The 57,671-nt window shown below is 41.3% G+C and carries 60 protein-coding genes and 2 tRNA genes (1 of these 62 running past the window's edge); 24 read left to right on the top strand and 38 right to left on the bottom strand.

What is annotated here, in order from left to right:
- Together trmH and recG are read left to right on the top strand one after the other, a co-directional pair.
- A protein-coding gene (gene trmH / locus HUS62_RS16350) for a tRNA (guanosine(18)-2'-O)-methyltransferase TrmH (protein WP_175080422.1) crosses the window boundary here: on the top strand, positions 1-2 show a 2-nt sliver of it. 715 nt of this gene lie to the left of the window's left edge; just 2 of its 717 coding nucleotides fall inside the window; its start codon lies off the left edge, out of view; its stop codon straddles the left edge of the window (only 2 of its three bases are visible, at positions 1-2).
- A 39-nt stretch (positions 3-41) separates the two neighbouring features.
- Positions 42-2,123 (top strand): ATP-dependent DNA helicase RecG, encoded by a 2,082-nt coding sequence (recG, locus tag HUS62_RS16345; RefSeq protein WP_175080420.1) that lies wholly within the window; start codon positions 42-44, stop codon positions 2,121-2,123.
- A 103-nt stretch (positions 2,124-2,226) separates the two neighbouring features.
- Here recG and HUS62_RS16340 read toward each other — a convergent pair whose 3' ends face one another.
- Complete coding sequence (locus tag HUS62_RS16340; RefSeq protein ID WP_054563416.1) at positions 2,227-3,159, bottom strand: porin; 933 nt, start codon at positions 3,157-3,159, stop codon at positions 2,227-2,229.
- Between the two features lie 195 nt (positions 3,160-3,354).
- Entirely contained in the window at positions 3,355-4,209 is an 855-nt protein-coding gene (locus HUS62_RS16335; RefSeq protein ID WP_054554216.1) for a LysR family transcriptional regulator, read from the bottom strand.
- 90 nt (positions 4,210-4,299) lie between these two features.
- Between HUS62_RS16335 and HUS62_RS16330 the strand changes: the two genes are divergently transcribed.
- Entirely contained in the window at positions 4,300-4,674 is a 375-nt protein-coding gene (locus tag HUS62_RS16330; protein ID WP_054563414.1) for a DUF413 domain-containing protein, read from the top strand.
- Between the two features lie 78 nt (positions 4,675-4,752).
- Positions 4,753-5,988, top strand: coding sequence for a diguanylate cyclase (locus HUS62_RS16325; RefSeq protein ID WP_175080418.1), 1,236 nt, complete (start codon positions 4,753-4,755; stop codon positions 5,986-5,988).
- Positions 5,989-5,990: 2 nt separating this feature from the next.
- Here HUS62_RS16325 and rarD read toward each other — a convergent pair whose 3' ends face one another.
- Positions 5,991-6,914: an EamA family transporter RarD gene (gene rarD, locus HUS62_RS16320; RefSeq protein WP_175080416.1), complete on the bottom strand. Its 924-nt coding sequence runs from the start codon at positions 6,912-6,914 to the stop codon at positions 5,991-5,993.
- Positions 6,915-7,139: 225 nt separating this feature from the next.
- Here rarD and recQ point away from each other — a divergent pair, with 225 nt between their 5' ends.
- The 4 genes from recQ (at position 7,140) to HUS62_RS16300 (ending at position 11,667) form a co-directional block, all read left to right on the top strand.
- Positions 7,140-8,963 (top strand): DNA helicase RecQ, encoded by a 1,824-nt coding sequence (gene recQ, locus HUS62_RS16315; protein ID WP_055021899.1) that lies wholly within the window; start codon positions 7,140-7,142, stop codon positions 8,961-8,963.
- 7 nt (positions 8,964-8,970) lie between these two features.
- Positions 8,971-9,267, top strand: coding sequence for a DUF3630 family protein (locus tag HUS62_RS16310; protein WP_055021898.1), 297 nt, complete (start codon positions 8,971-8,973; stop codon positions 9,265-9,267).
- 67 nt (positions 9,268-9,334) lie between these two features.
- Positions 9,335-11,050, top strand: coding sequence for a BamA/TamA family outer membrane protein (locus tag HUS62_RS16305; protein WP_175080414.1), 1,716 nt, complete (start codon positions 9,335-9,337; stop codon positions 11,048-11,050).
- Positions 11,051-11,106: 56 nt separating this feature from the next.
- The gene (locus HUS62_RS16300; protein ID WP_220095053.1) at positions 11,107-11,667 is read left to right on the top strand and encodes a mechanosensitive ion channel domain-containing protein; all 561 of its coding nucleotides are present in this window, start codon (positions 11,107-11,109) and stop codon (positions 11,665-11,667) included.
- A 342-nt stretch (positions 11,668-12,009) separates the two neighbouring features.
- Here the strand turns inward: HUS62_RS16300 and HUS62_RS16295 are convergent, their stop codons facing one another.
- From HUS62_RS16295 to HUS62_RS16285, 3 genes are read right to left on the bottom strand one after another with little or no spacing between them, the layout of a single operon-like run.
- Positions 12,010-13,068 (bottom strand): succinylglutamate desuccinylase/aspartoacylase family protein, encoded by a 1,059-nt coding sequence (locus tag HUS62_RS16295; protein ID WP_054563408.1) that lies wholly within the window; start codon positions 13,066-13,068, stop codon positions 12,010-12,012.
- Positions 13,069-13,105: 37 nt separating this feature from the next.
- Complete coding sequence (gene rimK / locus HUS62_RS16290) at positions 13,106-14,011, bottom strand: 30S ribosomal protein S6--L-glutamate ligase (protein WP_054563407.1); 906 nt, start codon at positions 14,009-14,011, stop codon at positions 13,106-13,108.
- Between the two features lie 59 nt (positions 14,012-14,070).
- Entirely contained in the window at positions 14,071-14,493 is a 423-nt protein-coding gene (locus HUS62_RS16285; RefSeq protein WP_175080412.1) for an ATP-dependent zinc protease, read from the bottom strand.
- A gap of 148 nt (positions 14,494-14,641) precedes the next feature.
- Between HUS62_RS16285 and zntB the strand changes: the two genes are divergently transcribed.
- Entirely contained in the window at positions 14,642-15,613 is a 972-nt protein-coding gene (zntB, locus tag HUS62_RS16280; RefSeq protein ID WP_054563406.1) for a zinc transporter ZntB, read from the top strand.
- Between the two features lie 158 nt (positions 15,614-15,771).
- On the opposite strand, the gene HUS62_RS16275 is transcribed toward zntB, so the two are convergent.
- From HUS62_RS16275 to HUS62_RS16265, 3 genes are all read right to left on the bottom strand, one after another.
- Positions 15,772-16,629 (bottom strand): DUF3800 domain-containing protein, encoded by an 858-nt coding sequence (locus tag HUS62_RS16275; protein WP_175080410.1) that lies wholly within the window; start codon positions 16,627-16,629, stop codon positions 15,772-15,774.
- Between the two features lie 140 nt (positions 16,630-16,769).
- Positions 16,770-16,890: transfer RNA gene (locus HUS62_RS16270), tRNA-Arg, on the bottom strand.
- A gap of 80 nt (positions 16,891-16,970) precedes the next feature.
- Positions 16,971-17,915 carry a hypothetical protein gene (locus tag HUS62_RS16265; RefSeq protein WP_175080408.1) on the bottom strand — a complete coding sequence of 315 codons (945 nt, stop codon included), beginning with the start codon at positions 17,913-17,915 and terminating at the stop codon, positions 16,971-16,973.
- A gap of 108 nt (positions 17,916-18,023) precedes the next feature.
- Here HUS62_RS16265 and HUS62_RS16260 point away from each other — a divergent pair, with 108 nt between their 5' ends.
- On the top strand, positions 18,024-18,272 hold the full coding sequence (locus HUS62_RS16260) for an AlpA family transcriptional regulator (RefSeq protein ID WP_175080406.1): 249 nt from the start codon (positions 18,024-18,026) through the stop codon (positions 18,270-18,272).
- A gap of 37 nt (positions 18,273-18,309) precedes the next feature.
- Positions 18,310-19,389, top strand: a complete 1,080-nt coding sequence (locus HUS62_RS16255) for an AAA family ATPase (protein ID WP_175080404.1) — start codon at positions 18,310-18,312, stop codon at positions 19,387-19,389.
- 68 nt (positions 19,390-19,457) lie between these two features.
- On the opposite strand, the gene HUS62_RS16250 is transcribed toward HUS62_RS16255, so the two are convergent.
- From HUS62_RS16250 to HUS62_RS16235, 4 genes are read right to left on the bottom strand one after another with little or no spacing between them, the layout of a single operon-like run.
- Positions 19,458-19,751 carry a hypothetical protein gene (locus HUS62_RS16250; RefSeq protein WP_175080402.1) on the bottom strand — a complete coding sequence of 98 codons (294 nt, stop codon included), beginning with the start codon at positions 19,749-19,751 and terminating at the stop codon, positions 19,458-19,460.
- Between the two features lie 10 nt (positions 19,752-19,761).
- Complete coding sequence (locus tag HUS62_RS16245; RefSeq protein ID WP_175080400.1) at positions 19,762-20,286, bottom strand: hypothetical protein; 525 nt, start codon at positions 20,284-20,286, stop codon at positions 19,762-19,764.
- Positions 20,287-20,344: 58 nt separating this feature from the next.
- Positions 20,345-21,025: a hypothetical protein gene (locus HUS62_RS16240; RefSeq protein WP_175080398.1), complete on the bottom strand. Its 681-nt coding sequence runs from the start codon at positions 21,023-21,025 to the stop codon at positions 20,345-20,347.
- A 54-nt stretch (positions 21,026-21,079) separates the two neighbouring features.
- Positions 21,080-21,328 carry a hypothetical protein gene (locus HUS62_RS16235; RefSeq protein WP_175080396.1) on the bottom strand — a complete coding sequence of 83 codons (249 nt, stop codon included), beginning with the start codon at positions 21,326-21,328 and terminating at the stop codon, positions 21,080-21,082.
- Positions 21,329-21,446: 118 nt separating this feature from the next.
- On the opposite strand from HUS62_RS16235, the gene HUS62_RS16230 reads away from it, so the two are divergent.
- Positions 21,447-22,904, top strand: a complete 1,458-nt coding sequence (locus HUS62_RS16230) for a hypothetical protein (protein ID WP_175080394.1) — start codon at positions 21,447-21,449, stop codon at positions 22,902-22,904.
- A gap of 72 nt (positions 22,905-22,976) precedes the next feature.
- On the opposite strand, the gene HUS62_RS16225 is transcribed toward HUS62_RS16230, so the two are convergent.
- Entirely contained in the window at positions 22,977-26,855 is a 3,879-nt protein-coding gene (locus HUS62_RS16225; RefSeq protein ID WP_175080393.1) for an AAA family ATPase, read from the bottom strand.
- Between the two features lie 237 nt (positions 26,856-27,092).
- Between HUS62_RS16225 and HUS62_RS16220 the strand changes: the two genes are divergently transcribed.
- A complete protein-coding gene (locus HUS62_RS16220; RefSeq protein ID WP_175080391.1) occupies positions 27,093-28,037 on the top strand; it encodes a hypothetical protein in 945 nt (314 codons plus the stop codon).
- Between the two features lie 22 nt (positions 28,038-28,059).
- Positions 28,060-29,808, top strand: coding sequence for a S8 family serine peptidase (locus tag HUS62_RS16215; protein ID WP_175080389.1), 1,749 nt, complete (start codon positions 28,060-28,062; stop codon positions 29,806-29,808).
- Here the strand turns inward: HUS62_RS16215 and HUS62_RS16210 are convergent.
- Positions 29,805-30,806, bottom strand: a complete 1,002-nt coding sequence (locus HUS62_RS16210; RefSeq protein ID WP_175080387.1) for a hypothetical protein — start codon at positions 30,804-30,806, stop codon at positions 29,805-29,807. The two genes, HUS62_RS16215 and HUS62_RS16210, sit on opposite strands and share 4 nt — an antisense overlap.
- Positions 30,807-31,229 carry a hypothetical protein gene (locus HUS62_RS16205; protein ID WP_175080385.1) on the bottom strand — a complete coding sequence of 141 codons (423 nt, stop codon included), beginning with the start codon at positions 31,227-31,229 and terminating at the stop codon, positions 30,807-30,809. It abuts the gene before it with no gap.
- Between the two features lie 311 nt (positions 31,230-31,540).
- Between HUS62_RS16205 and HUS62_RS16200 the strand changes: the two genes are divergently transcribed.
- Genes HUS62_RS16200 through HUS62_RS16185 form a run of 4 tightly spaced genes read left to right on the top strand, consistent with a single transcriptional unit; the run spans position 31,541 to position 35,991 of the window.
- Positions 31,541-32,713, top strand: coding sequence for a dsDNA nuclease domain-containing protein (locus HUS62_RS16200; protein WP_175080383.1), 1,173 nt, complete (start codon positions 31,541-31,543; stop codon positions 32,711-32,713).
- The gene (locus HUS62_RS16195) at positions 32,710-33,189 is read left to right on the top strand and encodes a hypothetical protein (RefSeq protein ID WP_175080381.1); all 480 of its coding nucleotides are present in this window, start codon (positions 32,710-32,712) and stop codon (positions 33,187-33,189) included. The genes HUS62_RS16200 and HUS62_RS16195 overlap by 4 nt, the downstream gene beginning before the upstream one ends.
- A complete protein-coding gene (locus HUS62_RS16190; RefSeq protein WP_175080380.1) occupies positions 33,186-34,961 on the top strand; it encodes an AAA family ATPase in 1,776 nt (591 codons plus the stop codon). The genes HUS62_RS16195 and HUS62_RS16190 overlap by 4 nt, the downstream gene beginning before the upstream one ends.
- Before the next feature lie 28 nt (positions 34,962-34,989).
- Positions 34,990-35,991, top strand: coding sequence for a hypothetical protein (locus tag HUS62_RS16185; RefSeq protein ID WP_175080378.1), 1,002 nt, complete (start codon positions 34,990-34,992; stop codon positions 35,989-35,991).
- A gap of 174 nt (positions 35,992-36,165) precedes the next feature.
- Here the strand turns inward: HUS62_RS16185 and HUS62_RS16180 are convergent, their stop codons facing one another.
- Together HUS62_RS16180 and HUS62_RS16175 are read right to left on the bottom strand one after the other, a co-directional pair.
- Entirely contained in the window at positions 36,166-37,203 is a 1,038-nt protein-coding gene (locus HUS62_RS16180; protein WP_175080376.1) for a site-specific integrase, read from the bottom strand.
- Positions 37,204-37,427: 224 nt separating this feature from the next.
- A tRNA-Arg gene (locus HUS62_RS16175) sits at positions 37,428-37,504 on the bottom strand.
- A 374-nt stretch (positions 37,505-37,878) separates the two neighbouring features.
- Here HUS62_RS16175 and HUS62_RS16170 point away from each other — a divergent pair.
- Positions 37,879-38,061 carry a helix-turn-helix domain-containing protein gene (locus HUS62_RS16170; protein WP_054563404.1) on the top strand — a complete coding sequence of 61 codons (183 nt, stop codon included), beginning with the start codon at positions 37,879-37,881 and terminating at the stop codon, positions 38,059-38,061.
- Here HUS62_RS16170 and HUS62_RS16165 read toward each other — a convergent pair.
- Genes HUS62_RS16165 through HUS62_RS16155 form a run of 3 tightly spaced genes read right to left on the bottom strand, consistent with a single transcriptional unit; the run spans position 38,058 to position 39,766 of the window.
- Complete coding sequence (locus HUS62_RS16165; protein ID WP_175080374.1) at positions 38,058-38,864, bottom strand: phosphotransferase family protein; 807 nt, start codon at positions 38,862-38,864, stop codon at positions 38,058-38,060. The genes HUS62_RS16170 and HUS62_RS16165 overlap by 4 nt on opposite strands.
- Positions 38,865-39,488 (bottom strand): nicotinamide riboside transporter PnuC, encoded by a 624-nt coding sequence (gene pnuC, locus HUS62_RS16160; RefSeq protein ID WP_058583797.1) that lies wholly within the window; start codon positions 39,486-39,488, stop codon positions 38,865-38,867.
- A 20-nt stretch (positions 39,489-39,508) separates the two neighbouring features.
- Entirely contained in the window at positions 39,509-39,766 is a 258-nt protein-coding gene (locus HUS62_RS16155; protein WP_054563401.1) for a YkoF family thiamine/hydroxymethylpyrimidine-binding protein, read from the bottom strand.
- A 115-nt stretch (positions 39,767-39,881) separates the two neighbouring features.
- Between HUS62_RS16155 and HUS62_RS16150 the strand changes: the two genes are divergently transcribed.
- Positions 39,882-40,121 carry a DUF2960 domain-containing protein gene (locus HUS62_RS16150; RefSeq protein ID WP_054554201.1) on the top strand — a complete coding sequence of 80 codons (240 nt, stop codon included), beginning with the start codon at positions 39,882-39,884 and terminating at the stop codon, positions 40,119-40,121.
- 5 nt (positions 40,122-40,126) lie between these two features.
- Here HUS62_RS16150 and alr read toward each other — a convergent pair whose 3' ends face one another.
- The 17 genes from alr to radC form a co-directional block, all read right to left on the bottom strand.
- The gene (alr, locus tag HUS62_RS16145) at positions 40,127-41,206 is read right to left on the bottom strand and encodes an alanine racemase (RefSeq protein WP_175080372.1); all 1,080 of its coding nucleotides are present in this window, start codon (positions 41,204-41,206) and stop codon (positions 40,127-40,129) included.
- The gene (dnaB, locus tag HUS62_RS16140; protein ID WP_058583799.1) at positions 41,206-42,585 is read right to left on the bottom strand and encodes a replicative DNA helicase; all 1,380 of its coding nucleotides are present in this window, start codon (positions 42,583-42,585) and stop codon (positions 41,206-41,208) included. The genes alr and dnaB overlap by 1 nt, the downstream gene beginning before the upstream one ends.
- Positions 42,586-42,687: 102 nt before the next feature.
- Positions 42,688-43,629, bottom strand: a complete 942-nt coding sequence (locus HUS62_RS16135) for a DUF4097 family beta strand repeat-containing protein (RefSeq protein WP_175080370.1) — start codon at positions 43,627-43,629, stop codon at positions 42,688-42,690.
- Between the two features lie 11 nt (positions 43,630-43,640).
- Positions 43,641-44,117: a hypothetical protein gene (locus HUS62_RS16130; protein ID WP_175080368.1), complete on the bottom strand. Its 477-nt coding sequence runs from the start codon at positions 44,115-44,117 to the stop codon at positions 43,641-43,643.
- Positions 44,104-44,655 (bottom strand): RNA polymerase sigma factor, encoded by a 552-nt coding sequence (locus HUS62_RS16125; RefSeq protein WP_054554197.1) that lies wholly within the window; start codon positions 44,653-44,655, stop codon positions 44,104-44,106. Before HUS62_RS16125 ends, HUS62_RS16130 begins: the two co-directional genes overlap by 14 nt.
- A gap of 141 nt (positions 44,656-44,796) precedes the next feature.
- A complete protein-coding gene (locus HUS62_RS16120) occupies positions 44,797-46,545 on the bottom strand; it encodes a PilX N-terminal domain-containing pilus assembly protein (RefSeq protein WP_282658486.1) in 1,749 nt (582 codons plus the stop codon).
- Entirely contained in the window at positions 46,538-47,062 is a 525-nt protein-coding gene (locus HUS62_RS16115; RefSeq protein WP_063528379.1) for a prepilin-type N-terminal cleavage/methylation domain-containing protein, read from the bottom strand. Before HUS62_RS16115 ends, HUS62_RS16120 begins: the two co-directional genes overlap by 8 nt.
- Positions 47,059-47,460, bottom strand: a complete 402-nt coding sequence (locus HUS62_RS16110) for a prepilin-type N-terminal cleavage/methylation domain-containing protein (protein WP_054563395.1) — start codon at positions 47,458-47,460, stop codon at positions 47,059-47,061. The genes HUS62_RS16115 and HUS62_RS16110 overlap by 4 nt, the downstream gene beginning before the upstream one ends.
- Positions 47,457-47,909, bottom strand: coding sequence for a GspH/FimT family pseudopilin (locus HUS62_RS16105; protein WP_175080366.1), 453 nt, complete (start codon positions 47,907-47,909; stop codon positions 47,457-47,459). Before HUS62_RS16105 ends, HUS62_RS16110 begins: the two co-directional genes overlap by 4 nt.
- 5 nt (positions 47,910-47,914) lie before the next feature.
- Positions 47,915-48,346, bottom strand: coding sequence for a type IV pilin protein (locus tag HUS62_RS16100; RefSeq protein WP_306464842.1), 432 nt, complete (start codon positions 48,344-48,346; stop codon positions 47,915-47,917).
- A gap of 303 nt (positions 48,347-48,649) precedes the next feature.
- The gene (rplI, locus tag HUS62_RS16095) at positions 48,650-49,102 is read right to left on the bottom strand and encodes a 50S ribosomal protein L9 (RefSeq protein ID WP_054554192.1); all 453 of its coding nucleotides are present in this window, start codon (positions 49,100-49,102) and stop codon (positions 48,650-48,652) included.
- Between the two features lie 35 nt (positions 49,103-49,137).
- The gene (rpsR, locus tag HUS62_RS16090) at positions 49,138-49,365 is read right to left on the bottom strand and encodes a 30S ribosomal protein S18 (protein WP_002962753.1); all 228 of its coding nucleotides are present in this window, start codon (positions 49,363-49,365) and stop codon (positions 49,138-49,140) included.
- Between the two features lie 12 nt (positions 49,366-49,377).
- Positions 49,378-49,680 carry a primosomal replication protein N gene (gene priB / locus HUS62_RS16085; RefSeq protein WP_175080425.1) on the bottom strand — a complete coding sequence of 101 codons (303 nt, stop codon included), beginning with the start codon at positions 49,678-49,680 and terminating at the stop codon, positions 49,378-49,380.
- Between the two features lie 67 nt (positions 49,681-49,747).
- Complete coding sequence (gene rpsF / locus HUS62_RS16080; protein ID WP_036973113.1) at positions 49,748-50,089, bottom strand: 30S ribosomal protein S6; 342 nt, start codon at positions 50,087-50,089, stop codon at positions 49,748-49,750.
- A gap of 228 nt (positions 50,090-50,317) precedes the next feature.
- Positions 50,318-50,473 carry a 50S ribosomal protein L33 gene (gene rpmG / locus HUS62_RS16075; RefSeq protein WP_022946036.1) on the bottom strand — a complete coding sequence of 52 codons (156 nt, stop codon included), beginning with the start codon at positions 50,471-50,473 and terminating at the stop codon, positions 50,318-50,320.
- Positions 50,474-50,484: 11 nt separating this feature from the next.
- A complete protein-coding gene (rpmB, locus tag HUS62_RS16070) occupies positions 50,485-50,721 on the bottom strand; it encodes a 50S ribosomal protein L28 (protein ID WP_036973115.1) in 237 nt (78 codons plus the stop codon).
- Between the two features lie 273 nt (positions 50,722-50,994).
- A complete protein-coding gene (gene radC / locus HUS62_RS16065; protein WP_175080365.1) occupies positions 50,995-51,669 on the bottom strand; it encodes a DNA repair protein RadC in 675 nt (224 codons plus the stop codon).
- 144 nt (positions 51,670-51,813) lie between these two features.
- Between radC and coaBC the strand changes: the two genes are divergently transcribed.
- The 4 genes from coaBC (at position 51,814) to mutT (ending at position 57,490) form a co-directional block, all read left to right on the top strand.
- Positions 51,814-53,007, top strand: coding sequence for a bifunctional phosphopantothenoylcysteine decarboxylase/phosphopantothenate--cysteine ligase CoaBC (coaBC, locus tag HUS62_RS16060; protein ID WP_175080363.1), 1,194 nt, complete (start codon positions 51,814-51,816; stop codon positions 53,005-53,007).
- A gap of 112 nt (positions 53,008-53,119) precedes the next feature.
- The gene (gene slmA / locus HUS62_RS16055; RefSeq protein WP_054554189.1) at positions 53,120-53,707 is read left to right on the top strand and encodes a nucleoid occlusion factor SlmA; all 588 of its coding nucleotides are present in this window, start codon (positions 53,120-53,122) and stop codon (positions 53,705-53,707) included.
- 610 nt (positions 53,708-54,317) lie between these two features.
- The gene (gene secA / locus HUS62_RS16050) at positions 54,318-57,026 is read left to right on the top strand and encodes a preprotein translocase subunit SecA (protein WP_175080361.1); all 2,709 of its coding nucleotides are present in this window, start codon (positions 54,318-54,320) and stop codon (positions 57,024-57,026) included.
- Positions 57,027-57,088: 62 nt separating this feature from the next.
- Positions 57,089-57,490, top strand: a complete 402-nt coding sequence (mutT, locus tag HUS62_RS16045; RefSeq protein ID WP_175080359.1) for an 8-oxo-dGTP diphosphatase MutT — start codon at positions 57,089-57,091, stop codon at positions 57,488-57,490.
- The last annotated feature ends 181 nt before the right edge of the window (positions 57,491-57,671 follow it).

Genomic DNA, 57,671 nt, shown 5'->3' with positions numbered 1-57,671 from the left:
AAACTGAAAAACAGTCTACTAATTAATAATTTGAGTCACCTTTGAGTCACCCTAGCTTAGCGTTATACCCAATTACAGAATTAAAAGGCGTCGGCCCGAAAATGGCCGAGCGCCTTGCTAAGCTAAATATTCATACGGTGCAAGACATGCTTTTTCATTTGCCTCACCGCTATGAAGACCGCACCCGCATTCACCCAATCTGCGAACTCCAACCGCACAGCCATGTTAGTGTTGAAGCCACCATTGAAACCAGCCAAATTACTTTTGGAAAAAGGCGCATGCTGGTTTGCCAAGTAAATGATGGCACGGGCCGTTTAACGCTGAGGTTTTTTAACTTTAGCGCGGCTCAAAAAAATGCCTTAAGTACAGGTAAAATCATTCGTTGCTTTGGTGAGATCCGCCGTGGTCGTGTTGGCTTTGAAATGACACATCCGGAATACAGCTTATCGGATACCCCTTCTGAGCAACCAACTAATACAACACTTACGCCAGTTTATCCTGTTACCGAAGGGCTAAAACAGTTATCTATTCGTGCACTAAGCGATCAAGCACTTGCACTATTAACTAAGTACCCTGTCGAAGAGTTACTGCCAGAACAGTTTCAACCGACCGGAATGCGTTTAGCCGATGCACTCATGACCTTACATCGTCCACAAAACGATGTTGATTTAACTGCCCTTGAACAAGGTATGCACCCTGCCCAGCAACGGCTAGTGTTTGAAGAGCTGCTTGCGCAAAACTTAAGTCTTTTAAAGCTGCGCCAAAAAGGGCAAACGGTAAAAGCGGTTGCTTTAAAGCCTCATAACCAACTTGAGCAACAGTTTTTAGCTAATTTAGCTTTTAGCCCAACCAACGCGCAAAGTCGTGTAGTGGCAGAAATCAAAGGTGACTTACAACACCCGTTTCCGATGATGCGTCTAGTGCAAGGCGATGTAGGCTCCGGTAAAACCTTAGTTGCAGCACTCAGTGCACTCACCGCGATAAGCGAAGGCTATCAAGTAGCGCTAATGGCACCGACAGAAATTTTATCGGAGCAACATGGCATCAACTTTAGCCAATGGTTTAATCAACTCGGCGTTGAAGTCGCTTGGTTAGGTGGCAAAAGTAAAGGTAAGGAGCGCGCAGCGACTTTGGAAAAAATCGCCTCTGGGGAAGTTCAAATGATTGTTGGCACCCATGCGTTATTCCAAGAGCAGGTTGAGTTTAACAATCTCGTTTTAATTATTATTGATGAGCAGCACCGCTTTGGTGTTCATCAGCGCTTATCACTGCGCGAAAAAGGCCGCTTTGGTGACTGTTACCCACATCAATTAGTGATGACAGCAACACCTATCCCGCGAACGCTAGCAATGACAGCCTACGCTGACTTAGAAACCTCAGTGATTGATGAGTTACCACCCGGTAGAACGCCTATTACAACGGTGGCTATTCCTGATGCACGCCGAGACGAAATAATTCAACGTGTGAGAACAGCGTGTACAGAGCAAGGTCGTCAAGTGTATTGGGTTTGCACTCTGATTGATGAATCTGAAGTACTGCAATGCCAAGCAGCGGAAGATAGCGCAGAGCAATTAAAAGCGGCATTGCCAGAGCTAAACGTTGGCTTAGTGCATGGCCGGATGAAAGCCGCCGAAAAGCAAGCCATTATGAGTGAGTTTAAAGCGGGCAATATTCATGTACTCGTTGCCACAACGGTAATTGAAGTAGGTGTTGATGTGCCTAATGCCAGCCTTATCATTATTGAAAACCCTGAACGGTTAGGCCTTGCACAACTCCACCAGCTGCGCGGCCGTGTAGGTCGTGGGGCAACGGCATCACACTGTGTTTTACTTTATCATGCACCATTATCAGCGACGGCTCAAAAGCGCTTAGGTGTGCTGCGTGAAAGTAATGATGGCTTTGTTATCGCTGAGCGAGATCTCGAAATTCGTGGCCCCGGTGAAGTTCTTGGTACCAAGCAAACAGGCTTAGCTGAATTTAAAATCGCCGACTTAAATCGCGATAAACAAACACTCGATCATGTAAGACCCATTGCCTTCAAAATTTTGAACGACTATCCAGAGCTTACCGATAAATTGATTCAACGTTGGCTTGCTGGCAAATCAAACTACGCACAGGCTTGATCGCAAATCAAAGCGCTATCTGATTTATAAATTTTCTACTAGAACAAAAAAAGCCCAGCTAATTAGCTGGGCTGACAAGTTAGGGAGTTATCCAAAGGTTGGATTAGAACTTGTATTCAATACCAACACCTAGGTAGTCTTGGTCAACTTGATTGTCTGTATCAAACGTTGAGTAGAAACCAAATACTTTGGTGTTTTTGCTAAGCTTGTGATCAACACCTGCAGAAATAGCTGTTTTCTTATCGCCTTCATCAAAGTCAATTACTTGGTACTGCACTTTGAAAGTATTGCTATTCATTTGGTAAGCAGCATTTACTAAGTAGCCATCAGCTTCTGCACTACCATCCACTTTTTCTTGTGTTTGGTACATAGCACCTAGTTTAAAGTCACCTAGTTTACCTTGTACTGTTGCACGAACAATGTCGTAACCTTTTACTTCGCTATCAGCTGCAACTGATGCATAAAGTTTGCTTTCTTTAAGTTTTGCATCGCCGTAAGTTAACGCTACTGAGTAACCGTTATCAGCGTCTACATCATCTTCAGCTACATAAGTTGCTAATACTTTGAAGCCACTGAAGTCTTTAGAAGCATAAGAAATTGTGTCGCCTAAACGGTTTTCACCTTTAAATGCGTTCTTGATATCACCTTCAAGGTCATTGAATAAATCAACTTTACCTTGAGACTGCTTCATTGCTGTATCGTTACGACCGATAACAACTTGACCAAAGCTACCTTTAACACCCACGTATTGGTTACGTGCAGTGATGTTATCATCATTGTCGCCTTTTGAATCAGCGTCAGATACGTCTACACCAAACTCAAATTTATAAACAGCTTCTAAGCCTTCAGAAATTTTTTCTGAACCTTTTAAGCCAAAACGTGAGTTATTGCTTTTAATTTCAGTGAAAGACCCTTCGCCATCATCTGATGATTGAACAGTCACGTTTGCTTTACCATATACATCTACATCAGCTAATGCAGAAAAAGATAAACCACCAAATAAAGCTAGGAATAAGCTAGACTTTGCAAATTTCATGTCGTTTCCTCAATAATCGCAACAAAAACACATGTTGTGTTTCAATGCGCGCAGTGTGACAGCGAAAAATGACAGAAAGATGACAATTGAAATAAAAGCGTCAATTTAGCTTCATAAAATGTAATTATTTTTGAAATAAAAGCGTAACCTGCTGTTGAAGCATTAAATTTTTATGAAAGCTAAATTAAATTAATTTTAAGCTTTTATTTGTAGTTCAGTTAATAAGGTCACTAACTTCTCTAATAAAGGAGTTTGTTCGTTATCTCTGTGGTAAGCAACAAACACATCGCGCGAGGTATGCGCAACATCTTCAACATGATAAAGCTCACCAGATTTAAGCTGCTCTTCAACTAATAACTGAGGAATAAACGCGCTACCGCCGCATTTCAAAATTAAATCAAGCGCAATACGACCTGTACTGGTTCTAAAATAAGGAGGAGCGTGGCCGTTAAACTCACGAGCATGCCATAAAGAAAAGGTGGTCCCCCAGTCGACATAAACATATTGGTTATCGAAAAAGTTTTCACTATTTGCAGTTTCAAAGGCGCTCACAGGAATAATAGGTAGCTCACAAATTCGCTGTACAACCAGTTCATCTACTTTAGGAGGATCGAACAACACCGCCAAATCTAATGTACGTTCCAATAATAAGCGAGTACTCTCTTGCTGTGCTTTGACTTCGGCAACTAACGACACACCCGGCATAGCAGAAACAATATTAGTAATACCAAACTGTAAAAATGCATCCCATATATTAGGTGTTCCCGCTAAGCTAATTTGCTTATGCATATTATCTGCAAGTGCCACATCAACTTTTGCGCGCTGCATACCCGTAATGATCATTTGTGCGTGTGGCAGTAGTCGCTCACCCGGCGCCGTTAACTGTATGTTGTTTCGTTGACGAATAAATAAGTTAACGCCTAAACCTTGCTCTAATTGTCGGATCCGAAAACTCACCGCAGACTGTGTAATATATAAATTTTCAGCTGCTTTACCGAAATGGCGTGTACGAACCACTTCAACAAAAGTCTTCAATAAATCGATATCCATTTTTTACCCTTACGATAAAAATAATTTGTTTAATAAAATCGACAACTTGATCCATACTCCAGCAAGAAATTAGGGCATGAGGATAAAGCCATGAGCAATGACATTTCATCACTTCGTCAGGCATTTGCAAGCCAACGTCAATTCTATGATGATCAAAATTTCCCACGCGGTTTTGGTCGTAGTGGTCACTTCACTTTGCTAGAAGCCGACATTCTCGAGCAGCATGGTGTTGTTCTAAAGGGTTTATACAACAAAACCCTAGAACCACAAAATGAATTTCAAACTCAATTTGTACAAGTTGTTACCGGTAATCTTGAAGCGACCAATCCGATTGAGCGCGCTTGGATAAAATACCTTAAGCAAACAACCTGTAAAACCAAGTTTCACACATTATTTGGGCGCTCTCGCATTGCGACCTCAACACCACAAAGTGTTGAATATTATTCTGAGTCAGACAGCCTATAACAATTTGCTTTTTTACCCTTTTAGGGTTAAAACTTGAAATAACTTTTGTTTCGCCAATAAGTTATTACAAGGCAAGCTGTGACTCGAAGAATATTAATAATTGAAGATACGCCAACCATTGCGCGGGTGCAAAAGCACATCGCGAAAAAAGTTGGCTATGAAGCCGACATAGCCGGTAGCTTAGCTGAGGCAAAAGAGCTTATTAGCAAGCACAGTTACTTTTGTGCCGTAGTAGATTTTATTCTACCTGATGCGCCAAACGGTGAAGCAGTTCCTTGCACCATCGAAGCCGATATCCCGACCATTGTAATGACTGGCAACCTTGACGAAACAACACGTAATATCGTTGAAAAACACCCCATCATTGATTACATCACCAAAGAAAATAAACAAGCCTATCAATACCTAGAAAAACAACTGGCTCGCTTGCCTCGTAATGAGCAAATATTAGTATTAGTAGTCGATGATTCAGCGGCAACGCGCCACCATATTTGCAACTTATTAACCCGTCATAAATACCAAACACTCGAAGCGGTTGATGGTGTCGACGCTTTAAAAGTACTGGCTGAAAACCCAAAAATATCGGTGATCATTACCGATAATGAAATGCCGAATATGAATGGGGATGAACTCTGTGTTGAAATTCGTCGTTTATACTCCAACGATGAAAAGGCCATAATCGGCATTTCTGCACTCGATACTCTGCATTTATCAACGCGCTTTTTGAAATCTGGCGCAGACGATTACCTTCGTAAGCCATTCAACAATGAAGAGTTTTATTGTCGGCTCAGCCAGAACGTCGACATGCTTGAAAACATTAAAACGATTCGTTTACAAGCAAACACTGATTACCTCACAAAACTCCCTAATCGCCGCTATTTCTTTGGTGAAGCAAACAGCCATCTAAAAGCTGCAAAAGTGTCAGATACCTCAGTCTCTTTAGCCATGATTGATGTTGACCACTTTAAGTCAATTAACGATAACTACGGTCATGATGCCGGCGATGACGTACTAAAGGGCCTATCGCAATGTATGGCAAAGTATTTTGAAGATAACTTAGTAGGCCGCTTTGGTGGTGAAGAGTTTGCAGTCTATTTTGCAGATCAAGACCCGCAAGAATCTCTGCAACGTTTAGAAAAATTCCGCTTATTTGTCGAAAAACACAGTCCTGAGTTCAGTAAAGACCATATCAAGTTTACACTGTCGATTGGTTTTCATAATGGGCCTGTTTATAGTTTGGATGAACTAATAAAACAGGCCGATTTAAAGCTTTATCAAGCAAAAGACACTGGACGCAATAAACTAGTAAGCTAAGCCTACACAGGCTTAGTTACCGCCTCTAATTGCGCCTTACGTTGCTTACGACTTTGGCGGTACGAATCCCAACTGAACAATGCCAAAGCGCTCCAAATACACGCAAACGTCACCACACGCTCAGCATCAAATACCTCACCATAAAAAGCCACCGCAAGCATAAACATTAAGCTTGGGCCAATGTATTGAAAAAAGCCAAGCGTACTGTATTGCAGGCGCTTTGCTGCACCGGTAAAACATAACAACGGTAAGGTTGTCACCACACCAGCACTAATGAGTAACACGTTAATGTGCCAATCGTTTGCAGTTAAATCAGAGCTTGCTGATGGCGTCATCAACCACCAGTAAATTAGCGCAACCGGTAATAAAATAAGTGCTTCGAGCAATAACCCTGGCAATGATTCGATTGGTAACTTTTTACGTAGTAGACCATAAATAGCAAACGATCCTGCTAATGAGAAAGCAACAACAGGGAATGAACCAAAACTCACAAGCTGTAGCAACACACCACAAAGCGCTAGACCTACCGCAACGCCTTGCCATTTACGCAGTCGCTCACCTAAAAACAACATACCCAATAACACGTTTAGTAGTGGGTTGATGTAATAACCTAAACTGGCATCGAGCATATGATTATTGTTCACAGCCCAAATAAATAACCCCCAGTTAAAGCCAAGTAAACTTGCTGTTATTACCAACATCAAAAGTAATTTAGGTTGTCCGAGTACAACGCGAATACGCTGCCATTGATGACGAGCAGCAATAATAAGAAGTAAAAATAACACCGACCAAATAACACGGTGCATTAAGATTTCAAACGCAGAAATCTGCTGTAGAAACTTAAAGTAAATGGGCGCAAGACCCCACATAAAAAAGGCTAAACAAGCGAAAATAACGCCTTTTCGCTGCTCAATGTTGGTAGGCATAAGTTTGGCTTTATAGTTTAAAAACGCTATTTTACGCCCCCTTAGCAGTGACGCAACCAAAACACGCTAAATAAACCCATGTATTTACTTCTTAAAAGGGACTGTCATTATTGCAAAGTAACGCCTTGATATTAAGCACCTGTGAAACGCTGAATTCTGCATCTTGAGGTCGTTTGGATATATTTCTACAGACATCGCCATAAAAAACCACTAAAATGCTCGGCGATGAATACCAATACCGCAATGTCCAACACACCCGTTCGATCACCACAAGCCGTACTCAAACAAGTGTTTGGTTACAAGGACTTTCGTGATGGCCAAGAAGCGATTATAGCCGCAGCGCTAGACGGACAAGACTCGCTTGTACTCCTACCAACGGGTGGAGGCAAATCTTTATGCTATCAAGTACCTGCTTTGATCCTTGATGGTGTGACTGTGGTTATCTCGCCGCTTATTTCCTTGATGCAAGACCAAGTTGCCCAACTAAGAGCACTCGGCGTGCAAGCGGCCTACATCAACAACAGCCTGCCTTTTGAAGAGCAGCAAGCTGTCTATCAGCAATTGCACTATGGGCAAATTAAGCTGTTATATGTTGCACCAGAAAAAGTACTGCAACACGAATTTTTAGAGCGCTTGAGTCATCTAAAACTCGCACTTTTTGCAATTGATGAAGCTCACTGTGTGTCGCATTGGGGTCATGACTTTAGGCCGCATTACTGTCGGCTCAACGAGTTAAAGCAACGCTTTATGCATGTGCCCATGATGGCACTTACAGCTACGGCAGATAAAGCAACTCGTTACGATATTATTGAACAGCTTCAGCTTAACCACCCTTACGTGCACACTGGTAGCTTCGATAGACCGAACATTCGTTACACCATAGAAGAAAAATTCAAACCTATGGTGCAACTGCTTCGATATTTAAAAGAGCAGCAAAATCAAAGTGGCATTATTTATTGCACCAGCCGCAAACGGGTTGATGATGTAGCCGAAAAACTTGCAGACGCCGGGTTCAATGCCGCCGCCTACCATGCGGGAATGAGTAACGAGCAACGCCAATTTGTGCAATCGGGCTTTGCCCGTGATGATATTCAAATTGTGGTTGCGACCGTTGCCTTTGGCATGGGGATTAATAAACCAAACGTACGTTTTGTGGTTCATTACGATATTCCAAAAAGCATCGAGGCTTACTATCAAGAAACTGGTCGTGCAGGTCGAGATGGCCTGGCTGCAGAAGCGATTATGTATTTTGATCCGGCTGATATAGGCCGCGTACGCCGCTTTTTTGAAGATATTGAAGACGAGCAACGTCGTCGTGTTGAAGAACAGCGCTTCAATGCCATGGCAAGCTTCGCCGAAGCACAAACATGCCGCAGACAAATCTTGCTCAATTATTTTAGTGAATATAAACGCGAAACCTGTGGTAACTGTGATATTTGCTTAAACCCACCTACTAGCTTTGATGGCACACTTGTAGCGCAACAAGCCTTGTCGTGTGTGTATCGTGCTGAGCAACGTTTTGGTATTGGCTATATCGTTGAGTTACTTCGTGGTGCAAACACTAGCCGCATTCGAGATAACAATCACCACCAGCTAAGCACCTATGGCATAGGTAAAGAGCACAGTGTAGAGTTTTGGCTAAGTATTTTAAGGCAGCTTATCCATCAAGGGTTATTAAGCCAAGATATTACCCAAGGTTCGTCATTACGCTTAACCGAAGCCGCCCGTGCAGTTCTTAAAAGTGAATATGCACTGCAACTTGCTGAACCTCGCTTACAAGCTAAGCACGTTTACCAAGATAAACTCGCTCAGTTTAATTACGATAAAAAGCTATTTGCGAAATTACGCGCTTTACGTAAAGAGTTGGCAGATGCCGATGATGTTCCACCTTATGTGGTATTCAATGATAAAACCCTCGCTGAAATGGCGCAGTTAATGCCAACCAACGACAGTGAGTTTTTGAAGGTGTCGGGTGTTGGTTTCACTAAACTCAATAAGTACGGCGCACCGTTTTTAAATACCATTCGCGACTATCTTGCCACCAATTAGGACTGCTATGACTGAACTAACCTATGATGCCGAGCATGAGATCATTCTTGTAACGTCGAGTGAGCTTCCACACGATGAAGACTTTGAGCTTTGGGCAACCCTTTTCTTACATGCTCCAGCCATAACAACTGCCGACTTTGATGCCGGTGCTGATCGTCATCAATTACGCTTTCACTTTACAGATCATAGTTTTAATCTAAACTTTGAACATTACAGTGAAAGTATTTGGATCAATGCTGAGGGCATAGAAGCCAGTGCTGCATTGCCACAACTTCATCAGTATTTAGTCGCGCAATTACAATAATAAGCTAGACATTTTCCCACGCTTAGTATGTAGTAGTTGCATAGGACATACTCAACTAAGGGTGTAAATGGGATTTAAGCAGTCGTACTTTGTTGCTAGGTTAATAACACTATTACCAGTCTGCATAGCAGCCAATGTTCATGCAGAGCAGTTATTTACTGACGATAGTAATTATTGTCAAAACCAACGTACGCTTAAATCACAAGATAATAACTTACGCCGCCAGCTCGATGCTGATAATCCACTACCCGATGCCGCTAATAACCGTAAAATAGTTTCTATTGAACTTGAACAGCTGAACGTATTTAACACTGAGCTTGAAGAAGAAAATAACTTTTTATTCCGCTTTGCCAATCGCGCTCACATGACTACAGAGCCAGAGGTAATACACAGCGTTTTATTGTTCGAAGAAGGTGATGTTTACAATCCACGTAAACTGCTAGAGTCAGAGCGATTACTGCGTAAACAAGGCTACTTATATGATGCGCGTATCAACGCAAAGCTCGATTGTGACGGCAACGTACATGTAAAAGTAATTACGCGCGATCTGTGGACCCTACTGCCCGAAATAAGCTTTAGCCGCAGTGGTGGTGAGAATGAATCAAGCATTGGCTTTCGAGAATCTAACTTTTTAGGCTGGGGTAAACGAGTGTCGTTTAGTCGTACCCGTGATGCTGATCGTACTGGTTACCTGTTTGTGTATGACGATCCGCATATATTCTCTAGCCGTTATCAAGGCCGTTTAGAGTATTCAGATAACGATGACGGTAAACGTCATTATCTCGATGTAAGCTATCCTTTTTTCTCGATTGATACGCCGTACAGCTACGGTGTTACAAGTTACTCTGATCAACGCCGAGAGTCACTTTACTATCGCGGTGATGTAGTTAGTGAGTTTGAACAAAAAACCTTATTAAACCGCGCTTACTTTGGCCATTCATCACAACTTGGTAATAGTTGGACTCAACGTATTAAGCTTGGCATCGAAAACCGCGAAGAAACCTTTAAAGAAACACCATTCACGCGCTTTCCTATCGCTGAAGATAGAACGCTGAGTTACCCTTACGTTAGTGGCCAATGGTTTGAAGATCACTACGTTAAAGTTAGAAACTTCGATAGTATCTATCGTACTGAAGATTTAAACCTCGGTTGGAATATCCATGCCTTGCTCGGTTATTCGAGTGATGATTTTAGCGACGATGCCAGCCGTACTATTTATTCGTTATCTTTATCAAAAGCACATTACTCTGGAGATAACCAGTTATGGCGCTTTAAAGCAGACCTTGATGGCTACTGGAATGAAGAAACCGATGATGTTGAAAACCTATTCGCTAGCACGCAGCTACAATATTATCTCAATACCACACTAAGGCAAAGCTGGTATGCCAAAGTACGCTTACAATATGCTGAAAACCTCACTGCTGATAAACAACTCACTATTGGTGGTGAAAATGGCCTACGTGGTTACCCGCTTGACTACCAAGTAGGCGACCGCAGCTTTTTAGTGACTCTAGAAAAACGCTACTACTGGGAATATGACTTACTGCAATTGTTTAAAGTGGGTGGTGCCGCGTTTTATGATATTGGTAGAGCCTGGTATAACGACAAAGATAATGGTGCCAATGGTAACGTGCTACAAAATGTGGGTGTGGGCCTACGCTTAGCGCCAAGCCGTGCCAATGCAGGTACGGTTATCCACCTAGATATTGCCGCACCAATTAACAAACAAGATGACGATATTGACTCAGTGCAATGGCTAGTAACGGTTAAAAATACCTTTTAAAGTAGTGGTATTGTTAAGCTAAAATCAAAACGTAAAATATTAACTTAGGAACCCTTTTGAACTTCGTCGAATTCTTTAACGAGCAATATCATTTAATCGTGACTGTTATCGCGGTTTTGCTCTATCCATTACTGCGTAAAACCACCAAAAATCTGCTGTTAAAAGCAATTAAAGGCAAGGCTGATCCGCATCGCGAATACCGTGCGGAGTTGTTGCTGAATATTATTCTTGCCATTGTCATGCTGTGTTTAGTGTTGGTTTTTTGGGGCATAGAGCTACGCGGCTTATTAGTACTTGGCTCATCAATTTTTGCCATGTTAGGTGTCGCGCTTTTTGCCGCCTGGTCTTTACTAAGTAACCTAACAGCCTTCTTGTTGATGTTTATTCAAAACGATTGCCGCGTTGGCTTTTGGGTAAGAGTAATTGACGGTGCAAACTTCTTAGAAGGCCGCATTATCGAAATGGGCTTAATGAATGTTGTACTTGAGCATGTTGATGGTCACAAAGTGATTTACCCAAACAACATATTTGTTACCCGCCCTGTGATGGTGTTAAAGAACCCACCAACAGCGACTAAAGCGCCAACCATAAAACGTATTTTAGGCCCAAAAAAGTAACGGCTTAAAGTTAACGAGATACTTGCTAAAAAGGTGATCTTTTTCTGCTTCCATAGGCGATTAATATAAAACTAAATAGAATGACTAAAGGGTGAAATAACACAATGTGAACAACACTTTGCTCAGTAAAAAAGCCGTGCGTAAGTGAAATAGCAAGCGTGAATAAGCCTGTATAAAATAGCAATATTTTCATCTTTGATCCTTTAGTCATTCTTACGAAAATTAAGTAAGTAAAAAAACTATAAACCTTGTACTTGCTCTAAGGTCAAGTAATAGGTCAGGACTGGTGGGTACAAAAAAGCCAAACAGGCAGTTTGGCTTTTTGAATTACAGAATAGGGTATTAGTTATTTAAATCTGCGGTTTTTAACTCGTCTTCAATATCACTTATTTCATCAATAAAGTTTTCGAGCTGTTGTTCAACTAGGCTATTTGCGTGAGCAAAGTAAGCAAGATGGAATACAGCATCCCCCTCGTTTACCAGCGGCATAGTTTGCTGACCAATGACAATACCACTTCGCGGCGCGAGTAGTTCAAGTTCAGCATCACCAAGTGGGCTGCTTATATAAGCTAGAACCTGCCCTTTCATTACTCGCTCACCCAGTGATACTTGTGCACGAACAATACCGTCAACTTCGGCACGTATCCAACTGGTCGAGCTTGCAATAATCGGCTCTGGTAGCTTTTTAGCACGTTTGCCGCGCACCATTTTTAAATGGCGCATCACATAGTCAACACCTTGCACACCTGCTGCAATGGCAATTGGATCAAAGCGCAGCGCTTCGCCGGCTTCGTAGGTAATAACGGGTATTCCTAAATTTGCCGCTTCACTGCGTAATGAACCATTGCGAAGTGACGCATCAATCACCGCAGGAGTGCCAAACGCTTTTGCCATGGCTGCTGTTGCAGGGTCGCTCAAATTAGCGCGAATTTGCGGCAAGTTAGTTCGGTGAATTGCCCCTGTATGTAAATCAATAATATGCGTACAATGCATCGCCACTTGAGTAAAAAACGCATTCGCCATTCGCCCAGCTAGCGAGCCACGCGTTGAGCCCGGAAAACTGCGGTTCATGTCACGGCGGTCAGGTAAGTAGCGTGACTTATGAATAAAACCAAACACATTCACAATCGGTACCGCAATAATAGTACCGCGCAATTGCTCAGGATCGATTTTAGCAAGCAACTGCCTAACAACCTCAACACCATTGAGCTCATCACCGTGAATTGCAGCACACACCATTAATACGGGTCCTTGCTGCACACCATTGACGACTTCAATTGGAATATTTAACGGCGAGTGGGTGTAAAGCTTGGCAGCTTCAATTGCAAATGTTTTACGTTCGCCAACACCCACCGTATCGCCCAAAATTGAAAACGGTGTATTTTTCTTAACCTTAGCCACGCACTTTTCCTTTTAATAGAGCGCTAATACCAAAGGCCTAGCCTTTACCACGAGTTGCTGTTTTCTTTGATGCTGCTGTTTTTTCAATAAACTCGACAATCATGCCTGCAATGTCTTTACCGGTTGCAACTTCAATACCTTCAAGACCAGGTGATGAGTTAACCTCCATCACCAATGGACCACGTGCAGAGCGAAGTAAATCAACACCCGCAACGTTTAAGCCCATCGCTTTAGCTGCAGCAACAGCTGTTTTTCTTTCTTCTGGAGTAATACGAACCAAAGTCGCACTACCACCACGGTGTAAGTTAGAACGGAATTCCCCCTCTTGCGCTTGACGCTTCATCGCAGCAATTACTTTATCGCCTAATACAAAGCAGCGAATATCAGCACCGCCCGCTTCTTTAATGTACTCTTGCACCATGATGTTGGCTTTTAAGCCCATAAACGCTTCAATTACACTTTCTGCAGCTTTACGTGTTTCAGCTAATACCACACCAATACCTTGCGTACCTTCAAGTAGCTTAATAACGACAGGCGTGCCACCCACCATGCTTAATAAGTCTTTTACATCATCTGGTTTACTTGCAAAGCCTGTCACTGGCATACCTACACCTTTACGCGAAAGTAGCTGTAGTGAACGTAACTTATCGCGCGAGCGAGTGATCGCTACAGATTCATTGACAGGGTATACACCCATCATTTCAAACTGACGTAATACCGCACAGCCATAGAAAGTTACTGACGAACCAATACGCGGCACGATAGCATCAAAATCTTTTAAATTTTCACCACGGTAATGGATTTCTGGCTGCTCGGAATTGATGTTCATATAACAACGAAGTGCATCAATTACTTTCACTTCGTGGCCACGCTGCTCTGCGGCTTCAATTAAGCGACGTGTTGAATACAAATTTTGGTTGCGAGATAAAATACCAAGTTTCATAAGTTAAAAACCTTAACTGATAAACTCATACACGTAGCAACGTGTGATAAGTCCTTTTCCTATAATAAATGAGATAAAGCCGGATCAACGACTATGCGATTTTCCATTGCTGTACGCCCTAACAACATTCTAAACTTCATTGTTGAACGGTTACTTAAAGTCACCCTTACAGGCCAGCTTTGGGTTCCTGCGACTAATTTTGTTTCAATAAAGTAGCGTAGCTCACGCTGACCGCTTGAACTGGTCACATACTTACGCTCAACTACTTTGGCACGACACTCTACCGTTGTTTCTACATCGTCTTGTAGAGGATGGGTAGTAAATTTCACCCATGCTTCGCCATTTACTGAAAATTCCTCAATGTCAAAAGCATGAATACATGAAGTTCTCGCTCCGGTATCAACTTTTGCTTTGATTTTTTCTATTCCCAGTTCAGGCAGGCCAAGCCATTCTCGCCAGCCAACAATAATTTTTGCGCTCATTAATGTGCCCTCTATAAAAAAGTGTCTTATACGCTACAGAGCTAGAAACACCAACGAAATATATTTATCCCCTCGATAAATCGATTTAATTGACGTAGCCTAAACTATAATCAACTATACCCCACTATTTGTAAAACGAGAGTTCAATATGATCAATGGGTTACTTCATGTCTTAATTTTAGACGAACAAGGCGGCGCACGTGCTATTGAAAATAGTACTGAGCTGCAAAATTGGCAACCCGAACACGGAAAACTTTGGGTCCACATGGACTACAGTCAAGCTGAAGCCGTTGACTGGCTTGAGCAAAGTAATTTATTAACTGATTACGAGCTTGAGTCCCTGATTGCCGATGAAACACGTCCGCGTTTAAGCAAAGTCACCAATGGTAATATGCTGTTTTTACGTGGGGTTAACTTAAACCCTGCGCAAAGCCCAGAAGACATGGTCTCGTTACGCTTATTTATTAACGAAAATATTGTGATCACAACCCGTAAGCGCCGTTTATTATCGGTGCAGGATGTTGTTGAATCGTTCGATGGCAGCAATGGTCCTTGCTCAATCTCTGAGTTAGTGTGCCAATTGGCGCAAAACTTAACATCGCGTATGCAAGCTGTTATCGACAGTTTAGATGACACACTCGATGGTTTTGAAGATGAAATTGACGAGCCAAACAAAGGCTTTGATCATCAATCATTAGCACAAATACGCCGCCAAACAATCGCGTTAAAACGTTATTTAAGGCCACAAAAAGAAGCACTTATTACTTTGTTAAACAACAAATATAAGTGGTTAGATGAAGACGATAAAGCACGCTTAAACGAAACAACCAATATGTTGATCCGTTATTTAGAAGAGCTAGATAGCTCAATTGAACGCGCGCAAATTATTCAACAAGCAATAACAAGCCAAGTATCTGAGCAACTAAACCAACGCATGTATGTGATGTCGGTAGTTGCTGCACTGTTTTTACCACTTGGCTTTTTAACTGGCTTACTAGGTGTAAACGTAGGCGGTATTCCGGGCACTGAAAGCCCTTATGCATTTAGCTTATTTATTATTTTCTTGGTGGTGCTAACCGTTGGGATTGGCATTTACTTTAAAAATAAGAAATGGCTATAAAGCCCTATAAACTGCAAATAAGGTAAATAATTTGAGTTAATATATATTTCAAAAATACTTTAGGAATATTTATAACTCTTGACGATGTAGCATTATTTTACCATAATCATTATTAAATGGATTGAGCTATCTCGGTCGGCGTTTTAACCTCGGTGGAATCATCGGGGTTTTTCGCTTTTTGGGTAGGGATAAATCTTCATTCCAAAATCTTCATAACCTTCCCCTAAACAGTTTCTGCCACCGCTACAGAAAAATTTTTTCTTTAAAATATTAAAAGCTCTATTAGGTTGTTCAGGTTTTAGTAGATTTAGGCCAATAGGACGAGCAACCAAATCTGCAAGTTGCAAGCCTGATGACATCACTTTTTTATCTGAAAAAATGATTTCGAAAGGTAGTTTTCTTTTAAATTTATTATTCCCATCACAAACTCGCCGAAACTCAAGTTCTAACTCTTTATCTTCTTTGTTTCCGCGGCACTCTACTACAATATGTGTTTTCTTTTCATGCTGCTGTTTTTCGAAGAGCAATTCATATAACGATTCCATACACATACCTAGAGCAATATGATAAGCATTTTCTTCAGGATTTAAACGCTTTATTTCACGCTTATCTATAGTCGTACTAATTAAAATAAAGTTACTAAATTCAATTATTTCAGTTAAATCATCTAAAAACCTTGTTTGTAGTGAACGATTATTAAGTATCTTAAAGGTATTCTTACGACGCCTAATTTCATTCTCATGTAATACGAGCTGATCATGACCAAAAAAGTTAAACTTAAATTTTTCTAAAGCTGGAACTATAGATTCGCTGTAATGACGTTTATGAAATACACAAAATGCCAATACAAAAATAGGATAATTATCATCAACGCTTTGTAAGCTGTGATCCCCGCTCTCATCTACATAAACAATATATTTAGAAAATTCAGAATCATCTTTGCTATCCAGCTTCTTAGAATTTGATCCATCAAACTCAAATAAAGGTAGCTGGTGGTGATTAATATTTTTACTCATTCATTCCCTGACAATAGACTTATAAAGATAGAAAAAACGATTAAATTACTTTTTATCGACTTTTCTAAAGATTAAAAGAAAATTTTAAAAAACGATAGGCTGATATTATTGGGGAATTAAACATTGAATTGAAGAGCAAATGGCGCTCTCGGCAGGGATCGAACCTGCAACTTAGCCTCCGGAGGGCCAAGTCAGGGGCTTGATAAATAATGAAAATTCTCTTCTAGCCTTGAAACTTCGCTGCTTCCAGCTAACTTGAGCTAATTCTAAATAACTATATTTAACTGGAGCAGTGTCCCATTATTGTCCCTGCTCCAGCAGAAATCAACTGTAGAATGTCGCTATTGTTTTTCACGAAACGCATCAGCCAAACATGTTGGATGGGCCATTGCTGAGGCTTGTAGAAAAAGATTTTTTAAAATTGATTCTTCCCTTACGTTAGTCGTCAAATCAATATCCTCTTTTCTGTTTCTTGATTCAAACAACCAATGCTCTTCTTTAATTAAAAATTTATTATGAAGGAGTTTCAGATACTGCTCTTGATAGCAAACTTTAGACAAGTAATGTACTTCATCAAAAAACTTGGCTCTAAAAAAGCCAAAGCCTATAACTATCGGAGCGATTGCGACTAATTCAAAATACTTTGGTTTCAGCAGCTTATCTGGATCAAACTCATCCTGGCTGCTATCAACACTGGATACCACTGGAACAAATTTATCCCAGTCATTGGTAGGATAAAGATAATTAATAATATCCTCTATTGTATTAAGTAGCTTAATAGTGCCACCAAAGATCCCAAATTGAACTCTGTTACTAAGCAACTTTTTAAGGCCTAATAACTGACTATCGTCCTTAAAAACTTCCTGTTCTGCTTCAAGCACAGTCAATAACACTTTTGCTATTAAGCAAGCCGATTCCGTAAGGTTTTTTGCTTCAAATATAAGGAATAGTCCAGCAGGACCATCAGTAAAAGCTTGCGCACTATTCGGGATGACATTATTTACTCGTTTCCAAAGATGCTGAGGTAGTCCTCTATTACCAGTTCTATAATCTTTTCCGTTATTATTGAACTCACTGTCAAAGTTTGAGTAAGGGTCTAGCTCTGACAGTTTCTTACCAATGGCTGCATCAGAGTATATGCGTGTGGTCAATGGGGCTTTTATTAGCTGATTAAATCGCTTCACTTTTTTTGAATCCACATTACTTTCCAGCTCAAGTGAAATCAGTCTGTCGCGAACAAACCAATACCAATATTGTGCTCTGTGGTATTTCAAAATATCAAACATGCCAATACTACCCATAAACAATTAGGGCAAATTACTCAAAATTATTGCCCCAGTCTTAATTTTCATTCTTTGAGAGAATTATCTCACAATCAACACAAGGACGTGAACATGGACGAAAAACTTCTTACAGCCGAGGAACTAGCTAAATTTCTTCGATCAAGCCCTGCGCAAATTTATAACATCTTAAGCAGAGATGATGAAGGCACTGAATTGCCCAAAAGCATTCGATTAGGTCGCCGCCGCCTTTGGCCTGAATCCGAAGTAAAAGCATGGATCTCAGCTCAATTAACGAATCAATGTGAAACGGGATTCAGCCCCAAATCACAGCCTCAACCAAAAACAATCAACCGTATTTAGTCCAATCAGTCGAATTAACATCTACAAGGAGTAAAAAATGTTAAAAAGCAATGACGCAACTCATCTAATTAGTGAGTCCAACCCATTTCTCTATTCGGACATCACGCTACCTTACACTTATGGCGTTCAAGGGTGGGATTCCAAAGTTGAATGGCTTGTCCAAGATTATTTGCCAGCAGGTAAAGTCGGCATGCTAATTGGCGAGTCACAGGATGGTAAAACCTTTTTATCTCTACAAATGGCTGCATCAATTGCGACGGGCCGACGTTTTGGAAACCTACCAACGAAAAAAGGATTAGTCATTTACGTGGCAGGTGAAAGTCCTGGTAGCGTATCGCGTCGCCTTAAGGCTGTTGAGCTAAAACACAACACTAAGATCGGTGATGGGATTATCGTCGTCAATCGAGCTCTATCTCCAACATGCTATGAAGATCGAGCTGAGCTTGAAGCCCTCATCCGTCTAGAGTCAGAGAGGCAGAGGTTAGCCCCCGCACTATTGATCTTTGATACTTTCTCACAATGCGCTTCTGGAATTGATGAAAACAGTGCGAAAGATGTTTCCTATTACATGAGGTCTTGCACAGAGATTGCAGATAAGTTTGGAATCTCTGTATTGAATGTTCATCACAGAAACAAAGATGGGGGCTACCGTGGAAGTACTGCCCTGATCGGCAATGCAGACTTTGCTCTACAGACCAAAAAGTCGAAAGATAAAGACCGTATTACCACTAAACTTTCCGTGCTAAAAGCTAAGGACTCCTGTTCACAAGTAGCTCATGAATTTGAGATGGAAGTTGTTGAACTTGGAATTGATGACAATTTGGGGCGGCCTGTTACGTCACTGGTGGTAAGTAATGTAAAACCTACATTCGCAGGTCCTTCTTTGCCACAATCGGAATCAGATGCAGCATTGATCGTTGACGTCATTAAACAAACTAATGACTGGGTTCCAAGATCTGACATTATTGATGCGCTGAGAAAGTTACAACCTTCATTACCTGAAAGTTCCTTAAGCAAACGTGTATCCAATGCTTGTACTTATCTGAAAAATTCGGGGAAGATTGAGGATAAGCAAGAAGGTAAAACCAAAGCTTTTCGGCTTTTACGACATCAATAGCTCTCCTTATTTAATAATAGTTACCCTTACCCGTACTTAAGTACGGGTAAGGGTAACTATGCTCTTTCCTAATAAGTGTTGGTCATCGATGTGATTTCAATCGACTTTATGTTGTCTGATATTTTACGCTGCTGAATACTGGCATGAATGACACGTTGGCGCTCTTTTTGCGAAATAGGAATCCAGTCTGATTCATCAACAAACAGAGGCATAATCTCCCACAGTGCCAAAATATGTTGCTGAATCTCATAGTCATCAAGCTGATTAAAAGATTCCAACAAGTCATCACCGTAAGCACCAAATTCCCCTTGGTATTCGACATTCAAATAGTGAGCTAACTGTTCTTTATTTGGCCATGACATTGGTTTTCCCTCACTGAGTTGCAACAATTAACGCGAAAGCTGACAGGCCAAAATAAAATACCGTTTTCAATGTTCGTTCCTTGGTTTTCCATGAATCTCTTAACAGCGCCCAGGAAATCGTAAAAACATGGTACAAAACGATGAACTGAAACATGTATGCCATCAGTGTGGCCAGATCTAACGTATAAAACCGAGATAATTGAATACTGACGTATGTATAAAGTAGCGCAATAATTAACCCGAATAAACTGCCAAAGAAAATCAGGCTTTGGAGGAAATAGTTTTCAGATGCACGATAAATTTCACTGCGTGTTTTTCTTTTAATGAAAATCAAAGCAGGTGCGACGATCGAACTAACCAGCGCCAGTGATGCGTACAATATGGAAGCTTGTAGTAAGCCCATGGTCAGGTATGTGCTTGTAAACCGATCCATCACTTCAAATACAGAAAATACATAAGAAAACGCGCCTACAACAATTGCAACGATGATGATGAATGGCACATAGCCAAAAGATAATAAGCCTATAGCTCGCATTACAAATACCTCTTAAAGAATTGAATTATTTCAATGAAAATCAAATAAACGCCATAAGTCAGGCAACACGTCTGGTTGTCGGGCGCAAGTTAGTCAGCGAGTCGAATTCATTTACAGCTGTTATGTCACAGGCATTGAACTGTTCGATTCTGCCATTAAAACCTGAGCTTCTTCCCTTGAGGAACAAGATGTTATTAAGTTCAAATACCGATACGTCATTGAGAACATGCTCACCACTGGCCGTTTCGACCAATAATTGACTACCTGAGCTAATAGCAGATTTCACGGTATTTAATGCATCATGACTAATATGCTTGAGGATAAGGTGCTTACTTAAATCTACCTGAGCTGTCAGGCGCTCAAACCGTACGACCTTGCTTTGGTGATTAGCGTTGCGCTTTTTATGGTAAGTGGCTTGAGCCGCTTCAAACACATGCTCAATCGATTGATAGATTTCATCCGGCAGCATGGCTTTTACCGTTTCATTGACATATTTCAATACAAACGCCAGCTCTAACGTCATATCCAACGAGTTACTAGGCTGAACGGCAAACCAACGCTGAGGCTTCCCATTTGGGTTAGCACAATAGGCCACTCCAATAGTTTCTAACGCGATAAAGTCCGCCTTTATGGTGTTTTCTGACACCCCATACTTGCAGGCCAATTGTGGAATTGTCACTGAAGTTCGGGTCGATAAGTCGTTTTTCTCAATACATCTTCTGCGTTCTGACTGGTTCATATCTGCCGCCTCTGCCATATAAATGTTAGTGATTAGGTTTAGTTCGATTACCGATTAGGCAGCGAAACCATATTCTTCACAGTCATAAGCGAACTGATCAGCACAGTGGTCTTCCCACAGGTAAATAATGCGTTGTGCAGAGCAAGATGATCTATCTAACCCGTATTCATATACATCCCTTAAAGCATCATGAACCTGATAGTCCGACACACCATAAGTCGCGCAAATCATGCGAACGGCATTGTTTAAGTTTTCAGGGTTAAATTGGTTTTTAGCGATTGAATTGATTGATGTAATAGCCATATCGTTCTCACTTATTCGTACTTTGTGTTGGTAAGCGAACAATAGACTGATAGAGTTAGTATCAAAATCCACATAATATATATATGTTAACTTTGATACTTATATGAACGAAGCTTATATGAGCCCTGAAAAATGGTTAAAGCAGAATTTAAAAAGTAAGTGCATGGCTATCGATGCTCTGCCAGAAGCACTTTATAACTTCGAAAGAGCCGCGCTTGAAAAAGCTTTTGCCAAAAGAATTGATTCACTCTCTCGACTAGGGTTGTCCAATAGCGATCTAGTTCAACGGCAAGAAATATTGAAGAAAGAATTACATGTTAAATTAGAGAAATTAACATTCATTGGTAGAGCAACTATCTTTCGGCTTATGAAAGGTAATACGATTAAAGAAAGTACATTATCTAGGTTGGAAACTTTTTTCGATGATAAGCTTTTTGATAATGAGATAAATTTCGTTAAAAACGCCCCGATAGTAAAAGGTGAAAGGACTTGCAAGCTATGCGGCTTTTCTAACAGAAAAGCACATCCTGACAATTGGCTAAGGAAAGATATAGATGTCGACAAAACTCAAATTCCAACAATACACGAAGTCTTTTTATCCACTCACAGAAATAAATTATTCAGCGGATTGCCACGTAGCAAATATGTCACAGACAAAAGCCTTGATAAATCAGAGAGAAAAAAGAAACAACTAACTCACTCTCATGAAAATCGAAATAAATATTCTTTATATGTATGTAGTGTTTGCCTTATAAAGGCCACAAATACACTACAAAGTAATTATTCAATGCTCACTGATAAAATATTGTCAGATAAAAGCTGGAATCAACTCAGCCTAGCTAAACGCCTTAAAGTTGGACAGTCGGTTATTTCTCGGATTAAAAATGGAGATATCGAGTTTTTGCAGCCTAAGACAGCGGAAGAAATTCATGTAATAGCTCTTTGTGAACTAAGTGATAAAATCATCTCATACAAATATTCATATACATACGATGATCACTCTGAAGCTTTTTATATTCTAAAAATGTATGGCTATGGAATTGATAACTATATGTTTAAATATGAATTAGAGAACGAGGAAATTTACTATAAAAATACTCTCCCTGATGAGAAAGGGCCATTAAAAATCGATTTGATAATACATAACAGAGAATACGAATGTGGTATTGGCTGTTGTTTAACTGGAAACCATCATAGAAGAATTATCGAAAATATGGAGCTATTGAAAGACTCAAAGCTTTCCCATATATGCTATTTCACCGGCTCTTCTGAAACTCCTGAACTAAGATGTTTTCAATTATATCCCTTTACTGAAACAGACTTACCTTTTGCAGTTGGCCACCTAAAAGTCCGAAGCTTAATAGATAAAGATGATTATCAAGACCTTGATAACTCGATGCTTGAAAATATAAAAAGCTACTTTTCAAAATATCCGAACTCAATTGATATAGATAGTTTTCATAATGAGTTTCGCATTATTTTTAATGCTAACATGAAACGATTCTTCACTAGTTCTCCAATTCATTATTCATTGCGTATCGATCATTTATACAAAAATAAAAAACGTAAGATGTGAATGGAACTGTCAAGTTTGAAATTCAAAATGTTAAAGAACAAAGCTGGGGTAAATGCCCCAGTATAGGGCTATCTACGCAGCCGTTGCAGCCGGTTGAAATCCCTGAGAGATAGCGAACAATCCTTCAATATCGCTTTTATCCAATTGCTCTTTTTCCAGAAGGGCATTACTAGCTCTCTCAAGCAAAGACTTGTTATTTACCAACAGGTCACAGACATCTTTATATGCTGATGAAAGCCAAACATTTATTTCGCTATTAACCTGAGTGGTATCAATGGTCAGCTCAGATGGAATTGCCAGACCAAACTGCTCTGACATTCCCCAATCTACAATGGCTTTTTTGGCTAAATTGGTCGCTTTGCGGCGATCATCGGTGCCGCCAATATTTTGAGCATCACCTGTCATGCCACGCATTTGCTCGGCGGCGATACCAGCAAGAAACACCTGCAAATACGCTTTTACTCGTTGTTTGGACAATACCGGCTCATTCTCTGCCTGACCCGGAACCACCATACCAAGGGCAGCCCCTCTTGGCTGAATCGATGCAAATTCAACTGGGACATCTGGTAACAACAGCTTATGAGCAACCAAGTGGCCGGCTTCATGATAAGCGGTATTGGCGATCTGCTTTTTCGACTGTTTTAGCGACTGACTGACATAGCCAAGCTTGGCAGAGCGTATTTCTTCAATTAATAGCTGTGGTTGCCATTCATAATCATCCGCCAGACTGGAAAGTACCGAGTTATTGAATATTTCATTAATTCGGCCGATCGTAGCTCCTTCGAGCATGGTAACCAGTTCGTCTTTTAACTCTGCGTCCAGTTTACTTTCTTTGTTATCAAACCATTGCTGTACACAAGCCGCTCTTGCTTGTTTACACGGAAGGTTAAAAGGTACGGTTCGGTCAAAGCGCCCAGCTCTGGTTAACGCAGAGTCCAGCTGACTTGGATTGTTCGTCGCGGCAAGCACAAATACTTTACTGTCGGCTTTGCTAAACCCGTCCATGGCAGTGAGTAGCGCGTTGACAGCAATGGCATTACTGCCTGATGAGTTGCGCGACTTTGCAATCGAGTCGATCTCATCTAAAAAGATGGTCGAAGGCTGGTAACGTCTGGCAACCGCAAAAAGGTCGTTAATATTTTTAACAACATCTCCCACCAAAAGATTGGCAGCATTGACCGCAAAGAAAAACATATCGCTTTCGGCTGCTAATGAGCGTGCCAAATGAGTTTTGCCGGTGCCAGGTAAACCAGTAAATAAATAGCCTTTGGGAATTTCAATCTGACTTGTAAGTGTGGATTGGCTCTCCTGCATCGTCTTCACAATGATCTTTAAGCGCTTTTTCACACCATCGAGACCAATCACATCATCAAGCGATCCCTCAGGCTTACCGGCGAAGTCCAAAAAGTGTAAATCAGCATCCTCAGCCCGTACTCTTTGCTTATGAATAAATGATTTAAAACCAACCTCTACACCATTGTCAGTAAGTTTATGGGTCAGTTCAAAATGAACACTGGTGTTTCTGGCAATGGCTTCTGCCGTGTGCTTAATCAGCTCAGCCTGATATTTCACTCCCAACAAAATATGATTAAAAACTCCTTGCTCCGCTGCCATTGTTGTTCGGTAGTGTTTTTGCAATAAACGACCCGCGTTATACTGCTTCAACTTAGGCGCTTCGGCATCAAAACTACAGGTGAACACTGCTTTCTCGGGATGCTGTTTAATCAGTTCCGCCAAAGATGCGATATCAGCAACTAGGTTGGACTCATCAATCAATATGGCATCGGCATTTGATTTTAGTGCCTCCTCTATTGCGGCAAGATCGGTATCAGGAGTGATGCTTACCTGCTCACTTGCTAGTTCAGAAGCAAAGGCCTGTGAAGACACGACTTGAATTATTGGACGCACCTGATCAATCACCGGCTTGTCTGCAAAGCGGATATTGTTTAATGCCGACAATTGATATTGCGGTACTTCATCAATCAGCTTATCGATTATCTTACCTTCCAGTTTATCCAATTGTTTAGCAATAGTTCTAGGACTAACAGGGCCGCCTAGAGTAGCCAAAATAATTTCGGCGGTTTTGCCAACTGGCCATTGTATTTTGCGTTCAGAGCTACCATGAGTCGATTCATGAGCGATCGCCACTAAGTCCTTTGCTTTAAATGGCTTAAATACTGCGATATTACCGGCAGCCAAGCGGTTAGCCATTTCTGGTGAAAGCACTCGATCAGTGCTCACTTTCTTTCGGGTTAAAAGCTCTAAAGGATCAAAGTCATTTGCACCTTTATTTCCGGTTAATTCGCCACTTCCAATGTTAGTGGTGAAAACAAAGTAACAAAGTGAAAAATTCACTTTTCTGTTGGAGGTCTGGTCAACTGCATAACCTTTATCTATAAGGGTTAACAAAGACTGCACTACCTCTGGATGCGCCTTTTCTATTTCATCAAAGACAATGATTGAACGCGGTTGCTTCATTACCGACAAGGTTAAGTCGCCTAATGCAGAGTCAACAAATTGAGAGCCAGAACCAAAGAGTTTCAATACATCTTTGGCGTCTGAATACTGCTCCATATTGAGCACATTCACCTGATAATCCAGCTCCAGCGAGCCTGTGAATACATCGCCAATCGTTTCTGCCAAAAATGTCTTACCTGTACCACTTGCTCCAAAGAAGGTCGATACTCCAAGGTGAGCTTTAGCTCCATTTACCAGCAAAGAAGATAAGTGTGCGGATACACTCTCAACGGCTAAGGACTGCCCTATAACCTTGTCATGTAGCGCTTGCTTAACTCGCTTAGCTAGTAAATAAGGCATAGATGGTTCTGTCTGGTTTTGTTCGATAAAGCCTTTGAACAAAAGGTCATTGTTAGCGAAGAAACGATGAGTGATATTTTGTTCGTCAACCCAGTTTTGGAACTCAGAAATAACTCCAATATCTAGACCAATACTGTGATCTTCTTTTTTTACCAGTAATTGCTTTAATAGCTCTTGGGTATCTCGCTCAATCACCAACTTTTGCTTGAAGGAGTGTTCAGCAATAGCAAACCAGTTTTTACTTGGCCCTCTAAGTGATCCGGTGCCTGTCTCTGTGGTGCGTTCAAAGACTTGCTCCATTAATTGAGCTCGTAACTGAGAGCATTGCGCTGGAAAACGAAGGGTGAAAGCAGGAACACCGAAAGCCTGAGCAAATTTATTGATAAATCCAATACAGCCAGAAGCAGCGGTGAGTAACAACTCTTCACCTATCTGAATAGGGTTTTTATCTTGTGTTGTGCCATCAACATCATGTTTGGCTTTTATCATCCACGACAGGTTATTAAGCAACTCCTGCACATCACTGTCACCTTGTTTAATCAGCTCCGACACATTGATTATGCTTAATCGGTTAGAAGCTTGCTCAGATTGATGTAGCGCTAATTGTCGCTCTGCAAATGGATCTGCATTTTCATCACAGCTACTACTTGTTGCTTCACCAATAAAACCGGCTTCAGGGTTGTCGTAATCAAGTTCATCAATCGATGCCTCATATTTAACCGTTTTGTTTATAACTAAAAATTCAGCGAATTCTTCAAACGAAAAATAACCATTTTTTTCAAGGCTGGAGGTGAAGATTCGAATACCTGAAACGTATTCATCAAAAGTCGCAGTTGCCCATTTTTCTGCTGCGTCTTCGCCAATATTGCTTAGCTCAAGCCGAAGCCTTTCCATATTCGAAACATCAATACATGAAACAGTGACGTTAAATAGTGCATCAGCATTAAACTTAAGCTTAAACGCCACATCTTCATCATAGGGTTTATACATCCCCAAATAGTGGGCCAGACACACCGCCAGCAATTCGCTTTGTTTGTACAAACCAGAGGTAAATACTCGTTGTCTAATCGAGACAGGGAAAGTTTTGTAATAAGCAACTAATAAGCTGTTTTTTTGTGATGATGTGAGTGTCATGCAATGTCTCCAGTCTGTATTGCCAAATTGAACATTGCTTATATTAATGAGCTATCCGAAGTCAGATTGCGGATAGCAAAAAAGTTTCAATTTTTATCTAAAGCATCGCTTGAGGAACCAAGAAAAATAAATTCGTAAAAATTTCCCATCCGCAATGCCACTGCGGATAGCTCTGGATAATCCATTTCAAGCAACGGTTTTGAATGTTGCACTTTAAAAACGAAATGGAGATATCCAATGAAATTGAAAACTCTTTATTGCGCAATTGCGCTGACACAAGTGACCGCCTGTGGTGGAGGAAGCGACGTCAATTCCTCTGATGGCAGCGTTAACCCACCGACAGGTAACAATCCCCCAGTAATTAAAGATATGACTGTGACTTCGTCTATCGAAACCATCACTTTAGGTGAGAATGAAGAAGTCACCTTTACCTTAACTGCAAATGATGTAACCGGATCACTTTCGGTTAATTTATCTCAGTATGCAGGCATAGGCACCGTTTCCAGCACTATTAACGGTTCGACTATATCAGTCACTTATTCTCTTCCGGTACTGGATAACAATGCGTCCGAAGACATCCCTATTACGGTTAAGGATAGTGATGATGAAGTCGCTTTCAGCATTCCTGTTAGTGCAATAAATACTTCGGGTGAAATCATCTTAAATAAGGTTAAAGCCCTTAGAAACGCAATTGAGCAGCGAGCTGTTTATAACGATATTTTGCTAGTAGCGAAATCATATTCAGCTATGCAGTATTTGAATGGCGAGATATCAAAAAGTACTTCAATAAAACAAAGCGAAAGTTTGGCCTCGGCCAAAAGCGAATCGTATATGTGGGGTTTTGATGTCTATATGGACGTCAATGTCGGTCGTATCGATGAACGCATTGCAAACTATGAAAACAGCGAAATCGCCGAGCCAGAATTAGACACGCTGTTTTACTCAATCCGTGACAAGTTAACCAATGGGGCTGCTTATCTAATCGAAGCTGCAAACGGTATTGCTGAGCAATCTGGTAGCACCGCACCTTTCCCTTCATACATAGTATCAGCGTCACCTCTTGGCGTTTCAGGATTTATTGGTAATGAGCAATACGGCTCATGGGAAGGAGATACCTGGGTGTTTAAGCAAGAGTATCAGCTACTAAACCAAGTCGTTACCAGCCCTTGCTACAGCAACTAATCACATATAAGGATTAACTACCATGAAAATATTAAACACCACACTAGTCTCAGTCGCAATAAGCCTTGTATTAAGTACCGCTGCACATGCCGAAACTGTTAACTTGATCATAAAGTACAAAAACATTCCTGCGACTAAATACAGTAAAAGTTCAGCATCAAAAAAAGCGATGCAGCACTCAATAGCAGCGCTGCCACTGAAGGTGCAAAGATCAACTCATAAAGTGGTCAATGATTCCAAATACAGTCTGATCACTGTCGAAGCTGATAGCCCTGAACAGGCAATACAAATGTTAAAGGCGACTGGCCAATATGAATCCGTAGAGCAGGACATTGTTGTTCATACCCCCAAACCTGTCGCTAAGCCATCATTCAAAGTGCATAGCAACAATAATGACGGTTTGCCCAATGATGTTTATTACGATGACCAAAAGCCATACCTTGGCCCATTGGGCAAAGGCCATAACTACACCGGAGAATATTTAACTGGGCATAATTTTGAGGGGGTGTGGCGCACAGCGGATATAACCGCAAAAACTATTCGGGTCGGCGTGGCCGATGGTGACTTTACCCGCCACCCCGACATTATTTACAGCGACGAGGGTTTGGACGTAAGAGAACAAGACAATGATCCTTTCCAAACAGATGAAGCTATCGATGAGCGTCATTGTGGTTCGCACGGGAATGGGGTTTCTTCCGTTATCTCCGCCATAAGAGACAACGAGTTTGGCCTTGCAGGTACAGCAGTTAATACAGAAGTTGTTCCAGCTAGAGTATTAGACTGTGGTAGCGGCGGAGCTATTTTTGCCGATGCAATACGCTGGTTTGCGGGTGACTCATTAGGTGAGGGTATGCAGGATATCTCAGAGCCTGTCGACGTTATCAACTTAAGCCTAGGTGCCAAATTCCCGGGGGGCTGTACTCAGTATGTTCAGGATAGCATTGATTACGCAACTCAACGTGGCATCCCTGTGATTGTCTCTGCCGGTAATGATGATGTCGACGTAAAAGACCACCTGCCAACCGGCTGCGATGGAGTGATTATAGCCGGAGCAACCAATTGGCAAAATGATCGCGCTGACTTTTCCAATTACGGTGATGAGATCGCGGTATCCTCACACGGTACAGATGTAGTTGCCTACAGCACTCAAAAATTTGAAGGTGACGAACAGGTTTATATGTATAGCGGAACGTCGTTTTCAGCGCCGATGATAGCCTCAGCTGTAGCAACCGCAATCGGTCAGGCCGGGTCGTTGAGCATCGAGGAAATTAAATTTCTGCTTGCTGCAACTTCTGACAATTACAACGAAAACTCAAGCTGCATACTGGAAGGTAAAGCCTGTGGTGCCGGTGGGCTGAATGCCAAAGCATTTGTTGATGCAGCTGTAAAATTCAAATCAGGTGAACTGAGTTACATTCAGAGTGCATTTGCTGGTACTGAAAAATGCGTTTCCGATATCGTCCATGACTTTTTGAGTTCAGACGTTCCGAGTTGTCGCTTGTTTGAAGTGTCGTTTAACTCACTGGCTCAGAATAAAAAAAATATTACTTATTCACTTTATCGTGTTGAGCAAGGCGGCGAATTAAGTATGGATAATTCATCAATGGAAACTGTCATTGAAGACACCCATCGCCCTTCTATATTGCGTGAGTTTGACCAGAGTGACCTGATAAATTTTGACTATGGTATGCGCACTTGCATTAACGGCGACTGCCAACCAATTACCATAATTAACGTAAATTTGGAGGATGCGCCTCAATGCGATAGTTAAATAGTACGCACCGCCTCTCGATGCAAACTGGTTCCAGATGTTTCCCCCATGGCTGGAGCCAGTTTTTTCTCAATAAATTCTTTAAGCTTTTTCTCCGTACCTTCCGCTAAGACTTTAACCATATCGGCTTTCAGGGAATGAATATTCGCAACCTGATAGCGAAGACTGTCTAATTGAGATTCCAGCACCGCAATATCCTGAGTCGCCTGTTTAAGCGCTTGCTGTTTAACATTAATATCATCCAGCAACTCGTTATTAGCGTGACTTAATTCAATAGCTTGCTCTTTGAGTTGCTGAATTTTCTGTTTTACAAACTGTTCTTTGCTGAGATGCTGTTTGTTGGTAATGCTTTTTGACTCCCCTCTTTGAAACCCGCAGTCTTTAAATGTTTCAAAAGCAAGATCCTGCATTTTCTCAAAATGCGGGTTGAGTGAGTTAGTTTTACCGCTTTTATTTAGCCCTTTAGCCATCAAATAGCGGAGCGGTGCAATTTTCTTCGAATAATCGTAGTTAATGAACTGAATATGCGCATGCACGTTCCGTACAAACCGATTACCCTCCAGAGCTTCATATCGCCCTTCATCAAGATGAAAATCGATACCCAAAGGCTCAAATCCGAATTCTGCTTTAACGGCCTTAGCGTATCGCTTTAAGCGATTCATCGTCGCTTGCTTTACCTTATCCGCACCGTTTAGTTCTTCCAGTTGGGAGTAGTGCTTTTCGCTCAAACACAATACATGTTCAAATAGAATGTTATTGTCCACACGGATTTTCTTACCGGTCACTTCCTTGTGCCTTTGACACATCAGATCAAGTGCTTCTGTACATGAGTTAGCACAATGAAAATAGTAACCAATATTGTCTACTGAACGCTCCCAATGAACATTATCGGAATTGGTAAACCCGCTACGATTTGCATCGGCATGATCAAGTACAGCCTTAGCAGCTTTGGATTTATAGTAACGACAGCGAACACTTACCTTTGGTGAACCTTTCATTTAAAGATCCGCCAAAGGTTCAAGAGGTGGAAGATCATCTATGGCCGCAGGCAAAGGTTCACTACAAGCTCGACAATAACTAGCCTTGAGACGACTCAGGCGTTTCTCAATATGCAGTTCAACCTGCTCCTTTGACTCTGGGCGTTTGACGTAATAGGCATTTAACAGGAACTCCCTGTAAGAAGCATTTTGCCAAACCCTCGTTTTTTCTACCCAGGTATGATCCTCAGGAGCTGTTAAATACTGTAGCAATTGCCAGATTTCTTTTAACACTGCTTTTTTTTCGACGGTGCTAAGCCCGTCGTTTTGTGAAATAAAAGAAAACGATGCATTGATGTACTTATTTCTGAATAAAGGCCTGACTGAGTGATAGTCCTCTTGGCTATTCGTCTTTACTATCATTGGGGTAATAAACTGTTCCATATGAACCTCCGTTGTTCTTTCTTGAATATATCGTAATTCAGACAAACGGACGGGTGAGCAATGAAAAATATTTTAAGTCTTTAAGAGTAAGGTGAGATATAGGCTTTAGTGGGTTTATAATCTACCTATGTAGCATTGGTTTAAATGTAATGGAATTTCAAACTTAACTAACTCAGTTTTCTGGTATATTTACAGAGTGCAGTTTCACCTTTAAAGAAGCTAAAACCATGTTTGTAGTAAAGAAACCTTTAAAAGTGTATAAATATACACGGAAAAAATAACTAACCACGCTATTCAAACAGGGTTACAGGATGTTAGAAAAAAAGAAACCAAGGGAACAAAGCGGACGACATTCATTTAGCGCATACCGTGCGCAGGTTAGATCAGCTGCAATGGCGTCTTTATCTATTCTAGAAAACGATGGTATCGATAGAGTTTACTGTGACCTGCACGATGATTTTGTTATTCGCAAGAAAGATGATGATGGATATAGCTATGTGTTTTACCAAGTTAAAACAAATGGCAAGCAAAACCACAATTGGACTTTGAATGAATTATTTGGCCTTAAAGCTCGAACCAAAGACCAGAATAAGCAGTGTACTGAGAAAATAAAAGATAGCTTCATTGGTAAGCTACTTTTGCACACAGTAGTTTTTGATAACTACTGCAATTCAGTTGTCTTTCAGACCAACATCAACAATAGCGATGATGTTGAAAAGGTAATAGAAGACATTGAAAAAGGTAATTTTCAAAATAAATTCACAGAAGTATTGATTGATCGATTCAACAAATGTTTCCCAGAAGAAATCTCTAGTGAACTATCCGAAGATGAAATCAAATTAAGGTTATCAAAGCTTCAGTTTGAAACTGATGTACAGCATTTAAAAAGCGGCGATGATAATTTCGAACCTATTGCAAAGAATGCGATATACAAGTTTAGCGAAGTAGATTTAGGCCACACTGAGACTCGTGAAATACTGATGAAACTGCTTGAATTGGTAGAAAATAAATCAAGTGGAGTAATAGCTGAACTAACTCAAGAAAGTATTGAGCAATATGCAGGAATAGCTATTGAAGACTTACTATCGATACTAAGTATATCAAAGGATGCATACGATAACTTGCTAGAAGGCGGAGACAGTAAAGCTATAAAAAGCGCATCAATTATTCAACGCACGCTGTCCTCGGCTGGGGCTAGTATTGAGGAAATTGAGTATATATCAAGATGTAAAACTAGTTGGGATCTATGGCACAGAAAAAATCGCCATGTGCTTTTAGAATTCGATTTACAGTCCATAAATAGCATGGTGAGAGAACTTTTAAATAACTCCATTCGTAGTGATGGCTCACTTCATTTAGCCAGCTTGAGATCTCCAATAAAAGACTTAGTCAGTAAGCTTGAGTCTGAGGGCTTAATGTATGACCTAAATCCTGAGCTCATTCTCGGAGGCATATTTGCGGAATTAGTTAAGGGGAAATCATGAATTTCGATACATTTTTTGAAAATATTGCACAATCCGGTACCGAAATTCACGTCGATAGCTCCAGTTATAACAAGCCAAATTTGTTAAACAACGAAGCACTATTCCAGCTACCACTGATTAGTTTGATAGTGCTACTTATGGCGAAAGATAAACGAAAACCCAAAGTATCAGAAATCGGCCAACTTGTTGGTGAAAGTTTAGAAACAAGCATGCCCGGCTTTAAAGGCTCGGCTCAACACGTTGGTTGGTCAGCAAATTTACGAGTTAGAACTGTGAAGGCAGTTAGCTTTTTGGAATATTCAAACTTGATAGAAATCCCGAATAATAAAGGACGAATTAAAATCACACCTTTAGGTAAGAAGGTGATTGATAAAGCCTTAAACCAAGAAGATATCCTTACATATAACCTAGCTGAGATAGCAAAGGCATACAGAAACTTATGTGTTTCTAAGCAACTAGACATGGAGCTGGAATGAAGTTAATCAGTATACAAATTTTTCCAAATGGTCTTTCTGGCTGGCAATCAGATTTACTTAAGTTTGGCGACAATATTACACAACTATTCGGTAAGAACGGTTGCGGTAAAACTCCGATTGTACAGTCGATTGCTTTTTGCTTAGGCTACCCGAGCGTATTTAGAAATGATATTTACGAAAGATGTAATCACGCTATCTTAGAAGTATCATCGCCTATCGGAAACTTACAATTAAAGAGGGTGTACAGCAAAGGTGTAGATATACAGGTTACAGAACCTAATGGCGAGAAGCAGAGGTTTTTTGATGAAAAGGAATATTCGTCATATCTGTTTGAAAAGCTGGGTCTGACAGTAGATAGCCTTGTCACCAACAATAATAAAAGTACTAGTCCCTATTTAGCGTCAATGCTGCCAATCTACTACTTAGATCAAGATGACGGTTATAACAAGTTTTATAGTCCACCAAGTAACTTTATTAAAGACCAGTTCTCAGAAATGATGAGAATGATTTTTGATTTGCCTGTGAAACATTCATTCGACCAAAAGAAAGAAAAGTTTAAGGCAAAAGAACGCTTAGATTATTTAGATAAGCAAGTAGAGCTTCATTCACGTCAAGCTGAAATTGCTAAGCAGGAAGCTGCATTAGTAACTAAAAGCTCAGAAGAGTTAGAAGAAGAAATAGGTACGTTGGAAAGTGAAATAGAGCAACTTAAGAGTTCTGGCGCAAATCATGATGACTCGATAAATGTTCTAGATCGTTTAATTTCAAAGCATAAAGCTTCGATAAGAGAATTAACGCTTGAAATCGCTGAAATTAATAAGAGAACAAGCGGGATTGCACAGATAGTACATGAAATTAACACGGAAATTGAAACACTTAACTTAAATGAAGAAGCTAGACGAGTATTTCTATCATTTAATGAGATTTGTGGCTCTAGTAATTGCCAACTGTTTTCTTCAAGCTCAGATGCATACAGTAAAAATTTACTGTATTTAAAAGATCAAATTAAAGACCTAGAAAGAAATGCGGATATCGATAAGATTAAAATCGAGCAAATCATGCAGCAACGTGAAAGTTTGGAGGGACTAATCCAAACGATTATCGATGAGAGAAATCAATCTTTGGAAAAAAGTGAGGTATCAGCTCTGGTAGATGCTATATCCGAACTAAAGAATCAAATATTTGAACTGCAAAGCCAAAAGAGTGATATCGAAAAAGTTGAGTTACTGGAAAATAAGCATTTTCAAACTATCGCTGAGCGCAATAAAGCTCTAGAAAAATATCAGTCTTTTGGTACGGATAAGAACTCTATTCCAGGGTTGGTAAAGCTAAAGGCTGATCTTCGAGAGTTCTTCTTAAACTGGCTAGAAGTGCTAAACACAAACAACATTAGCCGTAACATTACGTTTAAAGACGATTTTACTCCGTATCTAGGAACAGAGACTATATCTCAACTTAAAGGGAGTACTCGAACTAGAGCTGTATTAGCGTACCACGCAGCTTTAATTGAGTTAATGGCACAGCATAACTCGTTCTGTTTTAAATTCTTAATTCTAGATACTCCTAAGCAACACGAAATTCACAATGATGATCTAAACCAATACATCAAAGCACTTAAAGGATTGTGCGCTCAGCATTCTGTTCAAGTCGTTTTCTCAACTACTGAGTACCATTATGAAGGTGATAATCAAGACATTGAGTGGAACCCGAAATACCAAGGCGAGAAACAATTGATGTTTTTAAAAATGAATTCTAATGATCGAATCATTTAAAAATTATTAAGAATGAAGAGCAATATGTATGGCGTTATTTAAAATTGAAAATGGTGATTTATCTACGTTACAAAGAACATCTTTTGCAGCCGAAAACTTGCGTGAAAGAGAAGATATACAGGAGGCATTAAAGAAAAACATATCGGTTATTGCTCCTGATTGCATCGTAATATCTGAAGAGTTTTCTTTCTGGGAAGAAAGTCGTAGGCGAATTGATTTACTAGCAATAGATAAAAACGCCAATATTGTAGTAATTGAACTAAAACGTGATGAAACTGGCGCTCATATGGAGCTGCAAGCACTTCGCTACGCATCGATGGTATCGACACTAACTTTTAATAAGGCTGCGGAGCATTTTCAAAACTACTTGGACAGTCAACAACATGGCCGAGATGCAAAATCAATTTTGTTGAATTTTGTAGATCTGAGTGAAGACGATTTAGATGAATTTGGTCGTGATGTCAGGGTTATACTAGCTTCTGCTGATTTTTCTAAAGAGTTAACGACATCGGTATTATGGCTACGTAGCAAGCAAATTGATATTAGTTGTGTAAGGTTAACCCCATACAAACATGGCAATGAAGTATTGATTAATGCTGAGCAAATAATTCCCATCCCAGAAGCCGAAGAGTATTTAGTCAGATTCAGAGAGAAGACAAATGAAGTACTAGCGACAGCGACTAATGCTTCTAACCGTGACTATTCAACATACCTCTATCAAGGTGAAACGTACAACAAGAGAAAGCTCGCTTTAGCTGTCATGACAGACTGGATTGAAAAGCATGAGCCAAGTAGTTTAGAAAGTTTACTGGATGTTTTCCCAAAGGCGGTTCATCGAGGAATTGCAAAAAATTTGGATGAAGTACCAGATAATAGACTAAAACGTTTTCATTCAAATGATGATCAAATCATTACGTTAGCTTCAGGTGAAGAGATAGTCATAAGTAACCAATGGAGCTTGAAAAGCATTACTAGTCTCATTGATAAACTTAGCGAGTTCAATTTTAGTATCGAAAAAATTTCTGATTAGATTGGATTAAATACAGCCTCAGAAATTCTAGACAGCCGCAATGAGTTAAACAGAGTACAATTTAAGCTATCTTGTAAACTGGCCATTAATTACTTAATACTTTCAAATAGCTTGTATAGTATAGTGAACAAGTTAGAATCAGCCCCATCAGGAGCCAATTCAACTTACGTTTTCCTATGCTGATTTTGCCAACTTTTTAGCTAAATCTTTCGGACATAAGTGAGTGTAGCGCTTCAAACTGGCAAGATCTTTATGGCCAGTAATAGCTGCTACTTCCATCATTTGAAGTCCTTTCTCAAACAAGCGACTGGTCGCTTCATGGCGCAGGTCATGAAACCTAAGGTCATCAATACCAACTCGTTTTACGATCTTTCTGAAGGCAGCACCAACTGAATCACCACGAATATCAAAAATTGGCCCTGAAGGTTTTCTAGGTTGAGCCAAAATGATCTGCTTCGCTTTCTCTGATAGAGGAACTGTTCGACTTTCTTTATTTTTAGTATCTTCAAGGAAAATTGTAGATCCTTCTTCGTCGAAGTGCTCCCAGCGCATACAGGCATACCCATACTTTGCCAAAGCTGTTTTTCTCCGTGAGTTGACCATTTCCCCTCTACGCATTCCCGTTTCCAGTGCGATAACAATAATATCATGCAAGGGGCCGCCATATGCTCTTGCCTCTACTAACAGGCGCTCTTCTTCCTTCTCAACTTTGTACAGTCTTCTTTCACGGGCACGCCCTTTAGGTGGCAGCGAGACAGGGGCTACAGGATTGCCAGCGGGTAAATAAATATCCCACTCATTCATTGCATAAGTGAACATCCGTTGGATCAGACTCATTTCTTTCCGAACCGTATCCCCTTTGACGCTTTCAAGCCGATAGGCTTTGTAATCTCGAATCGTGTGGACAGTCACATCAATCAAGCTAAGACCTGCAAATACTTTTTTCAAACGATTAATCATCGAGAGAATATTATCAGCAGACTTAGCATTGATCAGGTGCTCATCCCAGTAGCGTTCCAGAGCAGAAGATACCAGCATCTCTTCTGCAACGTCAGTTGATTTAAAGATTGACTGATCCATTTGGGTTTCAACTTCACGAACCCAGCGTTTTGCATCTGTCTTAGTAGCAAATGTCTTTGTTTGTGTTTTGTATCCCTTACGGCGAATTTTCGCCTGCCACTTACCATTGTCGCGCTTTGTGATTGTTGCCATAAATAAACTCCTTTTTTAACTGCAATGCCAACGGTGAACATCATCGCAAATGCTAAAAAATAAGTCTGGGGCAAGAAAATTGAAAAAATTGCCCCAATTACAGAGCTGCCAGTATGGTAAATAGAAATATTTTGAAAAATTCATGGTATACGCCTCGTGATGACAAATAAGACCCAAAAAAAATCTTGGTGTCCCAGAATTGTCCCAAAGGCTAAAAGAGAGAATGGCCCACCCGAGAGGATTCGAACCTCTGACCCCTGCCTCCGGAGGGCAGTGCTCTATCCAGCTGAGCTACGGGTGGTCAATATATTAGGCGCTCACAATGTTAGTAAAAACTAACTTAATGTCATAATGTGAACTCTTGTAAGCATGCTTAAAGTTCACTATCCAACAACTCCCGTCATTTGATGCCTCCCCTTCCGGAGGGCCACGTGATATCCATTTCACCACGAGAGCACATTTGTCGTCGTCAATACTGACTCGCGATATCAGCATGACAACCCGGCAATGATAATGGCATCTTGTGCTAAATGCTAGCATCGAGGCCTTTATATGCACATAAATTCAGCAATTTGCATTAAAACACTTCACTTTCGTGCAGAACCAAGGTATTAACGTATACTTAATAAAATTAATAACAAGGTGGCTGTATTGCCATGTAAGGGGAATTTGATCATGAGTTTAATGTCTACAGAGCAAGTCGCGGAGTTTTTAGGTGTAAAAGTCGAACGCGTAAAACGTCTTGCTCGCGAGCATTTACTGATCTCGAAATCACAAGATGACAAAGGGGAGCCTTTGTTTGATCCAGAAGACGTAAAAAAATATAAAGAACTTGCCGAGCGAATTGGCGGTCTTTAATTTTTAGCTTTTTCTATGAAGTGGTTAAGCTGTATTAGCAGGGGCGCCACTTTATCCATCGCACCACGTTGTTCGTACCAACAAATACATAAAAGCAAAAACAGCGCATGAAATGCCGCAAGCTTTTCAACTGATAAGTAAAACTCGTGATGTTCGCACACTAACGCTTGATAGCGTTTAAGCAACGCCAGTTGCTGCTCATCATTTAACGCAAAGCTCACCACCAGCGCAGCTAAGTCAAAATAAACATCGTTGCTTTTGGCATACTCAAAGTCGATTAAAAACATACCCGACTCATTCACAATGATATTTTCTTTCACTAAATCATTATGACAAAAGCCCATGTCTTTAGGCGCTGAAGCAATATAAGCCAGTGACCGTTCAATTAGCTCAGCATGTTGCTGGTAACGCTCTGTTTCCTGGTAGTAGTTAATTTCGTAAGCTATATCCATCGGCTCAGTAAGCACAGGGTAACGGTGTAAATTAACTAAGTCGGGCAATAAGCTACTACAAAATTCACCGCTGGCAATACTACCTGCCACGTATTCGAAAATAGCCGTATCGGTTGCTTGCTCTAACCAAAGTGGGTCTGGGCAGCAGCTTTGCTTTGCAAAATGCGCTTGCGCTGCAAGACCAATCGCCGGCCAGTGGTCGCGATAGTGCTTAACCAAGAAATCTTGGCTTGCTGTTTTAACTAGGTAGTTATCATTGCTTAACCCCTCAACCAGTGGACTGATTGAGGTGATGACTAAACGTGAGTTGAAGCGCGTAAAAAGCGCGTGAATTTGTTGCTCAGTTTTCATCTATAGCTGTGCAAGCGGCTTAGCCTGATGCTGCTCGTATTCTTCATACCAGGTTTTAAAGCCCCACGCGGCCATAATGGTGTAAAACACGAAAAGTACTAAGGTTGGGTAATACCCTTTTTCAAAGTATAGGTACATAGATGCTGCATCAATCACAATCCAGTACAACCAGTTTTCCAGTACCTTCTTGGCAACAAGGTAGGTTGTCACCACCGCAAAACAGGTGGTAAAGCTGTCTAAATAAGCAAAATCAGCGTGAGTGTAATTGGTCATCACAAAACCTATGGCAACTGAAGCCAGTGAGGTGGCAAGCAAAATCACCGCATGACGCTTTAACGACCATGAAATAATGGGCAGATGATCTTTATTATTCATGCCCCTGCGCCAAACCACCCAACCATATACCGCCATATACATGTAGTAAAAATTAAGTAGCGACTCCATCAACAGTGCGCCATTCCAGTACATTACGGTATAAATAAAGGTGCTCACAAACGCGGCTGGCCAACACCATAAGCTTTCTTTAATCGCTAACAGTAAATACGCCATCGATAAGGCAACAGCAATATATTCCCAATGCGACATGGCAGTAAAGCCAGAGAAGGTTTCGCTTAAAAATTCCATAACACGCGCTACTTTAGGGTTTAGTCTTCGCTAGGCGACAAGTCACCATGTAAGAATTTACAGACGAAAATAGCTTTACCAAACTCTTCATAAGAACGTTTGATTTCAGTATTGAGTACAGACATCACTAAATCATAATCACCAAAAATCTGAGTAGATAAGGTGTTGGTGATCACTTTAAGACCTTCGTAACTGTTTACGCGGTCAATAAAACCTTTGATAAACGGAATGTAGTCTTGATGTAGTGGGTACTTACTGATCTCTACTGAAAGTTTCATTATGATTTACCGAGTCTTTGAAAAGTATTGCATTGTAACCCGCTTATACTAACAAGTCATGGCTATGGTTATTTTTTAGTGTAAAATTAGCCCCGATAAACATTGAGGATTCATTATGGCACGCCGCATTACCTACAAATTTAAAAATCAGCCTCGCGAAATCAATTTTGCAAAAGATAAATACCGCGATATGTACCATGCTATTGCAGCGGCTGAAGGCATTGATTTAACCAATTATTTAAAGATGGAACAGCAAGTCGAAATGACTTCAAAAGGCTCTGCAGCAGTACGTAACTTTCGTGACCAAGAATTCGCACGAATGGGTTTCAGTGACGTGTATTTTATTAAAGAGTAACAAAGTTACTCTTGATACTCGTAGCTTACACGTGGGGTGATATTACACAGTAACTCGTAAGGAATGGTTGTTGCGCACTGGGCAATCTCTTCAACGGGTAGCTCAGGCCCCCACATAATCACCTCATCACCCACTTTGATGTTGTCGCGGTTATCACCAATATCCACCGTGATCATGTCCATCGCTACACTGCCAACAATACCATAGCGTTGCGATTTAATAACCACAGGTGTGCCCTGCTCAGCATGACGAGGATAACCATCACCATAGCCCATCGCAACCACCGCAAGCTTAGTCGGTTTATCGCTATGCCAACGCCCGCCATAGCCAACACACTGTTCGGCATCGACATCGCGTATCGCGATAACTCGCGTTGTTAAACGCATAACAGGCTCTAGTCCGTGCTGTTGCCCTACGCCATTAAGCATTGGCGATACGCCATACAGCATCAAGCCAGGGCGCACCCACTCGCCATGACCTTTTGGCCAAGCAATAATGCCAGCAGAGTTTGCAAGGCAATGCTGCTCACTTTTGCCATCTGCCAAAGAATCAAATAAGGCAATTTGCTGAGCGGTTTTTTCATCATTGATGTCATCGGCGCACGAAAAATGCGTCATTAACTTAATGTCATCACGGGCATTTGGGCTTGCTTTTAAGCGACTGTAGAAAGACTCAAATTGCGATGGCGCAATACCCAGTCGATGCATCCCCGTATTCACCTTTAACCAACACGCAATTGGTGCATCAAGGCTTGTATTTTCAAGCGTTGCGAGCTGATTTTCATCGTGAATAATGGTTTGAAAGTTATTGGCCAGCAAGATAGGTAAATCATCTTTATGAAAAAAACCTTCAAGCAATACAATCGGTTTTGTCAGCCCACCTGCACGTAGCGCTAACGCTTCGTCTATTCGAGCAACCGCAAATGCATCCGCATCATTTAGGTATTGAGCAATTTTAACTAAGCCATGGCCATAAGCATTGGCTTTAAGCACCGCCATTACTTTGCAACCAGGCGCAAAGCGCTTCACTTGCGCTAAATTATGAGCAAGTGCTTTTAGATTGATTTCGGCAATGGCTAAGCGCATTAGTATTCGTCGTCCATAGCTGGACCCGCGTAGTTATCAAAACGCGAGAATTGACCTTGGAAGGTTAAACGTACTTTACCGATAGGACCGTTACGTTGCTTACCTATGATGATTTCGGCCACGCCTTTTTCTGTACTGTCTTCGTTATACACTTCATCACGGTAAATAAACATGATTAAGTCGGCATCCTGCTCGATTGAGCCTGATTCACGTAAGTCGGAGTTGATTGGGCGTTTATCGGCACGTTGCTCTAGGGTACGGTTAAGCTGCGATAGTGCAATAACCGGACATTGCAGCTCTTTTGCCAGTGCTTTTAATGAACGAGAGATTTCAGCGATCTCTAAGGTACGGTTATCCGACAAGCTTGGCACACGCATTAACTGCAAGTAGTCGACCATGATCATACTAATTCCGCCATGGTCGCGGGCAATACGACGTGCACGCGAACGCACATCTGTTGGTGTTAGGCCCGATGCATCATCAACATACATCTTACCTTTTTCCATCAACAAGCCCATGGTTGACGACAGACGCGCCCAATCGTCATCATCTAGCTGACCGGTACGAACTTTAGTTTGGTTAATACGACCTAGCGATGCCAGCATCCTCATCATGATTTGCTCTGAAGGCATCTCTAGTGAGTAAATAAGTACAGGCTTATCTTGTGTCATGGCTGCGTGTTCGGCTAAGTTCATCGCAAAGGTTGTTTTACCCATCGATGGACGTGCCGCCACAATGATAAGGTCAGATGGCTGCATACCCGCCGTCATTTTATCTAGGTCAGCATAGCCGGTACTTACACCCGTCACACCATCTTGTGGCGACTGATAAAGCTCTTCAATCTTATCAACAGTTTTTTCTAAGATACTGTGTAAGTTTTGTGGGCCTTCGGTGCTTTTACTACGCTGCTCAGCAATTTTGAATACTTTACTTTCAGCAAAATCGAGTAGGTCATGACTGGTACGCCCTTCTGGGCTAAAACCAGCTTCTGCTATTTCGTTCGCAACACCAATCATTTCACGAATAACAGCGCGCTCTCGCACGATATTCGCGTAAGCATCAATGTTCGCCGCACTTGGTGTGTTCTTAGCAATTTCAGCGAGGTAAGCAAAGCCACCAACACTACTTAACTGATTGTTTTTCTCTAAGCTCTCAGAAATAGTGATCAAATCGATTGGATCACCGCCTTCAGCAAGATTCACCATCGCTTCAAAAATCAGCTTATGGGTTCGGGTATAAAAATCCTGCGCAACCACTAACTCAGCAACACGGTCAAACGCCTGATTATCAAGCATTAAACCACCTAAAACAGATTGCTCAGCTTCTATTGAATGGGGAGGGACTTTTAACGTATCGACTTGCTTATCTGGTTTGGCCATAACATCACAAAACTAAAATTGAATGGCTCTATTCTATCTACTTGCAATGGCTGTGCAAATAGTAAAGCGGGAAAACTTCCCGCTTTATTGTAACCCTAATCGTTATTTCTGTTTACGAAGTTCAATGCGTCCGCTAATCGTATCCATTTCGATATCAGCATCCCCACCGTTAATACTAAATTCTAAGTCGCTAGATGGGCCGTATTTCGCCTTCGTTGCTCTGTCATCACTAAGCTCATTAACGATTTTACCGTTAGCATGAGCTTCAATTTCAAACTTTGCCGATACATCAGCTGGAAAGTAAAACTCGGCGTCACCACTGACTGATTCAAAACGAATATTAGCATCTTCAAGCAGCTTATTGATGTGAACTTCAGCTTCACCATTTACGGTATTGATGCGCAGTTTTTTAATTGCATCAAATGCAAAGTCGATATCACCGTTTACATTTTCAAGGCGAACATCTTTTGCTTGGGTTTTTGACTTAATGTCGCCATTCACCGCGGTAAAGCGTAAAGCACCTTGCGAGTTTTTATCGTTAATTTCACCATTGACTGTTTCAAAGCGAATATCACCGTTTAAATCATGAGCATTCACATCACCATTAACCGTTTCAAAGCTCATGTTGCCGCGAATATCTTGCACTGTGATATCACCGTTGACGGTATCAATCTCTGCGCCTGCTTCAAGCTCTTTAGCACTAACTGTGACATTCACTCCGGCAAATTCAAGCTCACTACTTTTTGGCATGTAAATGGTTAAACGAGAACCGTCACCACTATTCCAACCACCTAAATTACGCGGCATTTTTACGATAAATTCAACACGGCTGCCTTCAACCTCTAAGCGATAGCCTTGTGCCTTATCGTCAAGCTCACCTTCGATTTTAAGTTGTGGTTTATCCCACCCTTCAATGCGTACATCACCACGTTGGTTTTCAATAAAAATGCGTTTATTTTCAGGTACATCAATTTGCTCATTAATGGTTTGTCCCGCCATTGCCATCAGTGGCAGTAATCCTAAAGTTAAGGCTAGTAATTTCATAATTGTCACTCCTAAATCGTTTGCCACTTCGGTGCATGCACCTTGTTAATTAAGTCCAGTTGTTGCTGATAAACCTGCGACAGCATTTGTAATAAAGCTGGGTTTTCAGGTTCATTCTCAAGTGCTTGCTTAATGGCACTTTCGGCTTCTTCTAACTCTTTTAGTTGTTGCTGCCAGTTATCGGTTAACGCAGGTTGATTTTGATACTGCACTAACAAACCTTGCTTTTGCTTGGTAAAATAGTCGCTCATTGCCATCATGCTATTTGGCTCACCTTGGCCAACAAAAAGCTGTACGGTCAATAGTGCGGCAATACAACAAGCGGCAACTGCAGCGAGTTTATTCCAGCCATGGTTTGGCTTATCAGGTTGCCCTGTTGCAATTGCTCGCTCAACACCGGGCCAGAGATCTTTGTCTGGGCTAATATCTTGCTTATGGTTAAGCGAGTCATTTAAAAATTGTTCAAATTCTGGCTTACTCATTTTCATACCACTCTTTTAATAACTGCCTTGCACGGTGAAATTGCGATTTACTTGAACCGACCGCCATATCAAGCATGCTTGCTATTTCTTCATGGCGATAACCTTCAATTGCATGAAGTACAAACACCATACGCGCTCGCTCAGGTAGTCTCAGTACTAATTTATCGAGGCCGTTAAAACCATCGCAATCTGCTGCGCTTTGCTCATCCATACCGCTTTGTTCAAAACTCACTACTTTTTGAAACCAGCTTTTATGTTTGCGAATGTAGCTAATCGCAATATTGCTGGTAACACTATGTAACCAAGTCGAAAACTGTGAGCGTCCATCAAAGTTAGCGATTTTGTGCCACAACTGTACAAACACTTCTTGTGTTGCATCTTCGGCGTGCTCTTTGTCTGCAAGTAATCGCAAACAAAGGCTATAAACTCGCTTCACATGCAACTCATAAAGTGTTGCATAGGCAGCTTGATCACCGCTTTTTACGCGCTCTATCAAGGCATGCTCACTTTGCTGGGCGAACGCTTGTTCTGCATCTATCAACATCCTGGATGTTGTCCTTTATGATTATTGTTGTGAATTTAGTGTATTAGACGTAAGGAGGGATTCAAAAGGTTTAAATGAAATTAATTTTTTTTGTGTAAGCTACAAATAATTGAGCTTACACAATTTTATTTGGGGTTTGCGTTATTCTCCAGGTGATGCTTCGCTTTCTTCTTCAGCTGTTTCTGCGGTTTTGTAGCTCCAACCTAAAAATACGATGCGTGCCGAAGAAGCAGGCGTGCCGCCATTTTGTACTTGTAATAAACCTGCATCATAGTGAGCGCCACTGCCCCCTGATGCAGTAATTGTTGAGCCACGTACACTACCAAACAGCTCGCCACTGCCCGATAGCTTCACTGTTGTCAAAGGTGCATAAATAGCCGCATATAAATTCGCAGCACCACTAAATTGCACGCCATTTACACCATTAAATGATGAATAAAATGATAACGACGGATGGCCACTGGTGGTTAATCCTTCCTGCTCAGTAATGACTTTTGCGCCTGCACCAATATTTACTTTTCCGGTTAATAACACTGTTAAGCTACTGTCTTTTTTGATTGTTAAGCTGGTATCCCCTTCCATCGAAAAGTCGCCATCAATCAGTAAAATAACATCACCACCAGAAACTTCCATTTTGCCGTCACTGGTCATTTTGAGCCTATCAAGTGCAAAGATATACTCTTTACTGTTACTGCCATTAGCTTGGTTTTGCGCTTTAGAGTTAAACAAGAAAACATCGGCAAGGCTTGGCAAAATAACTTGGCTACCACCGCTACTAAAAAAGCCCTTTTCAGTATTAAGTTTAAATTGTTGCGTAGGACCAATCGAAACAGAACTATAACTGCTCACTTGGTCTGTGATGTCTGTCATTTTCTCTGGCAAAATTAACGGGTCGCAGCTGGTGTCTGGATTTGTTGGGTCATAATCAGGGGCTGTTGGGTCAGCAACAGTTATCGGCTCAACATTCGGGTTTACATTAAACTTGCTATCACTGTAGTGCACACCATCTTGTTGATTATTGTAGGTGTCTTTAAAATCGCCTGAGCCGCCATACATAATATCCAGAGCTTCGTCTTGGCTATTAGTGATGAATGTAGACCACTGCATTTTTGCATCACCATTTGCTCGCACAACCCCCGAAACAGTCCCACCACGATGGGTATAATAACCTCGGGTATAAACATTACCGTCAACACGTAAACCACTGCCAGGAGAAATATAAACACCGGTATTTGAATGGATATTACCAATAATTGGTGATGAACCATTTAAGTAGATAACCCCGGTCGCTTTCACATCGCCCTTTATCGGTGAATGACCCGATAGCACCACATCTGAATCACCAGCAATCGTTGAAACATCACCATCATTCGACTTTGTTTCTTCGTAGGTGCCTTTGCTCGAATCATAGCTGTCGATACTACCACTACCCGACAAGTTAACCCCTTTACAGCCCACCATCGCATTAGTGAAAACAGAACTGCCTTTCGCGCCTTGTACTGCAAAACGGGCGACTAAGTTACTTTGTGCGTCACCATCAAATCGTTGCCCTAAGCTTGCAACTTCAAGCTCACCGTCAGCATTTTGACTTAAACTGGCATTAAAAATGGCATCATCAGCGATAACACCAGAGCCCGATGCATTACTGGTTTTACTGATCAAATCTTCAACCGCTAATACGCCTTCATCATTCAAGGTTTGTTGCAATAACTTAGCTTGCTCAAACACACCTTTTTCTGCCAATAAGCGGCTGTTTAATTTCTTTTGGAAGTTACCACTTAAGCGCTCTTGAACAACGTTTTCACGTAGCGAACTAAGCACCACGATGCTGGCCATACTGGTTAAGATCAACACTGTAATTAAGGTGAAACCATTTTGCTTGTTATACACTGCCAGCTCCGTATGCTTTGACTAATATTGCATTGGTTAACGCAATATCAATATTAATACCATTGCCGAACTGAGCAGGTAAATCATTTGGCTTTACAGTAACGGTTACAAGCTCACCGGCGATATCAAATGACAAAGCTTCGATACCTGTCAGTAATCGCTCTGAGGCAGCACCATCGAGTGAACACATTAAGTTGCTACCATTTAAGCTATATACTTCAACCACCTGCGCAGTTGTCGCAGATCCATCACAGGCAATGACACCACTAGGCTGAGTAATAGTAATCGTGCTTTTATCTGCACTGATAGTCGGTGTTAGTTGTGTTTGCTTTATGCTGCGGTTGAATACTTTACTGGTATAGCGAATCACTTCTTGAGCGTTTTCAAGCTCTTTACTCACTTCAATCGTGCTTTTAATCGCCGAGTAAGACAAGCTTACCCCAGCTAATAAAAAAGCGCCTGCTGCCAATGCCACCATCAGTTCAACTAAGGTAAAACCCTGAACGCGTTTATTCATGAGCACACCGCCGTTAAATCAGGGAAACTGGCATTTAGACTAATTTGATTTTCTGCATTGTCTGTCATGCGCTTATCGACCCAAGCCACATTAACTTGCATATCATCACTGTAAGTAGCTGGGATCGTCAGTTGATAATCACTCACTTGTGGCGCGAGCGAAGCTCTAAATGTCGCGTCTTGAAAAAGTGCGGTATTGGTTTTTTGAATTTCACAAATACGCGGCCACAAACGCTCAATGGTATTTTGCCCTTGAATAAGTGACACGGTGTAATTAAAGCTATTGGTTGCATATTGCAGCGATTTGAGCTGCGCTGCCGCCAAGCCTAATAATGCGATGCCAGCGATCACCACTGAAATCATCACTTCTAATAATGAAAAGCCTGCCTGCTTATTCATGCACATCCTCGCTGTGAATTTTCTACTAACCAGTTTTGGCCACTTTTAAGCACACACATCACGTAATCTGTGGTGTTTGTGTGTTCATCTTTCACTAAAATTTCAGCTTGTTTATCAACTTCACCACTGGCACTAATGGACAATGCGACTAAGTTGACGGTAACACCGCTTTTTGTGACCGAAAATTCTTTTAAAATCGTGTCTACGCCCCCCTCGTTGAGGGTCACTTGCCAACTATTATTACTGACAACTAGGTTAATAGGTTTGTCGCGTTTGACCGCTTCACTGCGTGCAAATTTATAGGCGCTATTTAATTGATTTGCAGTTGTTACCACGCGATCTTGCAAAATTTGTTGGCTAAAAGACGGAAAAGCAAGGGCTGCCATAATGCCAATAACACTCAGCACAACCATTAACTCAATTAAGGTAAACCCTGCAATTCGACGCAATTGTGTTACTCCCAGCAATCACTAAATGAAGCGCTATAACTACCATCATGTTTAACGGTTAAGTCACCACAGCGATCACTTGCTTGCGCCGAACCCGATTTAGGAGCGGCTTTTAAACTGTAGCCACGATTTTTAAAGTCGCTTACAGCACCTGATACTTTATCTGTTGCTGTGTAGGTAAAGGTGTAATAATCAGTATTTTGGGTTACGAATGCATTAGGGTACCCGCCATTTCGTGAATAAATACGTTCAAGACTGGCGCTGTATTGCAGTAACTCTTGTTGAATATCAGCACGGCGACTACGTTGCATGTGCTCAGTGTAAGCAGGTAGTGCTACGCTATACAGAATCCCTAAAATAGCGATCACGATAAGAATTTCTACTAATGTAAATCCTGTTTGTTTACCCATTCCATGTGGTACTAATGCACTTTTCAACCTCAACCCCTTAATACTTTTTAACCAGCACAATATAAATGACAGCGTTGTCAGTGTCAATTTTAACCAATTTACTTTTACTCATTCGATTATACTAATAAGAACAAGAAAATTAAGAAAAAAGAACGCATGTTTGTAAAATAGGTAAGATTATAGGATTGGTATTTGTGTGTTTAAAATATAGAAACTAATACTATTAGATGGTAACCGAGGAAGCAATAGCGGTACAAAATGCTACAATTCATAAATTTCAGGCACAAAAAAGCCGCACCTAAGTGCGGCTTTTTTTACTTAATATTGCTATTAAGCTTCAGCGATAACGATTACTTTGATAGTAGCCGATACGTCTGAGTGTACTGCGATTGCTACGTCAAATTCGCCAGTCTCACGGATAGTACCTAGAGGTAAACGAACTTCTGATTTAGCAACTTCAACGCCAACAGCTGAAATAGCTTCAGCGATGTCGCGAGTACCGATAGAACCGAATAACTTGCCTTCGTCACCAGCTTTAGAAACTAGTGTAACTTCAGCTAATGCTTCTAACTTGTCAGCGCGAGCTTGAGCAGCAGCTAGATCTTCAGCGATCTTAGCTTCTAAATCAGCACGACGTGCTTCGAAAGTTTCGATGTTAGCTTTAGTTGCAGGAACTGCCTTACCTTGTGGGAAAAGGAAGTTACGTGCGAAGCCAGATTTAACTACAACCTGGTCACCTAGGCCACCTAGGTTTGCGATCTTGTCTAGTAGAATAACTTGCATGTCTCTACACCTTTTAAAAACTGTTAATCCGCTGCTTACTTATGTAAGTCAGTGTATGGAAGAAGGGCTAAGTAGCGAGCACGCTTGATAGCAGTTGCTAGCTGACGCTGATATTTAGCGCTAGTACCTGTGATACGGCTAGGTACGATTTTGCCACTTTCTGTAACATAGTTTCTAAGAGTAGCTAGATCTTTATAATCGATTTGTTGTACGCCTTCCGCTTTAAAGCGGCAGAACTTACGACGTCTGAAATAACGTGCCATGAGTAAAATTCCTCAAAAAATTCTTTCTATATGTTGAGCATGCAAGACCAATTGGCTTAAGCCGTTTCGGCCTTCGTGACGGTTTAAAAACCCCGTCACTTGCACTTGTTGCCCAACGTGCAATTGTTGAGTTTGTTGTTGCATTGGCGTGCCGCTGGCAACAACTTGAAGCCTGACATAACTATTACGGTTAAGGTCTGCTTCAATTTGCATCGATTTATGTTCAAGAACAAAAATACAATGCGGTATACCAGCAGGGCTTTGACTATATTTAGGTGTTTTACAAACAACCCCAGATAGTGTCAGCTGATTCATATAAGGATTAAGCGGTTGGCTCATCTTTTTATCTCAACTGCAAGCGCCATGCTTGAACTCAAAACGATTAAGCAGCTGGTGCTTCTTTCTTCTCTTCTTTCGCAAGAGGAGATGCTTCAGTTACAGCGTCTTTAGTACGCATAACTAAGTTACGAAGCACTGCATCGTTGTAGCGGAAAGTAGTTTCTAGCTCGCTGATTACTTCAGTAGGTGCTTCAACGTTCATAAGAACATAATGAGCTTTGTGAAGCTTGTCGATTGGGTAAGCCAATTGACGACGGCCCCAGTCTTCAAGACGGTGGATAGTACCACCAGCTTCAGTGATAGAACCAGTATAACGTTCGATCATACCAGGTACTTGCTCACTCTGATCAGGGTGAACCATGAATACGATTTCGTAATGACGCATGGATATTCCTTACGGTTAATAGAGCCTTCTACCGTTTCGGCCAGTCGGTTTAAGGCAAGGAATTAAATTTAATAAGCCGAAATGAGCGCGCATTTTACGCTTAGATTGATAATTAAGCAAGATAAAACAGCAAGCCAAGCTAGATTATTGTGCCCTATTAAGGTTTTCTAAACGCTAAAAACAAAAAACCCAGCCGAAGCTGGGTTTTTGATATTCTGAAAACTAAAATTACTTGATTTTAGCTTCTTTGAAAATCACGTGTTTACGAGCTTTAGGATCGTATTTTTTGATTTCCATTTTTTCAGGCATGTTACGCTTGTTCTTGTCGGTAGTGTAGAAAAAACCAGTACCAGCAGTTGAAACTAAACGGATCTTATCGCGCATGATTCAGTTCCTTAAACTTTTTCGCCACGAGCACGGATTTCTGTAAGAACCGCGTCGATGCCTTTTTTATCGATAATACGCATACCTTTAGTAGTAGTGCGTAATGTTACAAAACGTTTTTCACTTTCAACCCAAAAACGGTGAGTTTGTAGGTTAGGTAGGAAACGACGTTTAGTCGCGTTTCTCGCGTGTGAACGGTGGTTACCAACCGCTGGACGCTTACCTGTAACTTGACATACTTTAGACATGTCTATATATCTCCAATAACTTCGCTCGAGCTTAATTTTCCCTTAGGCCAGTATTTGTGCCCCGGGATAAATCGAAGGGCGCTCTTTATACAGCTTATACAGGCAAAGATCAAGTAACAGATCTTATCCAATCAGCTCATGTGTAAATTTGATAGCGGCTAATTATAAAGATCGAATGCCCTTAGGGAAAGTAAAAACTGCATTTAAATTAAACTAATTTCTAAAATCGCCCTAAACTGCTCATTTTTAACACACTCTCTAATACAGTTGGCTCTATATAAGCCCTCTTTCAGCAAACGAAACACAATTTTCACCACCCACTATGATGTGATCCAGCACATTTATGTCAATTAAGGCTAAGGCTTGCTGTAATTTTGTGGTGATTAATTTATCGGCCTGACTAGGTTCAGCAACCCCACTTGGGTGGTTATGAGCAAGTATTAGTGCCGCCGCATTATTACGCAGTGCTGCTTTAACAACTTCGCGTGGGTAAACAGAAGCGGCATTAATAGTGCCGTAAAAAAGTACTTCGTCTTTAATTAGCTGGTTTTGACTATCTAAGTACAGCACCATAAATACTTCTTGCTGTAAGCCTCGCAGCTGAATAGTTAAATAGTCATACACGGCTTGCGGCGAAGTAAATAGTGCCTCGCGCTTACATTGCTCAAGCATATAGCGCCGGCTTAGCTCAAGTACCGCTTGAAGCTGCACATACTTAGCGGCTCCTAAACCCTTTTGGGCACAGAACTCTTGTTCAGATGCATTAAATAAGTCGTGCAAAGTGCTGTTTATATCGAGCAGGTGCTCCGCCAGCTCAATGGCATTCATACCCGGCACACCGGTACGTAAGAATATTGCTAATAACTCTGCATCTGAGAGTGCTTTGGCTCCTTGGGCAAGTAACTTCTCCCGCGGCCTTGCTGATAAAGGTAAATCGGTTAATGGCATTGCTTCATCCTTAAAACAACTATTCCACTTATTAAACTGTACTATAAAATCCAATTTTTTCCTGTCTGTATAAAAGAAAACTTCATGCTATCGGTAAAGATTTGCTATCGTTAGCCCATATCGAAAAAGGTTAAATTTCACGTAATGACAAAATCAGTAAATAAAAAAATCCTGCTAGGTATGAGTGGTGGTATTGCAGCCTATAAATGTGCAGAACTTGTTCGCCGTTTAAAAGATCAAGGCTGTGAAGTAAAAGTCGTCATGACCGACTCAGCAAAACACTTTATTACTCCTTTAACTATGCAAGCGGTTAGCGGTGAGATTGTTTCTGATTCATTACTCGACCCCGCAGCAGAAGCCGCAATGGGCCATATCGAATTTGCCAAATGGGCAGACCTTATTTTAGTCGCCCCAGCAACCAGTAATATTTTAGCCAAAATGGCGATGGGTATTGCAGATGACTTACTAACAACTCTACTACTGGCTACTCCTGCAAAGGTAGCTGTTGCACCTGCAATGAACCAACAAATGTATGCCCACCCTGCTACACAAGCCAATCTTGCCACACTTAGTGAGCGTGGCGTGGCTATTTGGGGCCCAGGTAAAGGCGAGCAAGCCTGTGGTGATGTTGGAGCAGGCCGCATGTTAGAGCCTCATGAGTTAGTCGCGCTTTGTACACAACCTGAAGTAGAGCCACTACTTAAAGGCAAAACCATCACGATTACAGCAGGACCAACCCGAGAAGCCCTCGACCCTGTTCGTTATATCTCTAATCACAGCTCAGGCAAAATGGGTTATGCCCTTGCAGAAGCTGCACTTGCGCTAGGTGCAAAGGTAAATCTGATTTCAGGCCCCGTAACAATTGCAGCACCTGCTAATGCCCTGCTTACTAATATAGAAAGTGCTGAGCAATTACTTACCGCCTCAATGAAGCTTGCTGTGCAATCGGATGCTTTTATCGGCTGTGCAGCAGTGGCTGATTACCGTGCAGCTGCAATTCATGAGCAAAAGATGAAAAAGCAAGGTGATGAACTGACCCTTACCTTAGTTAAAAACCCAGATGTTATCGCTAACGTCGCTGCGCTTAGCGAAAACCGCCCTTATACCGTTGGCTTTGCGGCAGAAACTCAAGATGTTGCAAGCTATGCACAAGGTAAATTAAAGAACAAAAATCTCGATATGATCTGCGCAAATGACGTATCAAAAGAAGGCCTTGGCTTTAATTCTGATCATAATGCTTTAACACTCTTCTGGCACAATGAGCAGCTAGATTTAGCAATGGGAAGTAAAAAAGATTTAGCCATGAGCGTAATGACTGAGCTTGCCAAGCGTTTGTAAAAATGCTGGAAAGAAACTGAATAAAACATTAACATAAGCCACTCATTTGCACAAAAAATGGCTTGTCTGACTCCCAACAGCGCAAGTAATAAATTATAAGAAAGGAATGGTCATGCCTGCGACAAAAAGAAGTAATCGCAAAGAGCAGATTCTGCAAGCACTCGCACAAATGTTAGAAACCAGCCCAGGTCAACGTATCACAACCGCAAAGCTCGCGGCCGAGGTAGGTGTGTCTGAAGCTGCGTTATATCGTCATTTTCCGAGTAAAGCACGGATGTTTGAGGGCCTAATCGAGTTTATTGAAGATACCCTGTTATCACGCATTAACCTCATTTTAGAAAATGAGAAAGAAAGCCAAACACGTGTATACAATATTTTGCTGTTATTGTTAGCCTTCGCCGAGAAAAACCCGGGCATTACCCGCATTTTGACCGGTGATGCCTTACAAGGTGAGCAAGAGCGTTTACGTGAGCGTGTACAAGGCTTATTTGAAAAGCTAGAAACTCAGTTCAAGCAAGTGCTACGCGAACGCAAACTTCGCGAAGGTAAAGCATTCCAGTCAGACGAAAGCACCCTAGCCAACTTCTTACTCGCCTATGTAGAAGGTAAGATGAATCAATTCGTGCGCAGCGACTTTAAAGCAAAACCAAGTGCACAATTTGAAAAACAATGGCCAGAGCTACAAAAGATTTGGTTGTAGGAAGTTTCAAGGGGAAAGGATAAAGTAGTAAGTTGCCTGATCACTCGAGAGCAGTCACGTTTGTTGTAATGCATGTAGGTACTTTAGTGCCTAAGTGTTTGAACAATTCACGGCTAAAGCCATTCCCACATTTGATATAGGCGTGAAATTTATTTCGCGTGTAAGATCTTTTTGCACAAAGAGAACTGAATGAGAAGAGAATGAGGAAGTGATAATAATGCTTTGTTTTCTCTAATTCGCAGCACCTCTTGGCCTCTTTGTGAATATTAACTTACTTCGCTTTTTTCTTCCCTGATCTTGATTTTATTTCGATTGTCGCCATATCTATTCAGTAATCTTGTTTTCACCCTTTTTGTGGGGTTAGATCAAAGATTATGGCTGATTTTTTAATTTTCTTGCCGAAATTCCATATCTTCACACACAGAAGGTTTGATGTTGCGCAGACTCTGGTATGATAGCGCACGAAATAAGCGGTGTTTTGAACAGCGTACTGATAAATTGTTAATTAATATGCCCTACATCATGAGCATAAGCGCATATTAATTATCAATTGAAGAAAGTGGGTTAGCTAATGACTAGCTAACAAAGAATATATTGTAACGGTTTTATCATGATATCTAATTTATTTACCAAGATTTTTGGTAGTCGCAATGACCGCACTATTAAAAACCTAAGAAAGACGGTCGCTCTAATTAATGCGCTTGAAAAGCAATTAGAAGCGCTTTCTGATGAAGATTTAAAAGCAAAAACAGCAGAATTTAGAGAGCGTTACGATAACGGACAAAGCCTAGATGACATTTTACCAGAAGCATTTGCTGTGGTACGTGAAGCATCTAAGCGTGTAAACGGCATGCGTCACTTCGACGTACAGCTACTAGGTGGTATGGTTTTACATCAAGGTCGCATCGCAGAAATGCGTACCGGTGAAGGTAAAACACTAACTGCAACATTACCTGCATACCTTCGTGGTTTAACAGGTAAAGGTGTTCACGTAATTACCGTGAACGACTACCTTGCAAAACGTGACGCCGAAACTAACCGCCCATTATTTGAGTTCTTAGGCCTAACAGTAGGCTGTAACGTACCAGGCATGATGCCACAGCAAAAGAAAATCGCTTACGCTGCCGACATCACTTACGGTACCAATAACGAATTTGGCTTTGATTATCTGCGCGATAACATGGCATTTAGCATTGAAGAGCGTGTACAACGCCCACTTTACTACGCTGTAGTGGATGAGGTGGATTCAATCCTAATCGATGAAGCGCGTACGCCGCTAATTATCTCAGGCCCAGCTGAAGACAGCTCTGAGCTTTACATCGAAATCAACAAAATTGTGCCTGACCTAGAGCTTCAAGAAAAAGAAGATGAAGAAGGCGTTGAAGGCGACGGCGATTACACGATCGATGAAAAGTCTAAGCAAGTTCACCTAACAGAGCGTGGCCAAATTAAAGTTGAAGAGCTACTAATTGAGCGCGGCTTAATTCAAGAAGGTGATTCACTTTACTCAGCTTCTAGCATCACATTATTAAGCCATGTGTATGCGGCACTTCGTGCTCACAAGCTTTATCAAAAAGACGTTGATTACGTTGTTAAAGAAAACGAAGTTATCATCGTTGATGAGCACACAGGCCGTACAATGGAAGGTCGTCGTTGGTCAGAAGGTTTACACCAAGCTGTTGAAGCAAAAGAAGGTGTACGCATTCAAAACGAAAACCAAACATTGGCATCAATCACATTCCAAAACTACTTCCGTTTATACGACACACTAGCGGGTATGACAGGTACAGCAGACACAGAAGCGTTTGAGTTCCAGTCTATCTATGGTCTAGACACAGTAGTAATGCCAACTAACAAACCGATGATCCGTGACGATCGTGCTGACCTTGTATACCTAACACAAGAAGAAAAGTACGAAGCAATCCTTGCTGATATCAAAGATTGCCAAGAACGTGGTCAACCGGTACTTGTGGGTACTATTTCTATCGAAAGTTCTGAGTACTTATCGCAGTTCTTACGTAAAGAAAAAATTAAGCACAACGTACTTAATGCTAAGTTCCACGCGCAAGAAGCAGACATTGTTGCCGATGCCGGTTTACCTGGCACAGTAACTATTGCAACTAACATGGCCGGTCGTGGTACCGATATCGTGTTAGGTGGTAACTGGACCAGCGAAGTTGAAAAGCTAGAAAACCCAACAGATGAACAAATCAAAGCGATTAAAGATGAGTGGCAAAAACGCCACGATGCAGTAATCGAAGCGGGTGGTCTACACATCATTGGTACTGAGCGTCACGAATCTCGTCGTATCGATAACCAGTTACGTGGTCGTTCTGGTCGTCAAGGTGATGCTGGTTCAAGCCGTTTCTACCTATCAATGGACGATGCGCTAATGCGTATTTTCGCTGGTGAGCGCATGACTAACATGATGCGTAAACTAGGTATGCAACGCGGTGAAGCGATTGAGCACCCTTGGGTAAACCGCGCAATCGAAAACGCACAACGTAAAGTTGAAGCACGTAACTTCGACGTTCGTAAGCAATTACTTGAGTACGATGACGTAGCAAATGACCAACGTCGTGTTGTTTACTCGCAACGTAACGAATTACTTGAAGAAGGCGATATTTCAGAAACAATCACTGCAATTCGAGGCGATGTGTTAAATGGTGTGATTGACCAATTCATTGCACCGCAAAGCCTTGCTGAAATGTGGGATATCCCAGGTCTTGAAGAGCGCTTAAAACAAGATTTCTTAATCGAGCTGCCAATTTCACAATGGCTAGCTGAAGATAGCAAACTATACGAAGAGAAGCTTCGTGAGCGTATCGAAGAAGCGGTTGAGCAAGCGTACAAGCAAAAAGAAGAGATGGTAGGCGAGTCTGTACTACGTCAATTCGAAAAAGCGATTATGCTACAAAGCCTAGATCAACACTGGAAAGATCACTTAGCTGCGATGGACCACCTTCGTCAAGGTATCCACTTACGTGGTTACGCACAGAAGAATCCTAAGCAAGAGTACAAGCGCGAGTCGTTCGAGCTATTCTCTGAAATGCTAGAGAACTTAAAAGTCGACGTTGTGGGTATTTTAAGTAAAGTACAGGTGCGCGCTGAAGAAGATGTTGAGAAAGTTGAAGAGCAACATCGTCGTAGCGAAAATGCACCACGTGAATACCAACACGAAGAAGCTGAGCACATCGGTGGTGAAACACCAGAAGGTGCTGTAGTTACACAACGTGCAGAGCCAAAAGTAGGCCGTAACGAGCCGTGTCCTTGTGGTTCAGGTAATAAATATAAGCAGTGTTGCGGTAAATTAAAATAACCAAAACACGGTGATAAAAAGCGACGCTTGCGTCGCTTTTTTTATGATTAAGGAAACAACAAATGACTAAAAAAGTAGTGCATGTTGCTGTTGGCGTTATTTATAAAGATCAGCAATTATTTATTTGTAAGCGCCCAGACGACAAACACCAAGGCGGCTTATGGGAATTTCCAGGCGGCAAAGTAGAGCAGGGCGAAAGTGTATTTACTGCGCTACAGCGCGAGCTGTTAGAAGAAGTAAACCTAACCGTAAACGCCAGTGAAGAGCTAATGGTTATCGAACATGACTACGGCGATAAATGCGTACGCTTAGATGTGCACATTGTTGATGATTTCACAGGCACAGCCCATGGCGCAGAAGGCCAACAAGGCAAATGGGTCGCACTCAGCGAGCTTGATGATTACAGCTTCCCTGCCGCGAATGTTGAGATTATCGAAAAGATAAAACAATGGTTTGAGTTTTAAGTAGAAACTGTGTTGTTTGTAGGCCTTGCCAAGCTACCTCGGCCCTATGATGTATTTGCGCCCTTGTGCCTCTTCTCCTACTCGGTGTTTTAACACACTAACGGCTTTACAGGCTATCAAGGGTGGGTCTAACCGCTTAACGCAGGTTCTTGGTCAATACTGTTGTTTCTGTTATTGAAGG

The sequence above is a fragment of the Pseudoalteromonas sp. 0303 genome (genome assembly GCF_013349995.1).
Lineage (GTDB): Bacteria > Pseudomonadota > Gammaproteobacteria > Enterobacterales > Alteromonadaceae > Pseudoalteromonas.
Note: the sequence above shows the minus strand (reverse complement) of the source record. Positions and strands in the feature narration are given on the sequence as shown.

Excerpts from the sequence above, each read along its gene's own strand:
- HUS62_RS16340 (WP_054563416.1), bottom strand. The coding sequence starts at position 3,159 with ATGAAATTTGCAAAGTCTAGCTTATTCCTAGCTTTATTTGGTGGTTTA.
- HUS62_RS16335 (WP_054554216.1), bottom strand. The coding sequence starts at position 4,209 with ATGGATATCGATTTATTGAAGACTTTTGTTGAAGTGGTTCGTACACGC.
- HUS62_RS16330 (WP_054563414.1), top strand. The coding sequence starts at position 4,300 with ATGAGCAATGACATTTCATCACTTCGTCAGGCATTTGCAAGCCAACGT.
- rarD (WP_175080416.1), bottom strand. The coding sequence starts at position 6,914 with ATGCCTACCAACATTGAGCAGCGAAAAGGCGTTATTTTCGCTTGTTTA.
- recQ (WP_055021899.1), top strand. The coding sequence starts at position 7,140 with ATGAATACCAATACCGCAATGTCCAACACACCCGTTCGATCACCACAA.
- HUS62_RS16310 (WP_055021898.1), top strand. The coding sequence starts at position 8,971 with ATGACTGAACTAACCTATGATGCCGAGCATGAGATCATTCTTGTAACG.
- HUS62_RS16305 (WP_175080414.1), top strand. The coding sequence starts at position 9,335 with ATGGGATTTAAGCAGTCGTACTTTGTTGCTAGGTTAATAACACTATTA.
- rimK (WP_054563407.1), bottom strand. The coding sequence starts at position 14,011 with ATGAAACTTGGTATTTTATCTCGCAACCAAAATTTGTATTCAACACGT.
- HUS62_RS16285 (WP_175080412.1), bottom strand. The coding sequence starts at position 14,493 with ATGAGCGCAAAAATTATTGTTGGCTGGCGAGAATGGCTTGGCCTGCCT.
- zntB (WP_054563406.1), top strand. The coding sequence starts at position 14,642 with ATGATCAATGGGTTACTTCATGTCTTAATTTTAGACGAACAAGGCGGC.
- HUS62_RS16275 (WP_175080410.1), bottom strand. The coding sequence starts at position 16,629 with ATGAGTAAAAATATTAATCACCACCAGCTACCTTTATTTGAGTTTGAT.
- HUS62_RS16265 (WP_175080408.1), bottom strand. The coding sequence starts at position 17,915 with ATGTTTGATATTTTGAAATACCACAGAGCACAATATTGGTATTGGTTT.
- HUS62_RS16260 (WP_175080406.1), top strand. The coding sequence starts at position 18,024 with ATGGACGAAAAACTTCTTACAGCCGAGGAACTAGCTAAATTTCTTCGA.
- HUS62_RS16255 (WP_175080404.1), top strand. The coding sequence starts at position 18,310 with ATGTTAAAAAGCAATGACGCAACTCATCTAATTAGTGAGTCCAACCCA.
- HUS62_RS16250 (WP_175080402.1), bottom strand. The coding sequence starts at position 19,751 with ATGTCATGGCCAAATAAAGAACAGTTAGCTCACTATTTGAATGTCGAA.
- HUS62_RS16245 (WP_175080400.1), bottom strand. The coding sequence starts at position 20,286 with ATGCGAGCTATAGGCTTATTATCTTTTGGCTATGTGCCATTCATCATC.
- HUS62_RS16240 (WP_175080398.1), bottom strand. The coding sequence starts at position 21,025 with ATGAACCAGTCAGAACGCAGAAGATGTATTGAGAAAAACGACTTATCG.
- HUS62_RS16235 (WP_175080396.1), bottom strand. The coding sequence starts at position 21,328 with ATGGCTATTACATCAATCAATTCAATCGCTAAAAACCAATTTAACCCT.
- HUS62_RS16230 (WP_175080394.1), top strand. The coding sequence starts at position 21,447 with ATGAGCCCTGAAAAATGGTTAAAGCAGAATTTAAAAAGTAAGTGCATG.
- HUS62_RS16225 (WP_175080393.1), bottom strand. The coding sequence starts at position 26,855 with ATGACACTCACATCATCACAAAAAAACAGCTTATTAGTTGCTTATTAC.
- HUS62_RS16220 (WP_175080391.1), top strand. The coding sequence starts at position 27,093 with ATGAAATTGAAAACTCTTTATTGCGCAATTGCGCTGACACAAGTGACC.
- HUS62_RS16215 (WP_175080389.1), top strand. The coding sequence starts at position 28,060 with ATGAAAATATTAAACACCACACTAGTCTCAGTCGCAATAAGCCTTGTA.
- HUS62_RS16210 (WP_175080387.1), bottom strand. The coding sequence starts at position 30,806 with ATGAAAGGTTCACCAAAGGTAAGTGTTCGCTGTCGTTACTATAAATCC.
- HUS62_RS16205 (WP_175080385.1), bottom strand. The coding sequence starts at position 31,229 with ATGGAACAGTTTATTACCCCAATGATAGTAAAGACGAATAGCCAAGAG.
- HUS62_RS16200 (WP_175080383.1), top strand. The coding sequence starts at position 31,541 with ATGTTAGAAAAAAAGAAACCAAGGGAACAAAGCGGACGACATTCATTT.
- HUS62_RS16195 (WP_175080381.1), top strand. The coding sequence starts at position 32,710 with ATGAATTTCGATACATTTTTTGAAAATATTGCACAATCCGGTACCGAA.
- HUS62_RS16190 (WP_175080380.1), top strand. The coding sequence starts at position 33,186 with ATGAAGTTAATCAGTATACAAATTTTTCCAAATGGTCTTTCTGGCTGG.
- HUS62_RS16185 (WP_175080378.1), top strand. The coding sequence starts at position 34,990 with ATGGCGTTATTTAAAATTGAAAATGGTGATTTATCTACGTTACAAAGA.
- HUS62_RS16180 (WP_175080376.1), bottom strand. The coding sequence starts at position 37,203 with ATGGCAACAATCACAAAGCGCGACAATGGTAAGTGGCAGGCGAAAATT.
- HUS62_RS16170 (WP_054563404.1), top strand. The coding sequence starts at position 37,879 with ATGAGTTTAATGTCTACAGAGCAAGTCGCGGAGTTTTTAGGTGTAAAA.
- HUS62_RS16165 (WP_175080374.1), bottom strand. The coding sequence starts at position 38,864 with ATGAAAACTGAGCAACAAATTCACGCGCTTTTTACGCGCTTCAACTCA.
- pnuC (WP_058583797.1), bottom strand. The coding sequence starts at position 39,488 with ATGGAATTTTTAAGCGAAACCTTCTCTGGCTTTACTGCCATGTCGCAT.
- HUS62_RS16155 (WP_054563401.1), bottom strand. The coding sequence starts at position 39,766 with ATGAAACTTTCAGTAGAGATCAGTAAGTACCCACTACATCAAGACTAC.
- HUS62_RS16150 (WP_054554201.1), top strand. The coding sequence starts at position 39,882 with ATGGCACGCCGCATTACCTACAAATTTAAAAATCAGCCTCGCGAAATC.
- alr (WP_175080372.1), bottom strand. The coding sequence starts at position 41,206 with ATGCGCTTAGCCATTGCCGAAATCAATCTAAAAGCACTTGCTCATAAT.
- dnaB (WP_058583799.1), bottom strand. The coding sequence starts at position 42,585 with ATGGCCAAACCAGATAAGCAAGTCGATACGTTAAAAGTCCCTCCCCAT.
- HUS62_RS16135 (WP_175080370.1), bottom strand. The coding sequence starts at position 43,629 with ATGAAATTACTAGCCTTAACTTTAGGATTACTGCCACTGATGGCAATG.
- HUS62_RS16130 (WP_175080368.1), bottom strand. The coding sequence starts at position 44,117 with ATGAAAATGAGTAAGCCAGAATTTGAACAATTTTTAAATGACTCGCTT.
- HUS62_RS16125 (WP_054554197.1), bottom strand. The coding sequence starts at position 44,655 with ATGTTGATAGATGCAGAACAAGCGTTCGCCCAGCAAAGTGAGCATGCC.
- HUS62_RS16115 (WP_063528379.1), bottom strand. The coding sequence starts at position 47,062 with ATGAATAAACGCGTTCAGGGTTTTACCTTAGTTGAACTGATGGTGGCA.
- HUS62_RS16110 (WP_054563395.1), bottom strand. The coding sequence starts at position 47,460 with ATGAATAAGCAGGCAGGCTTTTCATTATTAGAAGTGATGATTTCAGTG.
- rplI (WP_054554192.1), bottom strand. The coding sequence starts at position 49,102 with ATGCAAGTTATTCTACTAGACAAGATCGCAAACCTAGGTGGCCTAGGT.
- rpsR (WP_002962753.1), bottom strand. The coding sequence starts at position 49,365 with ATGGCACGTTATTTCAGACGTCGTAAGTTCTGCCGCTTTAAAGCGGAA.
- priB (WP_175080425.1), bottom strand. The coding sequence starts at position 49,680 with ATGAATCAGCTGACACTATCTGGGGTTGTTTGTAAAACACCTAAATAT.
- rpsF (WP_036973113.1), bottom strand. The coding sequence starts at position 50,089 with ATGCGTCATTACGAAATCGTATTCATGGTTCACCCTGATCAGAGTGAG.
- rpmG (WP_022946036.1), bottom strand. The coding sequence starts at position 50,473 with ATGCGCGATAAGATCCGTTTAGTTTCAACTGCTGGTACTGGTTTTTTC.
- rpmB (WP_036973115.1), bottom strand. The coding sequence starts at position 50,721 with ATGTCTAAAGTATGTCAAGTTACAGGTAAGCGTCCAGCGGTTGGTAAC.
- radC (WP_175080365.1), bottom strand. The coding sequence starts at position 51,669 with ATGCCATTAACCGATTTACCTTTATCAGCAAGGCCGCGGGAGAAGTTA.
- coaBC (WP_175080363.1), top strand. The coding sequence starts at position 51,814 with ATGACAAAATCAGTAAATAAAAAAATCCTGCTAGGTATGAGTGGTGGT.
- slmA (WP_054554189.1), top strand. The coding sequence starts at position 53,120 with ATGCCTGCGACAAAAAGAAGTAATCGCAAAGAGCAGATTCTGCAAGCA.
- secA (WP_175080361.1), top strand. The coding sequence starts at position 54,318 with ATGATATCTAATTTATTTACCAAGATTTTTGGTAGTCGCAATGACCGC.
- mutT (WP_175080359.1), top strand. The coding sequence starts at position 57,089 with ATGACTAAAAAAGTAGTGCATGTTGCTGTTGGCGTTATTTATAAAGAT.